56 protein-coding genes, 1 tRNA gene, 2 pseudogenes and 1 riboswitch (1 of these 60 running past the window's edge) are annotated in these 54,325 nt (G+C 71.3%); of the genes and pseudogenes, 38 read left to right on the top strand and 21 right to left on the bottom strand.

What is annotated here, in order from left to right:
* The 6 genes from ACFYZ4_RS23910 to ACFYZ4_RS23885 form a co-directional block, all read left to right on the top strand.
* Positions 1–1,300, top strand: partial view of an MFS transporter gene (locus tag ACFYZ4_RS23910; RefSeq protein WP_390784774.1) — the 3' portion only. It extends 152 nt beyond the left edge of the window; only the last 1,300 of its 1,452 coding nucleotides appear in the window; its start codon lies beyond the left edge, outside the window; it ends in the stop codon at positions 1,298–1,300.
* Positions 1,301–1,513: 213 nt separating this feature from the next.
* The gene (locus ACFYZ4_RS23905) at positions 1,514–1,714 is read left to right on the top strand and encodes a hypothetical protein (protein WP_351297349.1); all 201 of its coding nucleotides are present in this window, start codon (positions 1,514–1,516) and stop codon (positions 1,712–1,714) included.
* Positions 1,711–2,127 carry a type II toxin-antitoxin system death-on-curing family toxin gene (locus ACFYZ4_RS23900; protein ID WP_390784773.1) on the top strand — a complete coding sequence of 139 codons (417 nt, stop codon included), beginning with the start codon at positions 1,711–1,713 and terminating at the stop codon, positions 2,125–2,127. Before ACFYZ4_RS23905 ends, ACFYZ4_RS23900 begins: the two co-directional genes overlap by 4 nt.
* 115 nt (positions 2,128–2,242) lie before the next feature.
* Entirely contained in the window at positions 2,243–4,027 is a 1,785-nt protein-coding gene (locus ACFYZ4_RS23895) for a DEAD/DEAH box helicase (protein WP_351297352.1), read from the top strand.
* 448 nt (positions 4,028–4,475) lie between these two features.
* The gene (locus tag ACFYZ4_RS23890) at positions 4,476–5,117 is read left to right on the top strand and encodes an IclR family transcriptional regulator (protein WP_007264382.1); all 642 of its coding nucleotides are present in this window, start codon (positions 4,476–4,478) and stop codon (positions 5,115–5,117) included.
* Positions 5,118–5,277: 160 nt separating this feature from the next.
* On the top strand, positions 5,278–6,075 hold the full coding sequence (locus ACFYZ4_RS23885) for a S16 family serine protease (protein ID WP_351297355.1): 798 nt from the start codon (positions 5,278–5,280) through the stop codon (positions 6,073–6,075).
* Here ACFYZ4_RS23885 and ACFYZ4_RS23880 read toward each other — a convergent pair.
* The 3 genes from ACFYZ4_RS23880 to ACFYZ4_RS23870 all read right to left on the bottom strand — a co-directional run bounded on the left by ACFYZ4_RS23880 (position 6,014) and on the right by ACFYZ4_RS23870 (position 8,553).
* Complete coding sequence (locus tag ACFYZ4_RS23880) at positions 6,014–7,345, bottom strand: MFS transporter (RefSeq protein WP_390784772.1); 1,332 nt, start codon at positions 7,343–7,345, stop codon at positions 6,014–6,016. The genes ACFYZ4_RS23885 and ACFYZ4_RS23880 overlap by 62 nt on opposite strands.
* A 60-nt stretch (positions 7,346–7,405) precedes the next feature.
* A complete protein-coding gene (locus tag ACFYZ4_RS23875) occupies positions 7,406–8,008 on the bottom strand; it encodes an ArsR/SmtB family transcription factor (protein ID WP_390784771.1) in 603 nt (200 codons plus the stop codon).
* A gap of 65 nt (positions 8,009–8,073) precedes the next feature.
* Positions 8,074–8,553: an Lrp/AsnC family transcriptional regulator gene (locus ACFYZ4_RS23870; RefSeq protein ID WP_351297364.1), complete on the bottom strand. Its 480-nt coding sequence runs from the start codon at positions 8,551–8,553 to the stop codon at positions 8,074–8,076.
* 141 nt (positions 8,554–8,694) lie between these two features.
* Here ACFYZ4_RS23870 and hppD point away from each other — a divergent pair, with 141 nt between their 5' ends.
* Positions 8,695–9,849 (top strand): 4-hydroxyphenylpyruvate dioxygenase, encoded by a 1,155-nt coding sequence (gene hppD / locus ACFYZ4_RS23865; RefSeq protein ID WP_351297367.1) that lies wholly within the window; start codon positions 8,695–8,697, stop codon positions 9,847–9,849.
* Between the two features lie 136 nt (positions 9,850–9,985).
* Here the strand turns inward: hppD and ACFYZ4_RS23860 are convergent, their stop codons facing one another.
* On the bottom strand, positions 9,986–11,518 hold the full coding sequence (locus ACFYZ4_RS23860; RefSeq protein WP_390784770.1) for a tetratricopeptide repeat protein: 1,533 nt from the start codon (positions 11,516–11,518) through the stop codon (positions 9,986–9,988).
* A 125-nt stretch (positions 11,519–11,643) separates the two neighbouring features.
* On the opposite strand from ACFYZ4_RS23860, the gene ACFYZ4_RS23855 reads away from it, so the two are divergent.
* A complete protein-coding gene (locus ACFYZ4_RS23855) occupies positions 11,644–13,026 on the top strand; it encodes an FAD-binding oxidoreductase (protein ID WP_390784769.1) in 1,383 nt (460 codons plus the stop codon).
* A gap of 44 nt (positions 13,027–13,070) precedes the next feature.
* Here ACFYZ4_RS23855 and ACFYZ4_RS23850 read toward each other — a convergent pair whose 3' ends face one another.
* Complete coding sequence (locus tag ACFYZ4_RS23850; protein ID WP_351297376.1) at positions 13,071–13,550, bottom strand: SsgA family sporulation/cell division regulator; 480 nt, start codon at positions 13,548–13,550, stop codon at positions 13,071–13,073.
* A 257-nt stretch (positions 13,551–13,807) separates the two neighbouring features.
* Between ACFYZ4_RS23850 and ACFYZ4_RS23845 the strand changes: the two genes are divergently transcribed.
* Both ACFYZ4_RS23845 and ACFYZ4_RS23840 read left to right on the top strand, forming a co-directional pair.
* Positions 13,808–15,151, top strand: a complete 1,344-nt coding sequence (locus ACFYZ4_RS23845) for an RDD family protein (RefSeq protein WP_384344690.1) — start codon at positions 13,808–13,810, stop codon at positions 15,149–15,151.
* 572 nt (positions 15,152–15,723) lie between these two features.
* Positions 15,724–16,437, top strand: a complete 714-nt coding sequence (locus tag ACFYZ4_RS23840) for an RDD family protein (RefSeq protein WP_351294547.1) — start codon at positions 15,724–15,726, stop codon at positions 16,435–16,437.
* A 94-nt stretch (positions 16,438–16,531) separates the two neighbouring features.
* Here the strand turns inward: ACFYZ4_RS23840 and ACFYZ4_RS23835 are convergent, their stop codons facing one another.
* A complete protein-coding gene (locus ACFYZ4_RS23835) occupies positions 16,532–16,846 on the bottom strand; it encodes a hypothetical protein (RefSeq protein ID WP_390784768.1) in 315 nt (104 codons plus the stop codon).
* 472 nt (positions 16,847–17,318) lie between these two features.
* On the opposite strand from ACFYZ4_RS23835, the gene ACFYZ4_RS23830 reads away from it, so the two are divergent.
* A complete protein-coding gene (locus ACFYZ4_RS23830) occupies positions 17,319–19,673 on the top strand; it encodes an immune inhibitor A domain-containing protein (protein WP_351294541.1) in 2,355 nt (784 codons plus the stop codon).
* A gap of 112 nt (positions 19,674–19,785) precedes the next feature.
* Positions 19,786–20,088: a hypothetical protein gene (locus ACFYZ4_RS23825; RefSeq protein WP_037807208.1), complete on the top strand. Its 303-nt coding sequence runs from the start codon at positions 19,786–19,788 to the stop codon at positions 20,086–20,088.
* A gap of 95 nt (positions 20,089–20,183) precedes the next feature.
* Here ACFYZ4_RS23825 and ACFYZ4_RS23820 read toward each other — a convergent pair.
* Positions 20,184–20,765, bottom strand: a pseudogene (locus ACFYZ4_RS23820) (isochorismatase family protein); the annotation flags it as partial.
* 172 nt (positions 20,766–20,937) lie between these two features.
* Positions 20,938–22,266 carry a nicotinate phosphoribosyltransferase gene (locus tag ACFYZ4_RS23815; protein ID WP_351294534.1) on the bottom strand — a complete coding sequence of 443 codons (1,329 nt, stop codon included), beginning with the start codon at positions 22,264–22,266 and terminating at the stop codon, positions 20,938–20,940.
* Positions 22,267–22,346: 80 nt separating this feature from the next.
* Here ACFYZ4_RS23815 and clpS point away from each other — a divergent pair, with 80 nt between their 5' ends.
* The 7 genes from clpS to ACFYZ4_RS23780 all read left to right on the top strand — a co-directional run bounded on the left by clpS (position 22,347) and on the right by ACFYZ4_RS23780 (position 27,123).
* A complete protein-coding gene (gene clpS / locus ACFYZ4_RS23810) occupies positions 22,347–22,661 on the top strand; it encodes an ATP-dependent Clp protease adapter ClpS (protein ID WP_030717942.1) in 315 nt (104 codons plus the stop codon).
* Positions 22,661–23,263 carry a DUF2017 domain-containing protein gene (locus ACFYZ4_RS23805; protein WP_390784767.1) on the top strand — a complete coding sequence of 201 codons (603 nt, stop codon included), beginning with the start codon at positions 22,661–22,663 and terminating at the stop codon, positions 23,261–23,263. Before clpS ends, ACFYZ4_RS23805 begins: the two co-directional genes overlap by 1 nt.
* Before the next feature lie 318 nt (positions 23,264–23,581).
* Entirely contained in the window at positions 23,582–25,021 is a 1,440-nt protein-coding gene (locus ACFYZ4_RS23800; RefSeq protein WP_390784766.1) for an amino acid permease, read from the top strand.
* A gap of 165 nt (positions 25,022–25,186) precedes the next feature.
* Positions 25,187–25,609 (top strand): M67 family metallopeptidase, encoded by a 423-nt coding sequence (locus tag ACFYZ4_RS23795; RefSeq protein WP_351294526.1) that lies wholly within the window; start codon positions 25,187–25,189, stop codon positions 25,607–25,609.
* A gap of 77 nt (positions 25,610–25,686) precedes the next feature.
* Positions 25,687–25,794: a putative leader peptide gene (locus ACFYZ4_RS23790; protein ID WP_312847437.1), complete on the top strand. Its 108-nt coding sequence runs from the start codon at positions 25,687–25,689 to the stop codon at positions 25,792–25,794.
* A gap of 91 nt (positions 25,795–25,885) precedes the next feature.
* Positions 25,886–26,173: a MoaD/ThiS family protein gene (locus tag ACFYZ4_RS23785; protein WP_351294523.1), complete on the top strand. Its 288-nt coding sequence runs from the start codon at positions 25,886–25,888 to the stop codon at positions 26,171–26,173.
* Complete coding sequence (locus tag ACFYZ4_RS23780; RefSeq protein WP_351294520.1) at positions 26,173–27,123, top strand: cysteine synthase; 951 nt, start codon at positions 26,173–26,175, stop codon at positions 27,121–27,123. Before ACFYZ4_RS23785 ends, ACFYZ4_RS23780 begins: the two co-directional genes overlap by 1 nt.
* Positions 27,124–27,345: 222 nt before the next feature.
* Here the strand turns inward: ACFYZ4_RS23780 and ACFYZ4_RS23775 are convergent, their stop codons facing one another.
* Together ACFYZ4_RS23775 and ACFYZ4_RS23770 are read right to left on the bottom strand one after the other, a co-directional pair.
* Complete coding sequence (locus tag ACFYZ4_RS23775; RefSeq protein ID WP_351294517.1) at positions 27,346–27,702, bottom strand: DUF488 family protein; 357 nt, start codon at positions 27,700–27,702, stop codon at positions 27,346–27,348.
* On the bottom strand, positions 27,699–28,118 hold the full coding sequence (locus tag ACFYZ4_RS23770) for a hypothetical protein (RefSeq protein WP_351294514.1): 420 nt from the start codon (positions 28,116–28,118) through the stop codon (positions 27,699–27,701). Before ACFYZ4_RS23770 ends, ACFYZ4_RS23775 begins: the two co-directional genes overlap by 4 nt.
* A gap of 240 nt (positions 28,119–28,358) precedes the next feature.
* Between ACFYZ4_RS23770 and ACFYZ4_RS23765 the strand changes: the two genes are divergently transcribed.
* Positions 28,359–29,111, top strand: a complete 753-nt coding sequence (locus ACFYZ4_RS23765; protein WP_351294511.1) for an MBL fold metallo-hydrolase — start codon at positions 28,359–28,361, stop codon at positions 29,109–29,111.
* A gap of 73 nt (positions 29,112–29,184) precedes the next feature.
* On the opposite strand, the gene ACFYZ4_RS23760 is transcribed toward ACFYZ4_RS23765, so the two are convergent.
* Positions 29,185–30,396, bottom strand: a complete 1,212-nt coding sequence (locus ACFYZ4_RS23760) for a PTS transporter subunit EIIC (RefSeq protein ID WP_390784800.1) — start codon at positions 30,394–30,396, stop codon at positions 29,185–29,187.
* Between the two features lie 308 nt (positions 30,397–30,704).
* Positions 30,705–32,009: a PTS transporter subunit EIIC gene (locus tag ACFYZ4_RS23755; protein WP_351294508.1), complete on the bottom strand. Its 1,305-nt coding sequence runs from the start codon at positions 32,007–32,009 to the stop codon at positions 30,705–30,707.
* 162 nt (positions 32,010–32,171) lie between these two features.
* Between ACFYZ4_RS23755 and ACFYZ4_RS23750 the strand changes: the two genes are divergently transcribed.
* From ACFYZ4_RS23750 to rdgB, 4 genes are all read left to right on the top strand, one after another.
* On the top strand, positions 32,172–32,444 hold the full coding sequence (locus ACFYZ4_RS23750; RefSeq protein ID WP_351294505.1) for a PTS glucose/sucrose transporter subunit IIB: 273 nt from the start codon (positions 32,172–32,174) through the stop codon (positions 32,442–32,444).
* A gap of 108 nt (positions 32,445–32,552) precedes the next feature.
* Positions 32,553–33,278 carry a ribonuclease PH gene (rph, locus tag ACFYZ4_RS23745; RefSeq protein WP_031150135.1) on the top strand — a complete coding sequence of 242 codons (726 nt, stop codon included), beginning with the start codon at positions 32,553–32,555 and terminating at the stop codon, positions 33,276–33,278.
* Positions 33,279–33,400: 122 nt separating this feature from the next.
* Positions 33,401–33,781, top strand: coding sequence for a hypothetical protein (locus tag ACFYZ4_RS23740; RefSeq protein ID WP_351294502.1), 381 nt, complete (start codon positions 33,401–33,403; stop codon positions 33,779–33,781).
* A 17-nt stretch (positions 33,782–33,798) separates the two neighbouring features.
* Positions 33,799–34,413, top strand: coding sequence for an RdgB/HAM1 family non-canonical purine NTP pyrophosphatase (gene rdgB / locus ACFYZ4_RS23735; protein WP_390784765.1), 615 nt, complete (start codon positions 33,799–33,801; stop codon positions 34,411–34,413).
* Positions 34,414–34,468: 55 nt separating this feature from the next.
* Here the strand turns inward: rdgB and ACFYZ4_RS23730 are convergent.
* From ACFYZ4_RS23730 to bcp, 4 genes are all read right to left on the bottom strand, one after another.
* Positions 34,469–34,543 (bottom strand) — tRNA-Leu (locus ACFYZ4_RS23730).
* Between the two features lie 17 nt (positions 34,544–34,560).
* Positions 34,561–35,226: an HNH endonuclease gene (locus tag ACFYZ4_RS23725; RefSeq protein WP_390784764.1), complete on the bottom strand. Its 666-nt coding sequence runs from the start codon at positions 35,224–35,226 to the stop codon at positions 34,561–34,563.
* The gene (locus tag ACFYZ4_RS23720) at positions 35,223–35,870 is read right to left on the bottom strand and encodes an HNH endonuclease signature motif containing protein (RefSeq protein WP_390784763.1); all 648 of its coding nucleotides are present in this window, start codon (positions 35,868–35,870) and stop codon (positions 35,223–35,225) included. The genes ACFYZ4_RS23725 and ACFYZ4_RS23720 overlap by 4 nt, the downstream gene beginning before the upstream one ends.
* Positions 35,871–36,015: 145 nt before the next feature.
* Positions 36,016–36,483, bottom strand: a complete 468-nt coding sequence (gene bcp, locus ACFYZ4_RS23715) for a thioredoxin-dependent thiol peroxidase (protein WP_351294491.1) — start codon at positions 36,481–36,483, stop codon at positions 36,016–36,018.
* A gap of 104 nt (positions 36,484–36,587) precedes the next feature.
* Here bcp and ACFYZ4_RS23710 point away from each other — a divergent pair, with 104 nt between their 5' ends.
* The 3 genes from ACFYZ4_RS23710 to ACFYZ4_RS23700 all read left to right on the top strand — a co-directional run bounded on the left by ACFYZ4_RS23710 (position 36,588) and on the right by ACFYZ4_RS23700 (position 37,778).
* Entirely contained in the window at positions 36,588–36,908 is a 321-nt protein-coding gene (locus tag ACFYZ4_RS23710) for a DUF3618 domain-containing protein (RefSeq protein WP_351294488.1), read from the top strand.
* Positions 36,909–36,951: 43 nt separating this feature from the next.
* On the top strand, positions 36,952–37,293 hold the full coding sequence (locus ACFYZ4_RS23705; protein WP_031152325.1) for a co-chaperone GroES: 342 nt from the start codon (positions 36,952–36,954) through the stop codon (positions 37,291–37,293).
* Between the two features lie 63 nt (positions 37,294–37,356).
* A riboswitch (guanidine-III (ykkC-III) riboswitch) is annotated at positions 37,357–37,426 on the top strand.
* 31 nt (positions 37,427–37,457) lie between these two features.
* Positions 37,458–37,778, top strand: coding sequence for a multidrug efflux SMR transporter (locus tag ACFYZ4_RS23700; protein WP_351294485.1), 321 nt, complete (start codon positions 37,458–37,460; stop codon positions 37,776–37,778).
* Between the two features lie 28 nt (positions 37,779–37,806).
* Here ACFYZ4_RS23700 and ACFYZ4_RS23695 read toward each other — a convergent pair whose 3' ends face one another.
* Complete coding sequence (locus tag ACFYZ4_RS23695; RefSeq protein ID WP_390784762.1) at positions 37,807–40,338, bottom strand: transglycosylase domain-containing protein; 2,532 nt, start codon at positions 40,336–40,338, stop codon at positions 37,807–37,809.
* Between the two features lie 186 nt (positions 40,339–40,524).
* On the opposite strand from ACFYZ4_RS23695, the gene ACFYZ4_RS23690 reads away from it, so the two are divergent.
* The 5 genes and pseudogenes from ACFYZ4_RS23690 to ACFYZ4_RS23670 all read left to right on the top strand — a co-directional run bounded on the left by ACFYZ4_RS23690 (position 40,525) and on the right by ACFYZ4_RS23670 (position 45,782).
* Complete coding sequence (locus ACFYZ4_RS23690) at positions 40,525–41,328, top strand: ABC-2 family transporter protein (RefSeq protein WP_351590128.1); 804 nt, start codon at positions 40,525–40,527, stop codon at positions 41,326–41,328.
* Complete coding sequence (locus ACFYZ4_RS23685) at positions 41,321–42,262, top strand: ABC transporter permease (protein WP_390784761.1); 942 nt, start codon at positions 41,321–41,323, stop codon at positions 42,260–42,262. The genes ACFYZ4_RS23690 and ACFYZ4_RS23685 overlap by 8 nt, the downstream gene beginning before the upstream one ends.
* Positions 42,263–42,264: 2 nt before the next feature.
* A complete protein-coding gene (locus ACFYZ4_RS23680; protein WP_390784760.1) occupies positions 42,265–43,239 on the top strand; it encodes an ATP-binding cassette domain-containing protein in 975 nt (324 codons plus the stop codon).
* 120 nt (positions 43,240–43,359) lie between these two features.
* Positions 43,360–43,980: pseudogene (locus tag ACFYZ4_RS23675) on the top strand (DUF1707 domain-containing protein); the annotation flags it as partial.
* 587 nt (positions 43,981–44,567) lie between these two features.
* Positions 44,568–45,782 carry a DUF445 domain-containing protein gene (locus tag ACFYZ4_RS23670; RefSeq protein ID WP_384348470.1) on the top strand — a complete coding sequence of 405 codons (1,215 nt, stop codon included), beginning with the start codon at positions 44,568–44,570 and terminating at the stop codon, positions 45,780–45,782.
* Positions 45,783–45,797: 15 nt separating this feature from the next.
* Here ACFYZ4_RS23670 and ACFYZ4_RS23665 read toward each other — a convergent pair whose 3' ends face one another.
* Both ACFYZ4_RS23665 and ACFYZ4_RS23660 read right to left on the bottom strand, forming a co-directional pair.
* A complete protein-coding gene (locus tag ACFYZ4_RS23665) occupies positions 45,798–46,790 on the bottom strand; it encodes a hypothetical protein (protein ID WP_351294474.1) in 993 nt (330 codons plus the stop codon).
* Positions 46,791–46,824: 34 nt separating this feature from the next.
* Positions 46,825–47,361, bottom strand: coding sequence for a GNAT family N-acetyltransferase (locus tag ACFYZ4_RS23660; protein WP_351294471.1), 537 nt, complete (start codon positions 47,359–47,361; stop codon positions 46,825–46,827).
* Positions 47,362–47,641: 280 nt separating this feature from the next.
* Here ACFYZ4_RS23660 and ACFYZ4_RS23655 point away from each other — a divergent pair, with 280 nt between their 5' ends.
* Together ACFYZ4_RS23655 and ACFYZ4_RS23650 are read left to right on the top strand one after the other, a co-directional pair.
* Positions 47,642–47,836 carry a hypothetical protein gene (locus tag ACFYZ4_RS23655; RefSeq protein ID WP_351294468.1) on the top strand — a complete coding sequence of 65 codons (195 nt, stop codon included), beginning with the start codon at positions 47,642–47,644 and terminating at the stop codon, positions 47,834–47,836.
* Between the two features lie 9 nt (positions 47,837–47,845).
* Positions 47,846–48,172: a hypothetical protein gene (locus tag ACFYZ4_RS23650; RefSeq protein ID WP_384348432.1), complete on the top strand. Its 327-nt coding sequence runs from the start codon at positions 47,846–47,848 to the stop codon at positions 48,170–48,172.
* 98 nt (positions 48,173–48,270) lie between these two features.
* On the opposite strand, the gene ACFYZ4_RS23645 is transcribed toward ACFYZ4_RS23650, so the two are convergent.
* Together ACFYZ4_RS23645 and ACFYZ4_RS23640 are read right to left on the bottom strand one after the other, a co-directional pair.
* Positions 48,271–49,992 (bottom strand): DUF262 domain-containing protein, encoded by a 1,722-nt coding sequence (locus ACFYZ4_RS23645; RefSeq protein WP_351294465.1) that lies wholly within the window; start codon positions 49,990–49,992, stop codon positions 48,271–48,273.
* Positions 49,993–50,040: 48 nt separating this feature from the next.
* Positions 50,041–51,042 (bottom strand): SEC-C domain-containing protein, encoded by a 1,002-nt coding sequence (locus ACFYZ4_RS23640; protein WP_351294462.1) that lies wholly within the window; start codon positions 51,040–51,042, stop codon positions 50,041–50,043.
* Positions 51,043–51,098: 56 nt separating this feature from the next.
* On the opposite strand from ACFYZ4_RS23640, the gene ACFYZ4_RS23635 reads away from it, so the two are divergent.
* From ACFYZ4_RS23635 to ACFYZ4_RS23620, 4 genes are all read left to right on the top strand, one after another.
* Complete coding sequence (locus tag ACFYZ4_RS23635) at positions 51,099–51,893, top strand: class E sortase (RefSeq protein ID WP_390784759.1); 795 nt, start codon at positions 51,099–51,101, stop codon at positions 51,891–51,893.
* Between the two features lie 81 nt (positions 51,894–51,974).
* Positions 51,975–52,292 (top strand): DUF6412 domain-containing protein, encoded by a 318-nt coding sequence (locus ACFYZ4_RS23630; protein ID WP_390784758.1) that lies wholly within the window; start codon positions 51,975–51,977, stop codon positions 52,290–52,292.
* Between the two features lie 132 nt (positions 52,293–52,424).
* Complete coding sequence (locus ACFYZ4_RS23625) at positions 52,425–53,216, top strand: YidC/Oxa1 family membrane protein insertase (protein WP_390784757.1); 792 nt, start codon at positions 52,425–52,427, stop codon at positions 53,214–53,216.
* Positions 53,217–53,338: 122 nt separating this feature from the next.
* Positions 53,339–54,196: a fumarylacetoacetate hydrolase family protein gene (locus ACFYZ4_RS23620; RefSeq protein WP_390784756.1), complete on the top strand. Its 858-nt coding sequence runs from the start codon at positions 53,339–53,341 to the stop codon at positions 54,194–54,196.
* The last annotated feature ends 129 nt before the right edge of the window (positions 54,197–54,325 follow it).

Below are 54,325 nucleotides of genomic sequence, written 5' to 3'. Positions count from 1 at the left end.
CGCCATGCCCGTCGCCGCCCGCGAGCTGGAGGGGATCGGGCTCTACGCCTTCGCCTTCTCCGCCTACTTCACGACCAGCCTCTTCGGCATGGTCCTGTCCGGGCAGTGGGCCGACCGGCAGGGGCCGCTGCGGCCGCTGACCGTCGGCATCGCCTCGTTCGCCTCCGGGCTCGTGGTGTCCGGGACCGCCGGGGCCATGTGGGTGTTCGTGCTCGGCCGGGCCGTGCAGGGCTTCGGCGGCGGGCTGGTCATCGTCGCCCTGTACGTGGTGGTCAGCCGGGCCTACGAGGAGCGGCTGCGCCCCGCCATCATGGCCGCCTTCGCCGCGAGCTGGGTGGTCCCGTCCATCGTCGGGCCGCTGGCCTCGGGGACCGTCACCGAACACCTCGGGTGGCGGTGGGTGTTCCTCGGGATACCGGCCCTCGTCGTCGTGCCGCTGGTGGTGGCCCTGCCGGCGATACGCCGGACCGCGTCCGGGCCCGTCGACCCGGACGCGCCGCCCGCGGCCTTCGACCGGCGGCGGATCCGGCTGGCCCTCGGGATCTCGCTGGGTGCGGCGCTGCTCCAGTACGCCGCCCAGGACCTGCGGTGGCTGTCGCTGCTGCCGGGCATCGCCGGCGCGGCCCTGCTGGTGCCCGCCGTGCTCGGGCTGCTGCCGCGCGGGACGTACCTGGCGCGGCGCGGACTGCCGTCCGTGGTGCTGCTGCGCGGGGTGGCCGCGGGCTCGTTCATCGCGGCGGAGAGCTTCGTCCCGCTGATGCTGGTCACCCAGCGGGGGCTGAGCCCGACGCTGGCCGGGTTCTCGCTCGCGCTGGGCGGGCTCACCTGGGCGGGCGGCTCGTGGGTGCAGTCGAAGGGGCGGATGGCCCCGTACCGGGAAAGGCTGATGGTGGGCGGGATGGTCATGGTGGCGCTGGCCATCGCCGCGGCCCCCGCCGTGCTCATCGAGTCCGTGCCGGTGTGGACGCTGGCGCTGGCCTGGGCGGTCGGCTGCCTGGGCATGGGGCTGGTGATCGGCTCCACGAGCGTGCTGCTGCTGAAGCTGTCGGCGCCGGAGGAGGCGGGCGCGAACTCCGCCGCGCTGCAGATCTCGGACGCGCTGGCGAACGTGGTGCTGCTGGCGGGCGGCGGCGCCGCCTTCGCCGCGCTGGGCGGCGGAGCCGTCGGCGCCTCCCACGCCCTGACGGACGGGGCGTCGGCCTCGCACCCCGCCGCCTTCGTGGTGGTGTTCCTGCCGATGGCCTGCGTGGCCCTGGTGGGGGCGTGGGTCGCGACCCGGCTGGAGCCCGCCAAGGCCTGAGCGCCGGGCACCCCGGGGCGTGCGCGGCGCGAGTGCCGGGCCGGGCCGAGCCGTGAGTGCCGGGCCGGGCCGAGCCGTGAGTGCCGGGCACGGCAGAGGTCTGAGCGCTGCGCAACGCCGAGGCGCGAGCGCAGAGCAACGCCGAAGCGTGCGAAGCGTGAGCGCAGGGAAATCGGCTGCCTCAGGGTCGGCGGCTGCACTAGCGTGGCGGGCATGAACGAGCTGGTCATCCGACTGTCCGACGCCGAGCGCGCGGAGTGCGCCGACCTCGCCGATGCCACCGGCCAGTCGCCCGAGGAGCTCGCGCTGGACGCCGTACGGGCGCACCTGAGGGCCGAGCGGGATCGCGTCGGGGCCGAGGCGCTGCGCCTCGCGCAGCGGCACGCGCCCCTGCTGAAGCGGCTCGGCGCATGAGCGCCGCCGCCGCCGTCCCGGTGCGCCACCTCACGCTCGCCGAGGTCCTCGACCTGGCCCGGCACGCCTGCCTGGCCCAGGACCAGCCCGTCGAACTGCGCGCCGCCGGGCTGCTGGAGTCGGCCGTGCACCGGCCCCGGGCCCGCATGTTCGGCACCCCGGCCTACGAGGACCCGTACGAGCAGGCCGCCGCGCTGCTCCACGGCATCGCGACGAACCACCCCCTCGTCGACGGGAACAAGCGCACCGCCTGGCTCGCCGCGGCCACCTTCCTCGCCGTGAACGGGGCCGACCCGGGCGACGTCGACCAGGAGGCCGCCTACGCACTGGTCATCGACGTGGCGGCCGGGCACGAGACGGACGTCGCACGCATCACCGGCCGGCTGAGGGCACTGCTCCGCCCTCCGGTGTGACGCTCGCCGCACCGCGCGAGGTCACGGGCCTGTCCCTCCGCGAGGGGCGGGCCCGTCCCGGTAAGGTGGCCCGGTTGTCCTACGTACGACTGCCGAGAGCGACGAACCGGAGACCGTGACTACTACCGCCTCCCACCACCTCTCACCCGCCTTCCCCGGCCGCGCCCCTTGGGGTACGGCGGGCAAACTGCGCGCCTGGCAGCAGGGAGCGCTGGACCGGTACATCGAGAAGCAGCCGCGGGACTTCCTCGCGGTCGCCACCCCGGGCGCAGGCAAGACCACCTTCGCGCTGACCCTCGCCTCCTGGCTGCTGCACCACCACGTGGTCCAGCAGGTGACCGTGGTCGCGCCGACCGAACACCTGAAGAAGCAGTGGGCGGAAGCCGCAGCGCGGATAGGCATCCGGCTGGACCCCGAGTACTCCGCCGGACCGCTCAGCAAGGACTACCACGGGGTCGCCGTCACCTACGCCGGTGTCGGCGTGCGCCCGATGCTGCACCGCAACCGCTGCGAGCAGCGCAAGACCCTCGTCATCCTCGACGAGATCCACCACGCCGGTGACTCGAAGTCCTGGGGCGAGGCCTGCCTGGAGGCCTTCGACCCGGCGACCCGGCGCCTCGCGCTGACCGGCACGCCCTTCCGGTCCGACACGAACCCGATCCCCTTCGTCGCGTACGAGGAGGGGAACGACGGCATCCGCCGGTCGTCCGCCGACTACACCTACGGCTACGGGAACGCGCTCGGCGACGGCGTCGTCCGGCCCGTCATCTTCCTCTCCTACAGCGGCAACATGCGCTGGCGCACCAAGGCGGGCGACGAGATCGCCGCCAAGCTCGGCGAGCCGATGACCAAGGACGCCATCTCGCAGGCCTGGCGCACCGCGCTGGACCCGCGCGGCGACTGGATGCCGAACGTGCTGCGCGCCGCCGACCGGCGGCTGACGGAGGTCAGGAAGGGCATCCCCGACGCGGGCGGCCTCGTCATCGCCTCAGACCAGGACTCGGCGCGCTCCTACGCGAAGCTGCTGCGGGAGATCACGGGCAGCAAGGCCACCGTGGTGCTCTCCGACGACACCGGTGCGTCGAAGCGGATCGACGAGTTCAGCGAGGACGGCAGCCGCTGGATGGTCGCGGTCCGGATGGTGTCCGAAGGCGTCGACGTACCGCGCCTCGCGGTGGGCGTGTACGCGACGACGATCTCGACCCCGCTGTTCTTCGCCCAGGCCGTCGGGCGCTTCGTGCGCTCGCGCAGGCGCGGCGAGACCGCGTCCGTGTTCCTGCCGACCATTCCCTACCTCCTCGGCTTCGCCAACGAGATGGAGGTCGAGCGCGACCACGTCCTCGACAAGCCGAAGAAGCAGGGCGAGGAAGACCCGTACGCCGAGTCCGAGAAGGAAATGGACGAGGCGAACAAGCAGGAGGACGAGGACACCGGCGAGGACGAGCAGATGTCCTTCGAGGCGCTGGAGTCCGACGCGGTCTTCGACCGGGTCCTCTACGACGGCGCCGAGTTCGGCATGCAGGCGCACCCGGGCAGCGAGGAGGAGCAGGACTACCTCGGCATCCCCGGACTCCTGGAACCGGACCAGGTGCAGATGCTGCTGCAGAAGCGGCAGTCGCGGCAGATCGCGCACAGCCGCCGCAAGCCGGACACCGAGGCCGACCTGCTCGAGCTGCCGGCCGAGCGGCGGCCGGTGGTCTCGCACAAGGAACTGCTGGAACTGCGGAAGTCGCTGAACACGATGGTCGGCGCGTACGTCCACCAGAGCGGCAAGCCGCACGGCGTGATCCACACGGAGCTGCGCCGGGTGTGCGGCGGGCCGCCGAGCGCGGAGGCGACGGCGGGACAGCTGCGCGAGCGGATCAAGAAGGTGCAGGAGTGGGCCACCCGCATGCGGTGAGTCCACGAGAACGGTTCGCGCGGAACGGTTCACGCAGAACGGTTCACACAGAACGGGGACGGGGTCCGTGCGGAGCATCGCACGGACCCCGTGCACGGACCCCGTCCTCCGTGACCGCCCCGGACCCGTACGGGACGCGGTCGGCGGTGCCGCCCTTGGCGGTCGTGGGGCGGCGAAGGTCTCCTGTGCAAAATGAGGTTACGAATCGACACCGGTTGCGATCAGGAACCGGCACAAACAGGTAGCGCGCGCCCGGATTCTGGACGAGCCCTTCCGCTGAGCGGACCCGCTCGCTACTGTCCCCGCATCGAACGCACCGTGGCAGCGCCGCCGCGGGAGCGCAGCCGGTGCCATGGCCGCTACCGGCGGCCTCTCCGTGCGCCGCCGCGGGACCGGCGGCGTTCCACCCCGAGAGTCACCGCCGCTCACCGAAAGAGGGAGAGGCGTCGTGACCGCGGAAACCTCCCAGACTCTCGACAGAGGGCTCAGAGTCCTCAAACTGCTCGCCGACACCGACCACGGTCTGACCGTCACCGAGCTCTCCAACCGCCTCGGTGTGAACCGCACCGTGGTCTACCGGCTCCTCGCCACGCTCGAACAGCACGCCCTGGTCCGCCGCGACCTCGGCGGCCGGGCCCGCGTCGGTCTGGGCGTACTGCGGCTGGGCCGGCAGGTGCATCCCCTCGTACGCGAGGCGGCCCTGCCCGCGCTGCGCTCCCTCGCCGAGGACATAGGGGCCACCGCCCACCTGACCCTCGTCGACGGCACCGAGGCGCTCGCCGTCGCCGTCGTGGAGCCGACCTGGACGGACTACCACGTGGCCTACCGGGCCGGCTTCCGCCACCCGCTGGACCGCGGGGCCGCCGGGCGGGCCATCCTGGCCGCCCGTCAGGGCTCCCTCATCGAACCCGGGTACACGCTGACGCACGGCGAGCTCGAAGCGGGCGCGAGTGGCGCTGCCGCGCCGCTCGTGGGGATCACCGGGCTGGAGGGCAGCGTCGGGGTCGTCATGCTGGCGGACGCGGTGCCGGAGCGGGTGGGGCCGAGGGTGGTGGACGCGGCGCGCGAGGTCGCCGACGCGCTGCGCTGAGCTCGACTGGTTTTCGCCGGGTGCGGTGTGGGGGGCGGGTGCGGCGCCGTTGCCGGGGGCGCTGCCCCCGGACCCCCGCGCCTCAAACGCCGGCGGGGCTGAAAGAGCGCCCCAAACGCCGGCGAGGCTGGACCTGCGTGCGGGCGGATAGATTGGGTGGGTGCTCTCAGCCCTCACACGTCTGTCGCGTCCCGTTGCCCTGGCCGTTTGTGCCGTGCCCGTGGTCGGGTTGTTCGTCGCCGCGGCCTTCGCGCCGTTGCCCTACGTGGTCGCGGTGCCCGGGCCCACGGCCGACGTGCTCGGGTCCGACAAGGGCAAGCCGGTCATCACCGTCACCGGGGCGCCCGTCCGGGAGACCGAGGGCCAGCTGCGGATGACCACCATCCGGGCCACCGGGCCGTCCTCGACCATGCGGCTGCACGAGCTCGTCGACCACTGGTTCAAGACCGACCAGGCGGTCATGCCCAAGGAGGCCGTCTACTCCTCGGGCGGAAGCGACGAGGAGATCGAGAAGCACAACCTGGAGGAAATGGCCAAGTCGCAGTCGGCCGCCGCCGACGCCGCGCTCGGCTATCTCCACAAGGACCCCAAGGACGTCAAGGTCGACCTCAACCTCGCCGACGTCGGCGGCCCCAGCGCCGGCCTCCTCTTCTCCCTCGGCGTCGTCGACAAGCTCGACGGCGACGGCAGCGGCGGCGACCTCACCGGCGGACGCAACATCGCCGGTACGGGAACCATCACCGCCGACGGAACGGTCGGCGCGGTCGGCGGGGTGGCCCTGAAGACCCAGGCCGCGCGGCGCGACGGGGCGAGCGTGTTCCTCGTACCGAAGGCCGAGTGCGCGGACGCGCGGTCGGAGCTTCCCGAGGGACTGCGGCTCGTCCCCGTCACCTCGCTCACGGACGCGGTGAACTCCCTGCGCGCTCTGAAGCGGGGAGAGGACGTTCCGTCCTGCTGACGGCCGGCCCCCGGTCCAGGCCGCGCCAGGCCGGGAAGACCAGCGGGGCGAGCGTCGTCAGCAGGTAGGTGCCGCCGAACAGCAGCAGCGCCCGGCCGACCCCGAACCCGTCCACCAGCAGGCCCGCCGCCAGTCCGCCCAGCGGCATGGTCAGCTCAGAGCCCGCCGTGGACACCCCCGCGACGCGGCTGCGCAGCTCCTCCGGCACCTTCTCGAACATGACCGTGGTCAGGATCGGGTTGAGCATGCCCGCGCCCAGGCCGGACAGGGCCATCGTCACCGCGAGCGGCAGCGGCGTGTCGGTGACGGCGGCCACCACGTACCGGGTCGCCCCGGAGAGCAGGAAGGCCCCGGCGAACACCGCCCGGCGCGGGAACCGCTCGCCCCACATCCCGTAGAACAGGGCGCCCAGCAGCGCGAAGCCGCCGAAGAGGGAGAACATCAGGCCGAGGGTGGTGGCCGCGCCGAGGACGTCCCGGCCGTGCACGGGCAGCAGCACCGCGGACCAGCCCTGGTCCAGGCCGTTGGTCATCATGACCATCACCGTGATGCCCATCAGCAGCCGGGAGCGGGCCAGGAAGGCCCAGCCCTCGGCCAGTTCGGCGCGGTACGCCGCGAAGGACACCTTCCCGGCGGCCCGTTGCGGCTCGGCGGCCGGGACCCCGCGCACGAACACGGCGACCAGCAGCGCCGACGCCCCGAAGGTCGCCGCGTCCAGCAGTAGTACGGTCTCGGCGCCGAAGGCCGTGATCAGTACGCCGGCCACGGCGGCCCCGATCATCCGGGCTCCGCGCGAGACCGCGTCGTAGAGGCCGGCCGCCCGGGGGACGGTGGTGCCGGCGTGCTGGGCCAGGTTCGGCAGGAGGACGCCCCGGGCGGTCAGGCCCGGGGTGTGCACGAGGCCGCCGAGGGCCATCAGCGCGCACAGCATCCAGAACTCCAGCACGCCCGCGTGGTGCAGCAGCGGGATCGCGCCGACCGACAGGCCGCTGATGAGGTCGGAGGCGGCCGAGACCCGGCGGCGGCCGATCCGGTCGATGACCGGGCCGCCGACCAGGGCGGCCACGACGACGGGCAGGGTGGCGCAGAAGGCGACGACGCCGGCCCGGCCGGCGCTGCCGGTGGTCAGCAGCACGAACCACGGGACGCCGATGAGGGTGAGTGAACTTCCGGCTATGGAGATGGTGTTGGCGGCCAGTACGGCGATCAGGGGGCGCTTGTCCGTACGGCGCTCCGCGCGCGGCGGCCCGTCGGGGAGCAAGGCGTGCACAGCAGGACTCCTGAGATGAGTGGGGGAGGGGGCGGCAGGTGCGGCGGGGCGGCGGGGCCGCTACTCGGCCCGGCGGGGCCGTTCCCCGGCCGTCTCGCGCGGGAAGGCGTGCGTGTGGAAGCGGACCGCCTTCGTGTCATCGGAGGCCGGCAGATCGCGATGGCTGTTGATCAGGTCGTGCATCTTGTGGATCAGTTCGTGGCTCTGCGCGGGGGTCAGGTGCAGGGTGAAGTCGCTCATGTCCGCGCCGCGCCGCCACTCCTGGGGCCAGGTGTGGGCGTTGCCGAGCCAGGTGCTCAGCTCCTGCGTGTGGATCGTCGCGATCTCGTGCAGGAAGAGGTCCGCCGCGCCGCGCACGGCCGGGTCCTCGTCGAGCGTCAGCGTCTCGTCGAACGCCGTGGCGTCGTACACGGCCCGCCACCAGCGTTCGCGGCCCTTGCCGTGCTCGGGCGCGTCCTCGACGAACCCGTACGCCGCGAGCCGGCGCAGGTGGTAGCTGGTGGCGCCGCTCGACTCCCCGAACCGGTCGGCCAGCCGGGAGGCGGTCGCGGGGCCGTCGTGGCGCAGGGCGCCCAGGAGGCGGATGCGCAGGGGATGGGCGAGGCCGCGCAGTGAACGGGCGTCGAGCGTGCGGACGTTGGGCGCTGCGGGGTTCTCGGGCATGGCTCGACGGTAGAGTTGCAAAGATTTCTCTGCAAGGATTTATTTGCAACTCCTCCCGCGCGGCGTCAGGGGCGGGTGTCGTCCTCGGCCGCCTGCTCGACCAGCGGGATGATCCGCAGGGGTACGGGGTTCTCCATCACGATCGCCGTCGACGCCCGGACGATCCCCTCGAACCCGACGACGCGGTCGATCACCCGCTGCAGGTCGGCGTTGGACCGCGCCACCAGCCGGCACAGCATGTCCCCGTGCCCGGTGGTCGTGTGCAGCTCCAGCACCTCCGGCACCCCGTCCAGGTGGGCCCGTACGTCGGCCCCCTGCCCCTGCTTGATCTCCAGCGTGGCGAAGGCGGTCACCGGATACCCGAGGGCCGTCGGATCGACCTGCGGGCCGAACCCGCGGATGACCCCGTTCGACTGGAGCCGGTCGAGGCGGGCCTGCACCGTCCCGCGGGCCACGCCGAGGCGCCGCGAGGCCTCCAGGACCCCGATCCGGGGCTCCCGGGCGAGCAGGACGATGAGCCGGCCGTCGAGTTCGTCGATGCCCATGGACGCCTCCGGGTGCCCACGCGTGCCCGTGGGTGGTCATAGTGCACAGATGTTTCAGCCATCCTGCGCTCATACTGGTCACCTTGTACAGCCAAACAGGAAACTATTGCGCAGCTTGTGGATCGGCGGGACTCTGCGCTCATGACTGAGTCCCTGGCGAACCTCGAAACCACCCCGCACACCGCGCGTGAGGCCGACCCCTTCCCGGTGAAGGGCATGGACGCGGTCGTCTTCGCCGTCGGCAACGCCAAGCAGGCCGCGCACTACTACTCGACCGCCTTCGGCATGAAGCTCGTGGCCTACTCCGGACCGGAGAACGGCAGCCGCGAGACGGCCAGCTACGTCCTGACCAACGGCTCCGCGCGCTTCGTGCTGACCTCGGTCATCAAGCCGTCGACCGACCACGGCCGCTTCCTGGCCGAGCACGTCGCCGAACACGGCGACGGCGTGATCGACCTCGCCATCGAGGTCCCGGACGCCCGCGCGGCGTACGCGTACGCCGTCGAGCAGGGCGCCCGCGGCCTGGACGAGCCGTACGAGGTCAAGGACGAGCACGGCACCGTGGTGCTGGCCGCGATCGCCACGTACGGCCAGACCCGCCACACGCTGGTCGAGCGCGGCGACTACACCGGCCCGTACCTCCCCGGCTACGAGGCCGTCGAGCCGATGGTCGCGCCCCCGGCCAAGCGGACCTTCCAGGCCATCGACCACTGCGTCGGCAACGTCGAGCTGGGCCGGATGAACGAGTGGGTCGCGTTCTACAACAAGGTCATGGGCTTCACGAACATGAAGGAGTTCGTGGGCGACGACATCGCGACCGAGTACTCGGCGCTGATGTCCAAGGTGGTCGCGGACGGCACCAAGAAGGTCAAGTTCCCGATCAACGAGCCGGCGATCGCGAAGAAGAAGTCGCAGATCGACGAGTACCTGGAGTTCTACGGCGGCCCCGGCGTCCAGCACATCGCGCTCGCCTCGAACGACATCGTCGCCACGGTCCGCTCGATGCGCGCGGCCGGCGTCCAGTTCCTGTCCGTCCCGGACAGCTACTACGACACCCTCGGCGAGTGGGTCGGCGACACCCGGGTGCCGATCGACGAGCTGCGCGAGCTGAAGATCCTCGCCGACCGCGACGAGGACGGCTACCTGCTGCAGATCTTCACCAAGCCGGTGCAGGACCGCCCGACCGTCTTCTTCGAGATCATCGAGCGCCACGGCTCCATGGGCTTCGGCAAGGGCAACTTCAAGGCGCTCTTCGAGGCGATCGAGCGCGAGCAGGACAAGCGCGGCAACCTCTAGCCCCGTCCTGGTCGCTCCCGGCGACTTCGGGCCCCCCGGCCGGTGCCGGGGGGCCCGCCCGTGTTCCGGCCGACGGCGTCGCGGCCCCGTGAGGGGAGGGCCGCGACGCCGCCGGCCGGTCAGCCCGTCCGGCCGGTCAGCGAGCGGACGGAGAAGGGGACGCCTTCGGCTCCTGCGCCGCCTTCGGTTCCTGCGCCGCCTTCGGCTTCGGCTTGGGATTCGGCTTGGGCAGCTCAGGCTCCACCCACGGAGTGACCGGCTGCAGGTGCTCCGGGCCACCCGGCGGCGGCTGGCCGATCACCGTCAGGGCCTCCTTGGCCAGCGGCCCCCGCAGCGGCGAGAAGTGCGGGTTCGTCCGCGCGGTCTCCTGGAGGTGGCGTCGGGCCGCCGCCACATCACCGAGGCCGCGCTCGATCATCGCCCGGTGGTACGAGAAGTCGGCGCTGCGCAGACCCTGTTCCGTGGCCTTCTTCGCGTACTCCAGCGCCGCCGCGTCCTCACCCGCCTGGTGCAGGGCCCACCCCAGTGCGTCCGCCACCTGCACGCTCTTGTGCCGCAACCACTCCTCCGACAGACGGTGCACCGCCGCCGCCGGATCCCCGTGGTCCGCCTCGTACAGGCCGAGGACCACGTCGTCGTCGACGCCGTTCTGCCCGTCCCGCGCCGCCAACGAGCCGATCATGTCGTACGGAACGCGCGCCTCCTGCGTCCGGCCCAGCGACTCCAGCAGCTCGCCCAGTTCCCTGGCCAGCTGCGGCATCGGGGTCCGCCCCAGCGCCAGCCGGTAGTCCCGCACCGCCTCCCCGGAACGGCCCAGCGCGGCCAGCGCACGGGCCCGGCCGCCCAGCGCCTCCGCCTGCGCCGGATCCGTCCGCAGCGCGCCCTCGTACTGCCGCAGCGCCTCCGCCGCGTCACCCCGCTCCCAGGACAGCTCCCCGAGCCGGAACAGCGCGTACGCCTTCTCCGCCGGCGCCTTCGCCGCGCCCGCCGCCTCCTCCATCGACACCACCGCGTCCTCGCGCCAGCCGCGGTCCCGGTAGACCTGCGAGGCCCGCACGTGCGCCGCCAGACCAGGCCGCAGCTCCAGCAGCAGCTCCATCGCCTTCTGCGCGCCCTTGTAGTCGCCGAGCCCCGTGTACGCGTCCACGAGCACCGGGTACGCCGTCCACCGCTTCGGCGCCTGCGCCCGTACGAGCTCACCCCACTTCCTGGCGGTCCCGAAGTCCCGCCGGACGTTGGCCAGCGCGCCCATGCCCGTCATCGCGTCGAAGTTGCCCTTCTCCGCCGGGCGGACCTCCAGCGAGCGCTTCAGCGCCTTCTCCGCCTTCGGGTACCAGCCCGAGTCCGCGGTGCGCCGGCCCTGCTCGATGTACGCGGAGCCGAGGACCGCCCACGAGGCGTCGTCGTCCGCGTGCTGCGCGACCCACTTCTCCCGGTCCGCCACCAGCGCCGACACGTCCACCGCCGCCGCGGGCGCGCCCATGCCCACCGCCGACGCGGCGCGTTCGCTCGGCCCCGGCGGGCGGGCGTCGTCACCGGTCCGGGCGGGGCGGATCAGCAGGGCCCCGGCGATCAGGACCACGGCGACCGCGGCGGCCACGAGCGTCTTGCGGCCGGTGAAGGTCACGGGCGGCGCCGGCGTCTGTGATTCCTCGTCGATACGGTCCATGGGGTCACTGTGCGTCAATATGAAGAGTTCACAGAGGTGCCCGAAGAGGGGCGCGGGCGTGTTCACACCGATGGTCCCGCGACGACCACTGGGAGGGGCCCCCACCGGGGTGCCAGGCTGGTCCCATGGATGACGATCTCACCGCACGTCTGCGAGCGAACCTCCTCGAAGGGCTCCCGGCCGACGCCCTGCTCACCGATCCCCAGGTGACGGCCTCCTACGCCACCGACATGGCCAGCTTCTGCGCCGCCGGAACCCCGGCCGTCGTCGTACTGCCCCGGACCGTCGACCAGGTCCGGCACGTCATGCGCACCGCCACCGCCCTACGGATCCCCGTCGTCCCCCAGGGCGCCCGTACGGGCCTGTCGGGCGGCGCCAACGCCTCCGACGGCTGCATCGTGCTGTCCCTGGTGAAGATGGACCGGATCCTGGAGGTCAGCGCCGTCGACCGGATCGCCGTCGTCGAACCGGGCGTGGTGAACGCCGTGCTCTCGCGCGCCGTCGCCGAACAGGGCCTGTACTACCCGCCCGACCCCTCCAGCTGGGAACAGTGCACCATCGGCGGCAACATCGGCACCGCCTCGGGCGGCCTGTGCTGCGTCAAGTACGGGGTCACCGCCGAGTACGTGCTCGGCCTCGACGTGGTCCTGGCCGACGGGCGGCTGCTGCGCACGGGCCGCCGCACCGCCAAGGGCGTCGCCGGATACGACCTCACCCGGCTCTTCGTCGGCTCCGAGGGCAGCCTCGGCGTCGTCGTCCAGGCCGTCCTCGCCCTCAAGCCCGCGCCGCCCCGGCAGCTCGCGCTGGCCGCCGAGTTCCCCTCCGTCGCGGCGGCCTGCGAGGCCGTCTGCGCCGTCATGGAGGCGGGCCTGACCCCCTCGCTGCTGGAACTCATGGACCGTACGACCGTCCGCGCCGTCAACGCCCTCGGCAGGATGGGCCTGCCGGAGACCACCGAGGCCCTGCTCCTGGCCGCCTTCGACACGCCGCACGCCCCGGACGACCTCGCGGCCGTGGGGAAGCTGTGCACCGCCGCCGGGGCCACCGCCGTCGTGCCCGCCGAGGACCAGGCGGAGTCGGAACTGCTGCTCCAGGCCCGCCGGATGTCCTTCCCCGCCCTGGAGGCCCTGCGGCCCGCGACGATGATCGACGACGTCTGCGTACCGCGCTCGCGGCTCGCCGAGATGCTGGACGGGACGGCCGCCATCGCCCGTACCCAGGACCTGCTCATCGGAGTCGTGGCGCACGCCGGGGACGGCAACACCCACCCGATCGTCTGCTTCGACCCCGCAGACGAGGACGAGACGCGGCGGGCCCGCGAATCCTTCGGCGCGATCATGGCGCTGGGGCTGGAGCTGGGCGGGACCATCACCGGAGAGCACGGGGTCGGCATCCTGAAGAAGGAGTGGCTGGCCCGCGAACTCGGCCCGGTGGGACTGGAGATGCAGCGCGCCGTCAAACAGGCCTTCGACCCGCTGGGGCTGCTCAACCCGGGCAAGCTCTTCTGACACCGGCTCCGCGGTCGGTCGTACGCGGCCGGGACCGTCCGCCATCACAGGTCCCCGTCCGCCGACTCGTCCGACGGCCACGGGTCGCGCAGCCACAGGTCGTCGGCGGGCGTCGGGGTGAGCAGCTCGGCCAGGGCCGCGTCCAGGCCGAGCCGCTCGGCCTCGGTGCCGGGCGGCACCACGCGCAGGGTGCGCTCCAGCCAGGCCGACACGGAACCGGCGGGGGCCTCCAGCAGGGCGTCGCCGTCGGGGGAGCTGAGCGCCATGCAGAGCACGGACTTGTTGTCGACCTTGGTGGGCCAGATCCGGACGTCGCCGTGGCCGCAGGGGCGGAACACCCCCTCGACGAGCAGCTCGCGGGCGAAGGTCCAGTTGACGGGGGTGCTGGAGCCGGTGTGGAAGGTGATGTGGACGGCGTACGGGTCGTCGGACAGGTAGAGGAGCCGCGCCGGGACGGGGATGCTGCGCTCGGGGGACAGGACCAGCTTCAGTTCCAGCTCGCGCTCGATGACGGGGTGGTGCATGGCGGCCTCACTTCGGTTCGGTGCGCAGGGCCTGATGGCGCCCCACATCCCGAGAGAGCGCCGATGTGCCCGGGTATGACGCGAGTTCCGGCAACGAATCGCAGATTGGCCGAATTCTGTCGGCTGACCGAAATCCGCCGTGGGGCGTGAGGTTCGCTCAATGGCTTGGATTCTCCCGTTACCGGACCTGTCGGGCCGAGGTTCTTGGCTATGGTCCTCCCTTGCAGAAGCCTCAAGCCACGATCGGAGTTGGGGACATGACGGCCTCCCCTGGTGACGGCGAGCACGCGGCCCGCGAGGGCTACTACCCCGATCCGTCCATCCCCGGGTACATCCGGTACTGGAACGGCGCCGCCTGGGTGCCCGGCACCAGCCGGCCCGCGCCCGTCCAGGAGACGGGGCCGGTGTTCCTGGACGAGACCTCCGTGACCGAGGCACTGCCCGAACCCGAACCGGTCCGCGTACGAGAACCGGAACGCGAACCGGAACCCGCGGTGTGGCAGGCCGACCCGCTGCACCAGGCCGGCTTCGGCGGGCCCCGCGACCACCGGGTCTCGTGGGGCAGCCCGGCCGAACCCGAGCCCGAGCCCGGCCAGGCCGCGGCCCGCCCGGCGGGCATCTCCCTGGCCCGTACGCCGGCTGCCGCGGCGGCGCCCGCGCGCCCGCCCGCGGCCTCCATGGGCATCCTGTCGGCGCGGTCCCCGGCCGCGCAGGCCCCGGCCCCCGCCCCGGCGCCCGCCCCCGCCGTCCCCGCTCCGGCCCCCGCATGGCCCGACGCGCCCGGAGCCGGAGTGTCCGGAGCCACCTCCTCCTGGCCCGGGGCAGCGGCCGCCGCCGCCCCGGCGCCCGCCCCCGCGCCCTCCCGGCCCGCCGCCCCGGCCGATCCCGGCCCGGAGGCCGGGCTCCCCGCGGCTCCCCGCCCCGGCACCGCGCAGCCCGCCGAGGCACCCCGGCACGAGGTGTGGGCGCCGCGGCCCGCGGGCGTCCGCCCGAAGGTGCCGACCCCCGAGCCGGCGGCCCCGGCCGAGCCCCGCGCCAAGGGCTGGGAGCCGCGCGGGTCCGAGAGCGACCGCCCGTCCCGCCCGGCGGGCGGCGGTACGCCCCGGGCCGTCTTCGAGCGGATGGCCGACCGGGCCGTCCGCCCCGCCGGGCTGACCCGCAGATTCGTGGCCCGCGCACTGGACTCCCTCGTCCTCACCGCCGTCGCGGCCGCCGTCGCCCGGCCCCTCCTCCCCGAGGCCACCGCCCACGTGCAGGCCAAGGTGGATGCCGCCCGCGCGAGCGGACGCACCACCACCGTCTGGCTGTTCGACACGACCATCGCCGGCCACCTGGGCCTGGTCCTCGGCGCCGTCTTCCTCTTCGGGGTGCTGTACGAGGCGCTGCCCACCGCGTGCTGGGGCCGCACCCCGGGCAAGAAGCTGCTCGGCGTGCGGGTGCTGGCCACCGCCACCCTCCGCCCGCCCACCTTCGGCGCGGCCCTGCGCCGCTGGCTCGTCTACGCCCTCCTCGGCCTCCCCGGCAGCCTCTGGTGCCTGGTGGACCGCCCGCGCCGCCAGACCTGGCACGACAAGGCCGCAGGCACCTACGTAGCCCGCTAGGTGCTCCGCCCCGCACCCCCGCTCCTCAATCGCCGGAGGGGCTGGATTGCGCGGGCGGGGCCGGATGGCGCGGCCAAAGCTCGGGGCTCCGCCCCGCACCCCGCCGGGCTCCGCCCGGACCCGCTCCTCAAACGCCGGAGGGGCTGGATTGCGCGGCAGAGGCTGAATGTGTGCGGCCAGGCCAGATTGGGGCGGCGCAGGCGAAAGGTCGCCGGGCTGGGTAGCAGCCGGGCCGGTTGGGGCGGGGTCGGGTGTGTGTCGGGGTGATCCCCGCAGGGCGCCGAACGCCTCGGGGCCGAACTCTCCGACCCCTCGACACGTTCGGCGTCCGAGGAGACACCCCGGCGCGCGCCCGGCCCCGGCACAACCGGCCCCCCCACATACCCAGCCCGAGCGGCGCAGCCAATCGGCGCCCGGCCCCGGCCCAACCGGCCCCGCCCGAAGCCCGGCCCGAGCGGCGGAGCCGCCCGACCCCCGCCCGAGCGGCGCAGCCGAGCGGCAGCCGACAGGCGGCTCCCCCGAACGGACGCCGTCCCGTTGCGGGGGTGACGGAGCCGGGTTCGACTCGGGCCATGAGTACCGACCAGCCGCCGCCGGCCGAGCCGCCCGAGGAAGACCCGTTCCTCAAGAAGCCCCAGGAACCGACGCCTCCGTCGGGCGGTTCGCCGTACGATTCCCCGCCGCCCCCGGGAGGCCCCGGCGGCGGTTACCCGCCGCCCCCGCCCCCGCCGCCGCCCCCGTACGGCGGCGGTGACCCGTACGGCAGCGGCGGCGGCGGCCACGGCATGCCCGATCCGCTCGCCGGGATGCCCCCGCTCGCCGACTTCGGCAGGCGGCTCGCCGCGCGCATCATCGACGTGCTGATCGTCGCCGTACCGCTGTTCCTCATCCAGCTGGCTTTCGGCACGAACCGCTACATGGTCGAGACGGACCGGGGCGAGGACGTCAGCGAGGTCATCTCCAAGTCGTACAGCGGCAGCGGCCTGGTGATGACACTGATCTCGATCGTCGCGTACGTCGGCTACGACTGGTGGTTCACGAGGAAGAGCGGCCAGACGGTCGGCAAGAAGGCACTGAGCCTGCGCGTCGCGATGCTCAACGACGGCAGCGTGCCGAGCTCCAACGCGGCGCTGAGCCGCGCCGCCGTGCTCTGGCTGCCGACGCTGATCTGCTGCTTCTGCCTGTGGCCGATCGCCCTGGTGGTCTCGATCCTCGTCGACAAGCCGTACAAGCAGGGCCTGCACGACAAGGTCGCCAAAACGGTCGTGGTCCAGGCCACCACCTAGCGCGCAGGCAGCACGACACGGCGCGGGCGGCCGTCCTCCGGGGCGGCCGCCCGCGCCGCGTCGTGCTCAAGCGCACCCCGCGCCGGGCGAAGTCTCAGTGGTGGACGGGGTGTTCGGCTTCGGCGGTCCAGGGATCGGGCACCCGGGCGGCCGGCGTCGCACCCTCGTGGGAGGCGGGCCCGGCGGCGGGCGCGGGGGCCGAGGAGGCCCCCGTACGGGCCGCGTGACGGCCGCGGCGCCGGGGCGCGGGCACGGTGAGGGCGACGAGCAGACCCAGGGCGAGCGCGGCTGCGGAGATGACCGCGACCCCGAGCCCGGTACTCGTCTGCGACAGCAGCAGCATGGCGATCGTCGACACGATGACCGTGGCGGACCCGTAGGCGAGCTGTGCGGCAGTCGGACGCGGCATGGCGGTATCCGTCCTCGGGAGGGGAGGGGGAGTCGGCTCAACTAGGTCGCGCGTCGAGTGACTCTACGACGGGAGATGCCCGAGAGGAACCGCCGGTAAGCGTGACCTAACACACGGTGCCGGAGCACGGGGGGCGCACGGGATCATTTTCCGCGCCATGCCGGAGGGGGAAATGGGGACGGGACGGACCTCCGGCGGGGCCGGGAAGGGCCCTTCGCCCCGTAAGGCTGCGGAACGTCCGGATAGCGGAACTACCTGACCGCATAGTGCAGTTGTAAGGGACAAGTCAAGGTCTGTCTTTTCTTGCTTCCCTCCGGTCAAATGTCGTCACTTGAGACGCGCGCCGCGCGGAACCCCCCACTCCTATGGAGAAGTTCCGACCTACGTCGCGGCCGCGGGAGGGGAACGACATCAAGTGACCAGCAATTCCGCCCGACGGCGTGCAATCCGTGCTGCCGCCGTCACCGTGACCATGGCTGCTTGTGCGACGAGCGCCACCTTCTTCACCGTCACCGCGGCTCAGGCCGACGGTAAGGGTCCGGCCGCCCCGGCGGCCGACCGGCAGGACCCGACCGCTCCCGCCAAGGTCGTCGAGCACGACCTGAAGGGCCCGTTCAGCGAGCAGCAGGCCCAGCAGCGCAAGGCCGCCCTGGACCAGGTGCTCCAGGGCAAGAAGGGCGTCGAGCAGCGCGGCGCCTCGAAGGTCGTCAAGCTCGACGACAAGAAGTACGTCGAGCTCGGCCGCGAGCGGACCGACAAGATCTTCACGATCCTCGTCGAGTTCGGCGACCAGGTCGACAACACGACCATGTACGACCCGGACGGCCCCGGCCCGCAGCCGGCGGTCCCGAAGTACGGCGGCACCCCCGGTCCGCTGCACAACACGATCGCCCAGCCGGACCGTGCGAAGGACAACAGCACCGCCTGGCGCAAGGACTTCAGCCGCGAGTACTTCCAGGAGCTGTACTTCGCGACGGGTCAGGGCAAGGACTCGCTGAAGACCTACTACGAGAAGACCTCCTCGGGCCGTTACTCGGTCGAGGGCGAGGTCGCCGACTGGGTCAAGGTCCCGTACAACGAGGGTCGTTACGGCTCCAACTACTGCGGCCAGACCAACTGCTCCAACGTGTGGGACACCGTCAAGGACGGCGTCGCCGCGTGGACGCAGGCCCAGAAGAAGGCCGGGAAGACCGACGCGCAGATCAAGGCGCAGCTGGCCCAGTACGACCAGTGGGACCGCTACGACTTCGACGGCGACGGCAACTTCAACGAGCCCGACGGCTACATCGACCACTTCCAGATCGTCCACGCGGGCGAGGACGAGTCGGCCGGCGGCGGCGTGCAGGGCACGACGGCGCTGTGGGCGCACCGCTGGTACGCCTACGGCACCGCGGCGGGCAAGACCGGCCCGGACAACAACAAGGCCGGCGGCACCCAGATCGGTGACACCGGCATCTGGGTCGGCGACTACACGATGCAGCCCGAGAACGGCGGCCTCGGCGTCTTCGCGCACGAGTACGGCCACGACCTCGGCCTGCCCGACCTCTACGACACCACCGGTGGCGGCGAGAACAGCGTCGGCTTCTGGTCCCTGATGTCGGCCGGCTCCTGGCTCGGCACCGGCAAGGACTCCATAGGCGACCTCCCGGGCGACATGACCGCCTGGGACAAGCTCCAGCTGGGCTGGCTGAACTACGACACGGCGAAGGCCGCGACGAAGTCCACCCACAAGCTGGGCGTGTCGGAGTTCAACACCAAGGACAAGCAGGCCCTGGTCGTCGAGCTGCCGAAGAAGAAGGTCCAGACGGACGTCGTCGCGCCCGCCGAGGGCTCCGCCCAGTGGTGGAGCGGCATGGGTGACGACCTCAAGAACACCCTCACCCGCTCCGTGGACCTGACGGGCAAGACGTCCGCCGCGCTGTCCCTCAAGGGCTGGTGGGACATCGAGGCCGACTACGACTACCTCTACACCGAGGTGTCCACGGACGGCGGCGCCACCTGGACCGCCCTCGCCGGCACCGCCGACGGCACGGCCATCCCGGCCGACGCCTCCGGCAGCCCGTCGCTCACCGGTGTCTCGGGTGCCTGGAAGAACCTGAACTTCCCGCTCGACGCCTACGCGGGCAAGAAGGTCGACCTCCGCTTCCGCTACCAGACGGACGGCGGCGCGGGCGGCAAGGGCTTCACCGCCGACGCCGTGACCCTCACCGCGGACGGCTCCGCGCTGTTCACCGACGGCGCCGAGAACGGCGACAACGGCTGGACCGGCAAGGGCTTCTCGCGCATCGGCGCCAACTTCACCAAGGAGTACGCGCAGTACTACCTGGCCGAGAACCGCCGCTACGTCTCGTACGACAAGACCCTCAAGGTCGGCCCGTACAACTTCGGCTTCGGCAACACCAAGCCCGACTGGGTCGAGCACTACCCGTACCAGGACGGCCTGCTCATCTGGCAGTGGGACACCAGCCAGAAGGACAACAACACCAGCGTCCACCCGGGCCAGGGTCTGATCCTCCCGATCGACGCCAACGCCAAGCCCATGAAGTGGGCCGACGGCACCCTGCTGCGGAACAAGATCCAGCCGTACGACGCTACCTTCAGCGCCTACTCGACGGACGCGTTCACGCTGCACAAGAACGGCGAGTCGCTCTTCCTGAAGCCCAAGCCCGCCAACCTGGTCTTCGACGACCACAAGGGCAAGTACTTCTACGACGAGAACCCGACCGGATCGGTGAAGGTCACTGACACCAACACCAAGATCAAGATCCTGAAGGAGACCTACGACGGTGAGGTCATGACCGTCGAGGTGGGTCCCTCCTCGAAGTAATTCGGTAAAGCCGCAGGTCAAAGCATGATCGGCCGTCGCCCTCTAGCGGGCGGCGGCCGATCGCGTTTAGATGCCCGGTACGAGTTTCTTATTGACGGGGGAGATGACAGCCATGCCCGGTGGAGGTTTCGTCAGATTGCCAGGCGGCAGCGTGGTCGTGGCGCTCACGCTGCCGCGGCCCTGTGGAGAGGGTGGAAATGTCCGCGTGCTGGTGCACGCCGCGAACCGGGCCCGCGCCCTGACCAGGCTGCGGAACCTCGGAATGCGGGCGGTGTACCTGCGGGGCAACGCGCACCCGCCGACGCCGGACGAGGTCACGGCCGTCCTGCACCACCCGGACGGCCTGCTGTGGCGCGGCGCGCCCGACCGCGCGCAGGAGCTCTGGCACCCGATCCGGGCCCTGCTGGGGACCTAGGCCGGCCCCTGCCCGCCCTCGCCGCCCTCGCCGCCCTGCCCGCCCTCGCCGCCCTCGCCGCCCTGGCCGGCCTCGTGGCCGTCCCGGCCCGGCTTGCGGCTCACCAGGGTCACGCCCGCCGCACGGAGCTCCTCCAGGGCCCGTGCGGTGGTGTGCGGGGCGACGGCGGCCGTCAGGTCCAGCAGGACCCGCGTGCCGAAGCCGGCGCGCACGGCGTCGAGGGCGGTCGCCCGGACGCAGTGATCGGTGGCGATCCCGACCACGTCCACCTCGGTGACGTGCCGGTCCCGCAGCCACTGGCCGAGCGTGGCCCCGTTCTCGTCGGCGCCCTCGAAGCCGCTGTACGCGGCCTCGTACGCGCCCTTGTCGAAGACGGCGGCGACGGCGCCCGAGGCGACGGCGGGGGCGAAGTTCGGGTGGAAGCCCACGCCCTCGGTCCCGGCGACGCAGTGGACGGGCCAGGAGGTCTCGAAATCCGGCTCGGCGGGCGGGTGCGCGAAGTGGGCGCCGGGGTCGATGTGGTGGTCGCGGGTGGCGACCACGTGCCGGTACGCGGGCGTGGCCTGGCCGATGTACTCGGTGACGGCGGCGGCGACGTCGGCTCCGCCGGTGACCGCGAGGCTGCCGCCCTCGCAGAAGTCGTTCTGTACGTCGACGACGATCAGTGCGCGGTGCATGACGTTGTCCTTCGGCTCGATGTGTCTGTGCGGCGGCGGGGCCCTGCGGGGGCTCTTCCCCCACCCCGCCCCTTCCCGAAACTGAGGCTCCGCCCCAGACCCCTACGGCGCTCCGCGCCCGCGCCTCAAACGCCGGCGGGGCTGAAAATCCAGCCCCGCCACCGAGCCGCGGCTACGCGTACTCCGTGGGGAGGACGGCCTCGCCGCGCGAGAGCTGCGTCGCGGAGAGCGGCAGCCGCGCAAGCGTGGCGCGGTGGCGTTCGCGCGCGGCCTCCAGCGGCTCGCGGGCGACCACCTCGCCGGCCTTGACCAGCTGGGTCAGCAGCTGGTGGTCGGCCAGGGCCGACGGGACCGGCCCGGTCCCGACGACCTCCGCCTCGGCGATCCCCTCCGCGTCCACCCGCCGCGCCGCCCACTTGCGGCCGCCGATGGACGTCTTCCCGCCCGTGGACTTCTTCGCCACCGGCGCCAGCGCCGCCTTCGGGTCGGCCGAGGTGGCCCGCGCCACCAGCTTGTAGACCATCGAGCACGTCGGGTGCCCGCTGCCCGTCACCAGCTGCGTGCCCACCCCGTACGCGTCCACCGGCGCCGCCGCCAGCGAGGCGATGGCGTACTCGTCCAGGTCCGAGGTGACCACGATCTTCGTCGCCGTCGCCCCCAGCTCGTCCAGCTGCTGCCGCACCCGGTGGGCGACCAGCAGCAGGTCACCGGAGTCGATCCGGACCGCGCCCAGGTCGGTGCCGGCCACCTCGACGGCGGTGCGGACGGCCTCGGCCACGTCGTAGGTGTCCACCAGAAGGGTGGTGCCCCGCCCCAGCGAGGCCACCTGCGCGGTGAAGGCGTCCCGCTCGCTGTCGTGGACCAGCGTGAAGGCGTGCGCGCTCGTGCCGACCGTCGGGATCCCGTACCGGAAGCCGGCCGCCAGGTCCGAGGTGGAGGTGAAGCCGCCCACGTACGCGGCCCGCGACGCGGCCACCGCGGCCAGCTCGTGGGTGCGCCGCGCGCCCATCTCGATCAGCGGGCGCCCGCCCGCCGCCGAGGACATCCGGGAGGCGGCCGCGGCGATCGCGGAGTCGTGGTTCAGGATCGACAGGATCACGGTCTCCAGCAGCACGCACTCGGCGAAGCTGCCCTCGACGCGCAGGAGCGGCGAGCCGGGGAAGTAGACCTCGCCCTCCGGGTAGCCCCAGATGTCGCCGGAGAAGCGGTACGAGGACAGCCAGTCCAGGGTCCGCATGTCGACGACGGCCCGCTCGCGCAGGAACTCCAGCACCGCGCTGTCGAAGCGGAAGTTCTCCACCGCGTCCAGCACCCGCCCGGTTCCCGCGACCACCCCGTAGCGGCGCCCCTCGGGCAGCCGCCTGGTGAAGACCTCGAAGACCGAGCGGCGGTCGGCGGTGCCGTTGGCCAGCGCGGCCTGCAGCATCGTGAGCTCGTAATGGTCCGTGAAGAGCGCTGTCGACGGCACGTCCACCGGCAGGCCCAGGTCCGCAGGGTTCATGTCACGGATGCTAGCGCACATCTCGTCAAAGTGACGAGATGTAGGACCCGTTTGTGCGACGGGCCCGTCACGGTGGCAGCATGGGACAAGTGAGTGTTGCTCCTGTAGAGATCGAACGCACCGAATCGGCCGAAGAGACCTTCGCGGTCCCCGAACCCGACGTCCCCTGGGTGACCCTGGTGCACAACGACCCGGTCAACCTCATGAGCTACGTGGCGTACGTGTTCCAGGCGTACTTCGGCTATTCGAAGGACGTGGCGCACAAGCTGATGCTCGATGTCCACCACAAGGGGCGGGCGGTCGTGTCCAGCGGCACCCGCGAGGAAATGGAGCGCGACGTGCAGGCCATGCACGGCTACGGCCTGTGGGCGACCCTCTCCCAGGACCGCAACTGATGGGCGGCACGTTCCAGCCCCTGAAGGGCGGCGGCGGCGCCGCCATCGCGCTCGACGGGATCGAGATCTCCATCCTGCGCTCCCTGGCCGTCCAGATGCTCGAACTGATCGGCCCCGGCGAGCCCGAGCCCGCCGAGGACGCCGACCCGCTCGCCGCGCTGTTCGCCGAGGGCCCCTCCGAGCCCCCGTCCGACCCGGCGCTGGCCCGGCTCTTCCCCGACGCCTACGGAGGCCCGGACGGGCCGGGGCCGAAGGAGGACCCTGAGGAGCTGCGCGCCCACTCGGCGGAGTTCCGCCGCTTCACCGAGACCGACCTGCGCACCCGCAAGCGGGAGGACGCGCTGGCCGTCGTACGCAGCCTGGACGGGCTCACGCCGGCCGGTGACGGGGCGGCGGTGCTGGAGCTGACCGGGGAGCTGCCGCTGCGCTGGCTCGGCGCGCTCAACGACCTGCGCCTGACCCTCGCGGCCCGCCTCGACATCACCGAGGACGACGAGAGCGCGGTGCTGTTCCGGCTGCCGGACGACGACCCGCGCAAGCCGATGGTGATGGCGTACCTCTGGCTGGGCGGTCTCCAGGAAACCTTGATCGAAACCCTCTGAGAACCCTCAAGCGGGAACATCGTTCGCTCAGCGGACGCTCAAATCCGGATAACGATCAGATCACCGCCATGCGGTGATCTGATCCTTTCATTTGTCTTTGTCCAGATTTTTTAGCGCCCTCCGTCACATTTCTCCCCCTCCGGCAGTCGTAAGCCCGTGATAAATCTTCACGACTGCCGAAGGGACGCCACCCATGTCCCCCGGCTCGCTTGGACCGGCGGACCGCCGGCGTGCAACTCCATCCGTATCCGGGGGGATCGAGGACCCGATCCGCAGCCACTCAAGGCGCGGGTCGGCGTGGAGAAAGGCGCACCAGACATGACCTCTGTGCAGGTCGAGCAGCACGACAAGAAGCCCGGCGAGGGCACTCAGGGCGAGGGCGGCGAGGGGTACCACCGCACGCTCGGCGCCCGTCAGATCCAGATGATCGCGATCGGCGGCGCCATCGGCACCGGCCTGTTCCTGGGCGCCGGCAAGGCGATCTCCAAGGCCGGACCCAGCCTGATCCTGGCCTACGCGATCGCGGGCCTGGTCATCTTCTTCATCATGCGGGCCCTGGGCGAGCTGCTCATGTACCGCCCCGTCTCCGGCTCCTTCTCGGACTACGCCCGCGAGTTCCTGGGCCCGTTCTGGGGATACGTCACCGGCTGGACGTACTGGCTGTTCTGGGTGGTCACCGGCATCACCGAGGTCACGGCCGCCGCGCAGTACATGTCGTACTGGACCCACGACAGCTTCCCGCAATGGGCCTACGCGCTGATCTTCACGGTCATCCTCTACGCCGCCAACCTGATCTCCGTGAAGCTCTTCGGTGAGCTGGAGTTCTGGTTCTCCATGGTCAAGGTCACCGCCATCGTCGGCATGATCCTGATCTGCGCCGGCATCCTCACCATCGGCTTCTCCGACGCGGCCGACACCGCCACCGTCACCAACCTGTGGAACGACGGCGGCTTCTTCCCCAAGGGCATCGGCGGCACGCTGATGACCCTGCAGATCGTCATGTTCGCCTTCCTCGCGGTCGAGCTGGTCGGCGTCACCGCCGGCGAGTCCAAGGACCCCGAGAAGACCCTGCCCAAGGCCATCAACACCGTGCCGTGGCGCATCGCCGTCTTCTACGTCGGCGCCCTGATCATGATCCTGTCGGTCGTCCCGTGGACGCACTTCCAGCCGGGCGTCTCGCCCTTCGTCGCCGCCTTCGAGCGCATGGGCCTCGGCATCGGCGCGGCCATCGTCAACTTCGTCGTGCTGACCGCCGCCCTGTCCTCCTGCAACTCGGGCATGTACTCCACCGGCCGCATGCTGCGCGACCTCGCGCTCAACGGCCAGGGCCCGAAGTTCTTCGCCAAGCTCACCAAGAGCGGCACCCCGCTGGTCGGCACCACCTTCTCCGCCGCGCTCATGCTGGTGGGCGTCTGGATCAACTACGTCGCCCCGGGCAAGGCCTTCGACTACGTAGTCTCCTTCGCCACCATCTCCGGCATGTGGGCCTGGATCATGATCCTCGTCTGCCAGATCCGCTACCGCGCCAAGTCGGACCGCGGCGAGCTGCCCGCGTCCCCGTTCAAGGCGCCGGGCGCCCCGTACACGAGCTGGTTCGCCCTGTTCTTCATCGGCATGGTCATCGTGATGATGGGCGCCGACAAGGACTCCCGCGTCTCGCTGTACTGCGCCCCGCTGTGGGGTCTGATCCTGGGCGTCTCGTACCTGGTGATGAAGTCCCGCGACCCGCGCGGCGCGGCCTTCACCAAGGCCTCGTAGCGGCCTCGCAGGACCCTCGCAGCACACTCGTAGCACCCGAGGACCGCGAGTCCCGGCCGCCTGTCACGGCCGGGAACCGCGCTCCCACGGACCTTGTGTCCACCATGCGGGCCCTTGCGTACCACTCCTCGGTACGCAAGGGCCCGTCTGCTTATCCTGTCGCTCATGCTGACCCTCACCCAGGCCCTGTACGACCAGATCGTCGCGCACGCCCGCCAGGACCACCCCGACGAGGCGTGCGGCGTCGTGGCCGGACCGGCGGGCACCGGCCGCCCCGAGCGGTTCATCCCGATGCTCAACGCGGCCCGCTCGCCCACGTTCTACGAGTTCGACTCGAAGGATCTGCTGAAGCTCTACCGCGAGCTGGACGACCGCGACGAGGATCCGGTGATCGTCTACCACTCGCACACCGCCACCGAGGCCTACCCCTCGCGCACCGACGTCACCTACGCGAACGAGCCGGGCGCGCACTACGTCCTCGTCTCGACGGCGGACAAGGACGGCCTCGGAGAGTTCCAGTTCCGCTCGTACCGGATCGTCGACGGCGTGATCACCGAGGAAGAAGTGCAGGTCGTCGAGGCCTACTGACCACCATGTGAGCGGTCGGCGTCCACGATGCGGGATCACACTCCAAACCGGGGACCGGGAATCGTTAACATGACCGCATGGTTTCCCACGACGTGAGCATCGAGACGCCCGGCAGGCTGCTGCTCGTGGCGCGGCTGCACGTCGACCTGTGCCGCCTCGCCAGTGCCATCTGTCCTGCCGTCTGAGCACCAGAGCCCTTCCGCGCGGGGGGCCGACGCACCGCGCGCAGCACGTTCCCGACCCCCCCTGCCCACGCCCTGACGACTGGAGACAGCCATGGCCATCGAGGTCCGCATCCCCACCATCCTCCGCACCTACACCGAAGGCGAGAAGGCCGTCTCCGGTGAGGGCGCGACCCTCGCCGACCTCTTCGCCGACCTGGAAACCCGCCACAAGGGCATCCAGGAGCGCATCGTCGACGAGGCCAAGGGCGGCGAACTGCGCCGCTTCGTGAACGTCTACCTCAACGACGAGGACGTCCGCTTCCTCGCCGGCATCTCCACCGAGCTCAAGGACGGCGACAGCGTCACCATCCTCCCGGCCGTGGCCGGCGGATCGAAGTAATGCGCTACGACTCCCCGCTGGCCGCCGTCGGCAACACGCCGCTGGTCCGGCTGCCCCGGCTGTCGCCCTCGGACGACGTCCGCATCTGGGCCAAGCTGGAGGACCGCAACCCGACCGGCTCGATCAAGGACCGCCCCGCGCTCCACATGGTCGAGCAGGCCGAGAAGGACGGCCGGCTGTACCCCGGCTGCACCATCCTGGAGCCGACCTCGGGCAACACCGGCATCTCGCTGGCGATGGCGGCCAGGCTCAAGGGCTACCGCATCGTGTGCGTGATGCCGGAGAACACCAGCCAGGAGCGGCGCGACCTGCTGGCCATGTGGGGAGCCGAGATCATCTCGTCGCCGGCCGCCGGCGGCTCGAACACCGCCGTCCGGGTGGCCAAGGAACTGGCCGCGGAGCACCCCGACTGGGTGATGCTCTACCAGTACGGCAACCCGGACAACGCGGGCGCGCACTACGCCACCACGGGCCCGGAGATCCTCGCCGACCTCCCGTCGATCACCCACTTCGTGGCGGGCCTGGGCACCACGGGCACCCTGATGGGCGTCGGCCGCTTCCTGCGCGAGCACGTCCCGGGCGTCAAGATCGTGGCGGCGGAACCGCGCTACGACGACCTCGTCTACGGCCTGCGCAACCTCGACGAGGGCTTCGTCCCCGAGCTGTACGACGCCTCGGTCCTGACCACCCGCTTCTCGGTGGGCTCGGCGGACGCGGTCACCCGCACGCGGGAGCTGCTGCAGCAGGAGGGCATCTTCGCGGGCGTCTCCACCGGAGCCGCCCTGCACGCGGCGATCGGCGTCGGCCGCAAGGCGGTGGCCGCGGGCGAGACGGCGGACATCGTCTTCGTCGTGGCCGACGGCGGCTGGAAGTACCTCTCGACGGGCGTCTACACGGCCGCGACCACCGAAGAGGCCATCGAGGTCCTCCAGGGCCAACTCTGGGCGTAGCCCCTGCGGACCGCTCCTGGGGCTCCGCCCCAGACCCTCCCCCAGACTCCGTCCGGGGGGACCCCCCCGCCTCAAACGCCGGCGGGGCTGGATGTTGCAGCCCCGCCGGGCACAATCCAGCCCCGCCGGCGTTTGAGGCGCGGGCGCGGAGCGCCGTGTAGTGGCGCCGGGGCACAATCCAGCCCGTCCGGCGTTTGAGGACCGGGTCCGGGCGGAGCCCGGTCAGTGGGACAGCCGCTCCGCCAGGATCGCCGCATGGCTCGCGGCCGGGTCCTTGACCGCGGTCAGGAGCGTGAGCGGCCCGGCCGCGGCCAGCGAACGCAGGCGGCCCAGCTCCGCCACCGCCTCCGGCCCCGCCAGCTCCGCGAGGTACCGCTCCCGGAACTCCCCCGCGGAGCCACCCCCGTGGAACCACTTCCGCAGCTCCGCGGACGGCGTCACCGCCCTCGGCCACTCGTCCACCCCCGCCGCCTCCTTCGACAGGCCCCGCGGCCAGAGCCGGTCCACCAGAACCCGCACCCCGTCCCCGCCCGGCTCCGGCGGGTCGTACACGCGCCGCAAGCGGATCTCCGGCTTCACCGGCCGCCTCCCAGTCCCTTGACCTCGTCCCACACCGCCGGGTCCAGCACTCCCATCCGCGTCCGGAACTCCCACAGCGACACCTCCGCCGGCCGGTCCGCCTCCAGGAAGCCCGCCCGGCCCTGCGCCCCCACCGTCCCCGGGGGCAGCGGGATCACCCCGGCCCGCCGGTCGTCGTACTTCCCGGTGATCCACGCGACCCGCGCGCGGTGGCCCCGTACCGTCTGGACCGCGAGGACCAGGCACGTACGGCCGTCCGCCAGGGACCACAGCTCGCCGGCGTGCGGATGCGGCGGCGGACCGGACCCGTGCGCCGACGGGGCCCGGCGGGGGACACCCAGCCGCGCCCCGGCCACCAGCGCCACCAGCGCCACGGCCACGACCGCAGCCACCGCGGGCCACCAGGACGTGTCCATGTTCCGACCGTAGCCGCGCCACCGGCACCCGGCACCCGGCGCGGCCGCACGGCCGGGATGGGCAGTCTGCTCTAGGCCCGTACACCTGACCGCTTGCCATTACTGGGTATGAGTGGTGCAGGCGGTGACTTCCCCCACAACGGCCCGCCGCGGAGGAGCGACCGGACGTTTCGCGCCTTACGCTCGACGCACGCACGGCCCGCATTCCGTCCACGGACCGTCCACGGAGGTTCACGCTCCATGAAGCTCACCGTCGTCGGCTGTTCGGGGTCGTTCCCGTCTGCGGAATCGGCCTGTTCGAGCTACCTCGTCGAGGCCGACGGCTTCCGGCTGCTCCTCGACATGGGCAACGGCGCCCTCGGGGACCTCCAGCGCCACTGCGGTCTCTACGACCTCGACGCGATCTTCCTGAGCCACCTGCACGCCGACCACTGCATCGACATGTGCGCGTACTTCGTCGCCCGTTTCTACCGGCACGAGGGCGGCCGCTGCGGAACCATCCCCGTCTACGGACCCGAGGGCACCGAGCGGCGCCTGACCACCGCCTACGACGACGTCCCCGACGAGCGCTCGATGAGCGAGGTCTTCGACTTCCGCACCCTGAAGTCCGGAAGCTTCGAGATCGGGCCGTTCCAGATCCGCACCGAGCGGGTCGCCCACCCCGTCGAGTCCTACGGCATCCGCATCGAGCACGGCGGCCGCTCGCTCACGTACTCCGGGGACACCGGCGCCTGCCCCGAGCTGGGGCTGCTCGCCGACGGCACCGACCTCTTCCTGTGCGAGGCCTCCTTCACGCACGGCAAGGAGGACATCCCGGACCTCCACCTCAACGGCCGCGAGGCCGGCGAGTACGCGCGCGGCGGCGACGTCGGCCGGCTCGTCCTCACGCACATCCCGCCGTGGACGGACGCGGCGCAGAACCTCGCCGACGCCCGCGCGGTCTACGACGGCCGGGTCGACCTGGCGTACGCGGGCGCGGTCTACGAGGTCTGACCTTCCCGAACACGCGGAAGCCCCCGCACTCCCGGAAGGGAGGGCGGGGGCTTCGACGTGTGGGCGAGCGGGCTTACTTGGCCTCGGCCTTCAGCAGCTCGGCGAGCTCCTCGTCGGACTCGCGGCCCGGGGTCGGGAGGTTCCACTTGACGATCGCGAAGCGGAAGACGACGTAGTAGACGGCCGCGAAGCAGAGGCCGACCACGGCCAGGCCGAGCGGGTTGGTCGCCTTGCCGAGGTTCAGCAGGTAGTCGATGGCGCCGGCGGAGAAGCCGAAGCCGTCCTTCATGCCGAGGGACCAGGTCAGGGCCATGGACACACCGGTCAGGACCGCGTGGACCGCGTACAGCACCGGCGCGATGAACATGAAGGTGAACTCGATCGGCTCGGTCACACCGGTGACGAAGGAGGTGAGCGCGAGGGAGAACATCATGCCGCCGACGACCTTGCGGCGCTCGGGGCGGGCGCAGTGCACGATCGCGAGGCAGGCCGCCGGGAGGGCGAACATCATGATCGGGAAGAAGCCGGTCATGAACTGTCCGGCGGTCGGGTCGCCTTCGAGGAAGCGGGAGATGTCGCCGCTCTTGCCCTGGTACTCGCCTGCCTGGAACCACGGGAAGGAGTTGAGCAGGTGGTGCATGCCGACGGGGATCAGCGCGCGGTTGGCGACACCGAAGATGCCCGCGCCGACCGCGCCGGAGCCGACCAGCCACTCACCCATGTTGTGCAGACCGGTGCCGAGCACCGGCCAGATCACGCCGAAGACGATGCCGATGACCAGGCCGGCGAAGGCCGAGAGGATCGGGACGAGGCGGCGGCCGCCGAAGAAGCCCGCCCACTCGGGGAGCTTGGTCCGGTAGAACTTCTGGTAGAGGAGGGCGACCACGATGCCCATGACGACACCGCCGAGCACCTTGGCGTCGACGGGCGCCTCGATCATGACGACCTTGCCGTCGACTGCCTTGGCTATCTTGGGCAGGCTGGAGTCGGTGAAGGTGGCGAGGACGCTTTTGAAGACCAGGTAGCCGGTGACGGCGGCGAGGGCGGTGGAGCCGTCCGACTTCTTGGCGAAGCCGATCGCGATGCCCACGGCGAACAGCAGCGCCATGTTGTCGAGGATCGCGCCACCACCGGCGGCCATGTAGCCGGCGATCTTGTTGATGAACTCCGGCATCGAAGCCGAGCCCAGCATGTCCTTGTCGCCGAGGCGAACCAGGAGTGCGGCGGCAGGCAGCACGGCCACGGGGAGCATGAGGCTCCGGCCGATGCGCTGCATGACGGCCATCACGCCAGCGCCCTTCTTCTTCTCGGCCGCGGGGGCGGCAGCCGTGGTCACAAGGTCCTCCAGTGGGCAAGGCGCCGCCAGGGGAAACGGGGACGGCGGCGTCTTAGAAAGGGGGGATACACGGGGGCTCGAACGCGCCTCGTGGTCTACACCAATTGTGGTGTAGACCAGTTGTAACACGGTGAGGGTTAGATAAGGAACCTTCGATTTCCTGTGGCCTGGATCACATGTCCCGGGGTATGCCGAAGGGCCCCCGGATCGTGATCCGAGGGCCCTTGACGGACCGGGTTCCCACCCTGCCGGGAGGCTCAGGCCTTGATGGTCTCCGCCTGCATCGCCTCGATCTCCTCGTCCGACTCGCGCCCCGGAGTCGGGATGTCGAACTTGGTGATCGCGAAACGGAAGACGACGTAGTACACCACCGCGAAACACAGGCCGATCGGAATGATCAGCAAGGGCTTCGTCGCCAGGCCGAAGTTGATGAGGTAGTCGATCAGACCCGCCGAGAAGCTGAAGCCGTCGTGGACGCCCAGTGCCCACGTCACCGCCATCGACACACCCGTCAGCACCGCGTGGATCGCGTACAGCACCGGCGCCACGAAGAGGAACGAGTACTCCAGCGGCTCGGTGATGCCGGTGACGAAGGACGTCAGGGCCACCGACAGCATCAGGCCGCCGACCTCCTTGCGCCGGGCCGGCTTCGCGCAGTGCGTGATCGCCAGGGCCGCCGCCGGAAGCGCGAACATCATGATCGGGAAGAAGCCGGTCAGGAACTGCCCCGCGTTCGGGTCGCCCGCCAGGAACATGTTGATGTCGCCGTGCACGGTCTCTCCGTCCGGCTTGGTGTAGCTGCCGAACTGGAACCACACCGGAACGTTCAGGAACTGGTGCAGGCCGATCACCAGCAGTGCGCGGTTGGCGACGCCGAAGATTCCGGCACCCCAGGAGCCCAGCCCCACCAGCCAGTCGGAAAAGCTCTCCAGTGCGCTGCCGACGGGCGGCCAGATCCACAGGCAGAGCGCCGCGAACCCGATCGCCACGAACGACATGATGATCGGGACCAGCCGGCGGCCGTTGAAGAAGCCCAGCCAGTCGACCAGCTTGACCCGGTGGTAGCGCTGCCAGAACCAGGCGGAGAGCAGGCCCATGATGATGCCGCCGAACACTCCGGGGTTCTGGTACGTGAACTCCACGAAGGTGTCGTTCGGCCCCAGGCAGCCACCGCCGATGTTCCTGGTGCCGACCGGGCAGGAGTTGGGGAAGGCGTGCAGCACGTTTCGGTAGACGAGGAAGCCCGCCACCGCCGCGAGGGCCGTCGAGCCGTCGGCCTTCTTGGCCATGCCGATCGCGACGCCGATGCAGAAGAGCAGCGGCAGGCCGAGGTCCGCGTTCAGCAGCGCGCCGCCCGCGGCCAGCATCACCTTGGACACGATGGTCCAGCCCAGGCCCTCCTCGCCGAAGACGCCGGCCTGCCCGAGCCCGTTGAGGAGCCCGGCCGCGGGCAGCACCGCGATCGGCAGCTGCAGGCTCCGTCCCATCTTCTGCAGCCCCGGGTACAAGCCGCTCCACCAGTTCTGCTGCCGCGGTGCTGCCGCGGCGCTGCTCGCACTCATCGGAGTCCCTCCTGAACGGCCCGTTTTGGCGGGGGCAGCACGTGCGGCACACTGGTGTAGACCAGTCGCGGTGGCAGGCTGCTGCTGATCGTCATGATTCGGCAGACCCGGGTCATGCGCTCGTGTAGATGGGCCAACCGTGCGTTACCGTGACAAAGCGGATTGCGCAGGTCGTTCTTCGTAGAACTCAGGGAGAAACACATGGCCACCAAGGCTGAGAAGATCGTCGCCGGGCTCGGCGGCATCGACAACATCGAAGAGGTCGAGGGCTGCATCACCCGCCTGCGCACCGAGGTCGTCAACCCCGACCTCGTCGACGAGGTCGCGCTCAAGGCCGCCGGCGCCCACGGCGTAGTCAAGATGGGCACCGCCATCCAGGTCGTCATCGGCACCGACGCCGACCCGATCGCCGCCGACATCGAAGACATGATGTGACCCGGACCCCGTAGGCGCGTAGGCCCCGTCCGGGCCCACAGCGGACCCCGTCCCGGAACCACCCGGACGGGGTCCTCGCGTTCCCCCGCAGGGACTAGGCTCGGAGCCATGTCTCGCATCGACGGCCGTACGCCCGAACAGCTCCGCCCGGTCACCATCGAACGCGGATGGAGCAAGCACGCCGAGGGCTCCGTCCTCATCTCCTTCGGAGACACCAAGGTCTTCTGCACCGCCTCCTTCACCGAAGGCGTCCCGCGCTGGCGCAAGGGCAGCGGCGAAGGCTGGGTCACCTCCGAGTACTCGATGCTGCCCCGCTCCACGAACACCCGCGGCGACCGCGAATCCGTACGCGGCAAGATCGGCGGCCGCACCCACGAGATCTCCCGCCTCATCGGCCGCTCGCTGCGCGCCGTCATCGACTACAAGGCCCTCGGCGAGAACACCATCGTCCTGGACTGCGACGTCCTCCAGGCCGACGGCGGCACCCGCACCGCCGCCATCACCGGCGCCTACGTCGCCCTCGCCGACGCCGTCGCATGGGGCCAGCAGAAGAAGCTCATCAAGGCCGGCCGCAAGCCCCTGACCGGCACCGTCGCCGCCGTCAGCGTCGGCATCGTCGACGGCGAGCCGCTCCTCGACCTCTGCTACGAGGAGGACGTGCGCGCCGAGACCGACATGAACGTGGTCTGCACCGGCGACGGCCGCTTCGTCGAGGTCCAGGGCACCGCCGAGGGCGAGCCCTTCGACCGCAAGGAACTGAACGCCCTCCTCGACCTCGCCGCCGGCGGCTGCGCGGACCTGGAAGCCATCCAGCTGGGCGCGCTCGAACTATAGGCCGAGTCCGCTCCCTGAGCGGCAACCGCCGGGCCCGGCCCGGCGTCTACGAAGACACGGGCGCACGGTGTCACAGCCGTGCGCCCGTCCACGCATCCGAATCCTGCTCCCGGGGAGAACGCATGAAGCTCCGCATCGCTGCCATAGCCGTGGCCGCCGTACTGACCGTCCCGGCCCTGTCCGCCTGCGACGCGATCTCCACGGCGATGGACTGCGCGAACACGGCGGTGGCCATCACCGACGGCGCGAACGACCTCCAGCAGGCGGTCTCCCAGGCGGGCAACAGCCCCCAGGACGCCCAGAACGCGCTCAACCAGATCGAGGCGAACCTCAAGAAGATCGGCGACCAGACGGACAACGCCGACCTGAGCAAGGCCATCACCTCGATGAACACGGCGGTCAAGAACGTCCGCGCCTCCATCGAGAGCGGCAACACCGTCCCGGACATCCAGCCCGTCGCGGACGCGGCCAGCGAGATCTCCAAGGTCTGCACCCCGGGATAGCCCGGGATAATGGGCGCATGACCTCGACGCCCAGCCGCCTGATCCTGGCCACCCGCAACGCGGGCAAAGTCTCCGAACTCCACGCCATCCTGTCCGAAGCCGGCCTGCCGCACGCGCTGGTCGGCGCGGACGCGTACCCGGAGATCCCGGACGTCAAGGAGACCGGGGTCACCTTCGCCGAGAACGCCCTCCTCAAGGCCCACGCCCTCGCGCAGGCCACCGGTCTCCCGGCGGTCGCCGACGACTCCGGCCTCTGCGTGGACGTCCTGAACGGCGCCCCCGGCATCTTCTCGGCCCGCTGGGCCGGCACGCACGGCGACGACAAGGCCAACCTCGACCTCCTGCTGGCCCAGCTCGGCGACATCGCCGACGAGCACCGCGGCGCCCACTTCTTCTGCGCGGCCGCCCTCGCCCTGCCCGACGGCACGGAACGCGTGGTCGAGGGCCGCCTCCTGGGCACCCTCCGCCACACCCCCTCCGGCACCGGCGGCTTCGGCTACGACCCGATCCTCCAGCCCCTGGGCGAATCCCGCACCTGCGCCGAACTCACCCCGGCCGAAAAGAACGCCATCTCCCACCGAGGCCAAGCCTTCCGCGCCCTCGTCCCGGTACTCCACGACCTCCTGGGCTGACCCAACGCGACAGGTCCGCTGCCTTCAGCAGAAGGCAGCGGACCTGTCAGATTTGTACGCCCGGTCGGACTCGAACCGACAACACATGGCACCTAAAGCCATTCTCTCTGGCCAATTGGAGTACGGGCGCATGCGCTGGGGGCCACTCTACTGCGTGGGCTCCACTCGTCTTCCGCCACGGCACCACGTGCTGGTGAGCGCATGGCAGTTGGGGCACAGCAGCCGGAGGTTCTCGCGGCGGTCGTCGGTCCAGTCGCCGTTGATGTGGTCGACCTCCAGGGTCATGGGTCGCCCGTGCCACTCAGGGGGCGTCCCGCAGCGGTCGCACCGATCGGGCACGCCGACCTCGCGCAGGGCGCGGCGCAGGAGTTTGGTCGTGGTGCGCCGCCCCCCTCCATGGCGAACGAGGATCTCATCGGCAGGCCTACGACGAACCGTGCCCGGCTTGTCGCGCTGGTGCGCCTGTCCCAGGAAGTGGGAAGTGTCGAGCCCGTCCTCGAGGATCCACGCCTTCGCGGACTCCCTCCAGTTGGAGGCAACCGGTCGTCCCAGGTGTCGCAGGGTCTCCGCGAGCGACACGGACGCCGCGACCGCTTCGCGCAAGACTGCCTCGTCCGACTTCACGTGACACGTGTAGGGCCTCCGCCTGAAATGGGAGATGTCGATGCCGTACTCACGGAAACGGCGCAGGAGGTACGGGCCGAGCCGTGGGTGAGGCTCCGCACCCAGGTGGGTGATGACCTCATCGATGTCCGCGCAGAGGGCCGCTGCTCGGGCCAGGACCGGCCGGGTCCAGCGGACCCGGCCGCTCATCGGCGCCCCTTCGCCCGGCCACGATATGTGTCGGTCGTGGAGTGGCAGTTGGGGCAGAGGAAGCGCAGATTCTCCGCTCGGTTGTCGCGCCAGTCGCCGTTGATGTGGTCGACCTCGAGCTGGAGTGGGTTCCCCAGCCAGACGGCCTCCATGCCGCAAAGGGCGCACTGTTCCTCGCCGTCGCACTCCAGCAGTGCACGCCGCAGTCGGGAGCTGGGCACCCTCACGGCGGTCGCGGACCGATCCTCTCGGAGCACCTCCTCGGGGGCGCGCCGCCTCCGGTTCTCGCGCGTCCGCTCCGATCGCGGCGCAGGTGCGAAGTGGGAGGTGTCTATGGCGAAGGACTTCACCTTGCGGCTGATGTGCGTGTGGTGGCCGCCCACGACGTCGAGGCCGAGGTGTCGGAGCACATCGCACATGCTCTTTGAGGCGGTCACGGCCTCCGTCAAGACCTCCTTGGTCCACTTGACCCCCTCTCGTTCGAAGTGGGAGGCGTCCACTCCCAGCTGCCGCATGAGGTCGCGGACGTAGCGCCGCGAGCCGCCCTTCGGGTCCACCCCCAATTGCTCCAGCGCTTCCGACAACGTGCGCGATGTCCTCGCCGCTTCGCTGAGCCGTTCCTTCGTGTAGCGCCTTGTCGCCATTCCGGCCCCTTCCCGTGCGGCCGCGTGTGCGGCGCTCGTATGGAGTAACGGGCCGATGGGTGGCCGGTTACGGCCGGTTTCGGCGGATAAGCGGAGCGGCCCGCGCCGGATTCGGGGCGGGCCGCTGCGGCGGGGTGGGGGGTGGTCAGATGTTCAGGTCTTTGATGATCTTGGCTACGTGGCCCGTGGCCTTGACGTTGTAGAAGGCGTGCTCGATCTTGCCCTCCTCGTCGACGACCACCGTGGAGCGGATGACCCCGGTGACCGTCTTGCCGTACAGCTTCTTCTCGCCGTACGCGCCGTACGCCGTCAGGGTCTCCTTCTCCGGGTCGCCGACCAGGGTGACCTTCAGGTGCTCCTTCTCGCGGAACTTCGCGAGCTTCTCCGGCTTGTCCGGGGAGACGCCGATGACGTCGTAGCCGGCCGTCGCCAGGACGTCCAGATTGTCCGTGAAGTCGCAGGCCTGCTTGGTGCAGCCAGGGGTCAGGGCGGCCGGGTAGAAGTAGACGATCACCTTGCGGCCCTTGTGGTCGGCGAGCGAGACCTCGTTGCCGTCCGCGTCGGGCAGGGTGAAGGCGGGGGCGGTGTCGCCCGGCTGGAGTCGCTCGCTCATCTGGACAGTCTCCTCAAGAGGGGATCGGTACGTCTCGAGACTAAGCTGACAGACTGTTCACCGGGGACTACCCCCCACCGGACCACGACGACGGAGGCAGCGCGGTGCCCGAAGCCAGGACCCCCGCACAGATCGAGGCGGACATCGTCCGCCGCCGCGAGCAGCTCGCCGAGACGCTCGACGAGATCGGCGTGCGCGTGCACCCGAAGACGATCATCGGGGATGCGCGGGCCAAGGTCGTCTCGACCGTCGACCACACGGCCGGGCGCGCCTTCGCCGCGGTGAACCGTGTCGTGACGGATCTCCGGGACAGCCTGCGCCACGACGACGGGACTCCGCGTCCCGAGCGGATCGTGCCGGTCGCCCTGCTCGCGGTGGGTGTGGTCGGTGTGTTTGTCCTGTCGGCACGACGCAGGCGCGCGTGACCCTGAGCGGCACGGGGCGGGCGCGGACAGGTAGGTTCGGGGCGTGAGCGACAACACCACCCACGACAAGCTGCCCATCCGCATGCTGCACGACCGCGTGCTCGTGAAGTCCGACCTGCCGGAGGGCGAGCGGCGCTCGGGCGGCGGCATCCTGATTCCGGCGACGGCCGCGGTGGGCAAGCGGCTGGCCTGGGCCGAGGTGGTCGCGGTCGGGCAGAACGTACGGACGGTCGAGCCCGGGGACCGGGTCCTGTACGACCCCGAGGACCGTGCCGAGGTCGAGGTGCGGGGCGCGACGTACGTGCTGATGCGCGAGCGGGACCTGCACGCGGTGGCCGCGGAGCGGCTGGAGGGGTCGGAGGACTCCACCGGTCTGTACCTGTGAGCGTGCATCCGCTCCCCAGCTGAGCAGAGGAAGGGCTGGTGGCCTTGGTCACCGGCCCTTTTCGCTGCCTTTTGCTACGGTGGAGGAGAACCCGACGAGACGCGCCGTACCGGGTACGACAAGACGACGCACCCCGTATCGCTCATCGTCTCGGAGGTGCCGTCATGGCCTGGGTTCTTCTTCTTGTCGCCGGTGTGATCGAAGTCGGCTGGTCGATCGGCATGAAATTCACCGAGGGCTTCACCCGGCTCTGGCCCAGTGTGTTCACGGGCGCCGGGATCGTCGCCAGCATGGTGCTGCTGTCCTACGCCGCGAAGACCCTGCCCATCGGTACCGCGTACGGGGTGTGGGTGGGCATCGGCGCCGCCGGCGCGGCCGTGCTCGGCATGGCGGTGCTGGGCGAGCCCGTCACCGCCTCCCGGATCTTCTTCATCTGTCTGCTGCTGGTCGCCGTGGTGGGGCTGAAGGTGACCTCCGGTCACTGACCGCCCGAGCCGGCGGTCCGGCGGTCGGTCATTCCAGGAACGCCGACGGCGGAGGGCGCAGGCCTTCGGCCGGCCCGCCGTCGGCGCCCTGGGTGCCCGTCGTCGTCCCCTGGGTGCCCTGGGTGGTGCCGCCGTTGTCCTGGCCGCCCTGCGTCCGGCCGCCGTTGTCCTGGCCCCCGTTGTTCTGCCCGCCCTGGTTCTGGCCGCCGTTGTCCTGGCCGCCGTTGTTCTGTCCTCCCTGGTTCTGGCCGCCCTGCGTCCGGCCCCCGTTGTCCTGACCCCCTTGGTTCTGGCCGCCGTTGTCGCGGCCGCCCGTCGGCGGGCTCGGCCGTAGCGGAGGCGTGGGCGTGAGTTCGTCGTCCGGCGTCTCCAGCGGGGGGCTGGACTCGGGGGAGGGCGGTGGCGGGGGCTGCGCCGCGCCCGGCTGGAGTTCCAGATCGAAGTCGACGGGGTCGGTGCCCTCCAGCGCGGTCTTCGTGTACGCGGCCCAGATCCGGGCCGGGTAGCCGCCACCGCCGATCCGGGGCTCGCCCAGGGCCCCGTAGAGCGACTGGAGGGTGCCGGTGTCGGGGTCCTGGCCCATCATCGAGACGACCGTGACCAGGTTCGGGGTGTAGGCCGCGAACCAGGCCGAGCGGTCCAGTTCGCCCGTGCCGGTCTTGCCGGCGGCCGGGTGGCCGGCGGCGAGGGCCGCCGTACCGGTGCCGTTGTCCACGACGCTGACCAGCATGGACGTGGTGGTGTCGGCGGCCTCGCGGCTGATGGCCTGGGTGGGGGTGCGCTCGGGCAGGCCGATCGTGTCGCCGCCCTTGGTGATCTTCTCCAGGAAGGTGTACGGGGTGCGTCGGCCGTGGTCGGCGAGGGTCGCGTAGGCCTGGGTCATGTCCAGGACGCTGGCCTGCATCGTGCCGAGCGCCATGGCGGGGCCCGTGACGAAGTTCGGGGTGTCCTCGGGGATGCCGAGGTCGACGGCGGTCTTCTTGACCTTGCCGGTGCCGACATCGACCACCATCTGCGCGTACACGGCGTTGACGGAGAGGTCGGTGGCGGTGTTGACGGTGATGTTCCCGTACGAGATCTGGCCCTCGTTCTCGGGGCTGAAGCGGATCCGGCCGCCCACGACGGGGCGCCGGTTGTCGCCGTTGTAGATCGTGTTCGGGGTGATCCGGCGGCCGTCCTGGGTGCGGGAGCCGTTCTCGACGGCGGACGCGAAGACGAACGGCTTGAAGGTGGAGGCGACCTGGTAGTCGTGCCGGGTCGCGTTGTTGACGTACTGCTTGGTGTAGTCGACGCCGCCGTACATGGCGACGACCTTGCCGGTGGCCGGATCGATGGAGACCCCGCCGGCCCGCACCAGCCGGTCCGCCTTGCGCGTCTCCGGCTCGAGTTTGCTCATCATCTGGTCGTCGACGGCCTCGACGAAGGCGGTCTGGCGGCGCTTGTCGATGGTGGAGGTGATCCGGTAGCCGCCCTCGGCGAGGGTCTTGTCGTCGAGGATCTTGTTCTCGACGATGTAGTCCTTGATCGCTTCGACGAGGTAGCCGCGCTGGCCGGACAGGCCCGCGGCCGCGCGGACCTTGCCGGGCTCGGGGAACTGCGTCGTGGCGCGCTCGGTCTCGGACAGCCAGCCCTTCTTGACCATGCCGTCGAGTACGTAGTTCCAGCGGGCGAGCGCGCGGGGGCGGCTCTGGGGGTGGGCGACCACGTCGAAGGCGCTGGGGGAGTTGAGGAGGGTGGCGAGGTAGGCGCCCTCGGCGGTGGTGAGGCTGCCGGCGTCCTTGCCGTAGTAGGCCTGGGCGGCGGCCTGGATGCCGTAGGCGTTGCGGCCGAAGTAGCTGGTGTTCAGGTAGCCCTCGAGGATGTAGTCCTTCGACTTCTCGCGGCCGAGTTTGATCGCGATGAAGAACTCTTTGACCTTGCGTTTGATCGTCTGTTCCTGGCCCAGGTAGTAGTTCTTGACGTACTGCTGGGTGATGGTGGAGCCGGACTGGGTGCCCTTGCCGGTCGCGGTGTTCCAGGCGGCGCGGAGCATCGCCTTGGGGTCCACCGCCCGTTCGGAGTAGAAGTCCCGGTCCTCGGCGGCCAGTACGGCTTCCTGCACGGTCCGCGGGACCTGGGAGAGCGGCACGTTGACGCGGTTGACCTCGCCGTCGCGGGCGATCTGCGAGCCGTCGGAGTAGAGGTAGACGTTGGACTGCGCGGTGGCGGCGGCGTTGGCCGGCGGGATGTCGACCAGCAGGTAGCCGGCCACGAGGGCGCCGCCGATCAGCAGGGCCAGGAGCAGGACGGCGCCCAGGACCATGCGCCACGTGGGGATGAGGCGGCGCCAGCCGGTGCGCTTGCGGCGGGGCTCCTTCCCCGGTGCGGGCGGCCCGGGTTGGGGCTGCGGTTGCGGCTGGGCCTGTGACTGCGGCTGGGCCTGTGGCTGCTGCCGGTCCCCGGGTTGCTGCCCCTCTCCCGGTTGCTGTCGGGGCCGCTGGTTCGCCCGTGGCTGCCGTGCTTCGGGCGGGGTGTCCGGGTCACGAGGGGTCCAGCCCGGGGGTGGTGACTGGTCGCTCATCTCCAGGACTCCTCGACGCCGTTCGAAATATCCACTTCTGTACCTCATGGTGTCTACCCGATGGCCGGTGATTCCGCTCCGGACGGGCGTAAATCGGTCGCGTGGATCGCCCCTCCGCACTAAGCTCGCGCGCTTTGGCCGACGTAGGAACGACGTGGAAAACGGAGGGATACGGTGCGCCGGAGAGTGCGTCTCTACCTGGCGGTCGCGGCAGGCGGATTCAGGCGGTACGCCACCTATGGAACGGCGACGGCGGCCGGGGTCTTCACCAACACCACCTTCGGATTCATCGTGGCGTACACGTACATCGCGCTGTGGGACGAGCGCCCCGGGCTCGGCGGCTACGACCAGGCGCAGGCCCTCACCTTCGTGTGGGTGAGCCAGTCGCTGCTTGCCGCAGGGGCGTTGATCGGAGGCGGCTTCCAGGAGGAGATCCAGGAGCGGGTGCGCACGGGCGACATCGCCGTCGACCTCTACCGGCCGGCGGACCTCCAGATGTGGTGGCTCGCCGCCGACATGGGCCGGGCCGGATTCCAGCTGCTGGGGCGCGGGCTGGTCCCGCTGGCGGCGGGGGCGCTGGCGTTCTCGCTGGCGCTGCCCACCGATCCGCTGCGCTGGCTGCTGTTCCTGGTCTCGGTCGTTCTCGGGCTGACGGTGAGCTTCGCGGTGCGCTACCTGCTGGGGCTGCTGGCCTTCTGGCTGATGGACGGGTCCGGCATCAACATGATGGCCACCGTCGTCTCGATCTTCTTCTCCGGGATGCTGCTGCCGCTGACCGTCTTCCCGGGCGGCTTCGGCGAGTTCGTGCGCGTCCTGCCGTGGTCGGCGATGCTCCAGGTGCCCATGGACGTCCTGCTGGGCAAGCACGCGGGGGCCGGGGGCGCGGCCGAGGCGCTGGGGTTCCAGGCCGGCTGGGCGCTCGTCCTGCTGGGCGTGGGGCGGCTGCTGCAGTCGGCTGCGACGCGGAAGGTGGTGGTCCAGGGTGGCTGAGGCACAGGCGGAGGCCGTGGGGCCCGCGGAGGCCGTCGAGGCGGCGCCGGGACGGGAGTTGACGGCGCCGCAGGGGGTGACGCCGGGGGCGGGGCCGGGGCCGCTCGGCGGGTCCGCTCGCGTACGGCAGGTCCGGGAGGGGCTGCGCGGCTACGGGCTGATCGTGGCGATGTGGATCCGGTCGACGATGACGTACCGGGCGTCCTTCGCGCTGTCCGCCTTCGGGAACGCCGCGATCACCCTCCTCGACTTCGTCACGATCTTCATCATGTTCTCGCACGTGGACGTCCTCGGCGGCTTCACGCTGCCCGAGATCGCCCTCCTGTACGGGTCCTGCTCGGCCTCGCTGGGCCTGGCGGACCTGCTGATGGGGAACACCGACCGGATCGGCGCCCGGATCCGGGACGGCTCGCTGGACACGATGCTGGTGCGCCCGGTCCCGGTGCTCGCGCAGGTCGCGGCGGACCGGTTCGCGCTGCGCCGGCTCGGGCGGGTCATGCAGGGGCTCGGGGTGCTGGGCTGGGCGCTCTGGACCCTGGACGTGGACTGGACGGCCGGGAAGGTGCTGATGGTGCCCGTGATGATCGTGTCCGGGGCGGCGATCTTCGCGGCGGTGATGGTGACCGGGGCGGCCTTCCAGTTCATCGCCGGGGACGCGGCGGAGGTGCAGAACTCCTTCACCTACGGCGGCTGCACGATGCTCCAGTACCCCCCGACGATCTTCGCGAAGGACCTGCTGCGCGGGGTCACCTTCGTCGTGCCGCTCGCCTTCGTCAACTGGCTGCCCGCGCTGTACGTGCTGGGGCGGCCCGATCCGCTGGGACTGCCGGGGTGGGTCGCGTACCTGAGCCCGCTGGTGGCCTTCCTGGTGTTCCTGCCCGCGTCGCTGGCGTGGCGCGCGGGAGTCCGTTCGTACCGAAGCACGGGGAGCTAGCTGTGGCTGACGCGGATGCGCTGATCTCGCTGGACGGGGTCGAGAAGGTCTTCGACGTACGGCGCCGGGTGAGTCTGATGCGCCGGGAGAAACGCCAGGTGCGGGCGGTGGACGGGATCAGCTTCGAGGTCGCGCGGGGCGAGATGGTCGGCTACATCGGGCCCAACGGCGCCGGGAAGTCGACCACCATCAAGATGCTGACGGGCATCCTGACCCCGAGCGGCGGCCGGCTGCGGGTCGCGGGCATCGACCCGTCGCGGGAGCGGATGCGCCTCGCGCACCGGATCGGGGTGGTCTTCGGGCAGCGCACCACGCTGTGGTGGGACCTTCCGCTGAAGGACTCGTACGGGCTGATGCGGCGGATGTACCGGATCCCGTCGGCGCGGTTCGCGGAGAACCTGGAACGCTGCGTGGACCGGCTGGACCTGGCCGAGCTGCTCGACGTACCGGTACGGCAGCTGTCGCTCGGGCAGCGGATGCGCGGGGACATCGCGGCGGCGCTGCTGCACGATCCGGAGGTGCTGTACCTGGACGAGCCGACGATCGGGCTCGACGTGGTGAGCAAGGCGAAGGTACGGGGCTTCCTGCGGCAGTTGAACGAGGAGCTCGGGACGACGGTGCTGCTGACCACGCACGACCTCCAGGACATCGAGCAGCTGTGCGAGCGGGTGATGGTGATCGACCACGGGCGGCTGATGTACGACGGGGTGCTGGACGGTCTGCACGCGGCGGGTTCGGCGGGCGCGAGCGAGCGGACGTTGGTGGTGGACCTGGAGCGGGAGCTCGCGCCGATCGAGGTGGCGGGTGCGCGGGTGGTGAAGGTGGAGGGGCTGCGGCAGTGGCTGGCCTTCCCGGCGGGGACGTCGGCGGCCCCGCTGGTGGCGGCGGTCGCGGCGGAGTACCCGCTGGTGGACCTGTCGGTGCGGGAACCGGACATCGAGGACGTGATCGCGCGCATGTACGCGGGCCGCGGCTGACGCCTCTCACACGGCGGGGCGGTCAACCGGCCGGGTCAGGGGAAAACCGGGGTCGATCTCAGGGACGTGCCCAGGTCCTCCCCGTACAACTCCCGGGAAACCCTGCATAGTCTGGTGCGCATGAGTGACGATCGGCCGGAGAAGCCGTTGCCGGAGCTGAGGGCGTCGGATGCCGACCGGGACCGGGTGGCGGAGCGTCTGCGGGACGCCGTCGCCGAGGGCCGGCTCGACATGGAGGAATTCGAGGAGCGGCTGGAGGCGGCGTACAAGTCCCGGACGTACGCGGAACTGGAACCGCTGACGCGGGACCTGCCGGCGGCGGCGGGGCCGGCCGCGCAGCCGGTGCCGGCCGCCGGGTCGGCAGCCGCGCCGTGGTCGGGGCGGATCGGCGGGGCGGGGACCTCCACGCTGGCGGTCGCGGTCATGTCGGGGTTCCAGCGCAAGGGCCGGTGGACGGTGCCGGCGCGGTTCGACGCGGTGGCGTTCTGGGGCGGCGGCGAGCTGGACCTGCGCGAGGCGGACTTCGCGCAGCGCGAGGTGGTGATCAACTGCGTCGCGATCATGGGCGGCATCGAGATCACGGTGCCGCCGGGGGTGGAGCTCGACGTACGGGGCTTCGGCTTCATGGGCGCCTTCGACCAGCGCCACAGCCCGGGCCCGTCCCTGCCGGGCGCCCCGCGGGTCGTCATCACGGGCTTCGCCTTCTGGGGCGGCGTCGAAATCAAGGTCAAGCCCCCCAAACCCCCGACACCGGGCCCGTCCCTCCGCAAAGAGCTGTAGCGACGCAGCCGGGGGCAGGGGCGTCGCCCGCCGCGCCGCCTGCGGGCGCCGTTGCGGGCCAGCAGGGCACGCGGCGGGCCCGCACCCCGGTCCCTGCGGGCATCGGCGTCGGCGGCTCGGCTTGGCCGACGGCCGGCCGGTGCCCCGGGCAGGGGCCGCATCGGCCCCGTCGCGGCAGCGTCACCCCGGACCGGACCGGACCGGGCCAGGCCGGGGCGTGGCCCTGTGCCCGGTAGGGAACGGATCGGTCGGCCGGAGGCCGAGGGGGTCGGGCCGTCGCGGCAGCGGCACGGGGGGCGCGGGCCTCCCGTACCGCAGCCCCCGCGGGAGCGAAAGGGCGTGGCGGGAACTCCTCGGGCCTCCCAGGAGTCGGATGCTATGCAGACAAAACCGGCGCCCCCGGGGGAAGGCAGGAGCACGTGGAGAACCGCAGCACAGCCGGAGGCACCGCCCCGCCGCCGGCGCCACCACCACCCGTACCGCCCCCCGCCCGCGGAGCGTTCGTGTTCAACGCCGCGGACGAGGAGCGCCGGCGCGGTGTCCGGCGGATGAAGACCCTCGCGACGGGTCTGCTGATCCTGGTGGCGCTGGTCTACGTACTGGCCAAGTACGCCCAGCACGCGTGGGGCGCCGGCGGCTGGGCCGCGTACGTGGCCGCCGCGGCCGAGGCCGGCATGGTCGGCGCGCTCGCGGACTGGTTCGCCGTCACCGCCCTGTTCAAGCGGCCGCTCGGCCTGCCCATCCCGCACACCGCGATCATCCCGACCAAGAAGGACCAGCTCGGCGTCACCCTCGGCGAGTTCGTCGGCGAGAACTTCCTCTCCTCCGACGTGGTCCGCGCCCGCCTCCACGCCCTCGGCATCGGCGGCCGCCTCGGGGCCTGGCTGGCCGAGCCCGCCCACGCGGACCGGGTCACGGCCGAGCTGGCGGCAGCCCTGCGCGGCGCGCTGACCGTACTGCGCGACTCCGACGTGCAGGCCGTCGTCGGCGAGGCGATCACCCGGCGCGCGGAGACCGCCGAGATCGCGCCGGGCATCGGCAAGACCCTGGAGCGGGTCGTCGCGGACGGCGGCCACCGCCGGGCCGTCGACCTGATCTGCGCCAAGGCCCACGACTGGCTCGTCACGCACGGGGACTCGATCACGGACGCGGTCCAGGGCGGCGCCCCCGGCTGGACCCCGCGGTTCGTGGACCGCAAGGTGGGCGAGCGCGTCTACAAGGAGCTGCTCCGTTTCATCACGGAGATGCGGGACATGCCCGAGCACCCGGCGCGCGGGGCGGTGGACCGGTTCCTGCGGGACTTCGCGGCCGACCTCCAGTCGGACACGGAGACCCGCGCGAGGGTGGAGCGCCTCAAGTCCGAGATCCTGGCGCGCGACGAGGTCCAGGACGTCATCGCCTCGGCCTGGTCGGCGATCCGCTCGATGATCATCTCGGCGGCGGAGGACGAGCAGAGCGAGCTGCGCCTGCGGGTCCGCGCCTCGCTGATCTCCCTGGGGGCGCGGCTGGCCACCGACGGCCGGCTGCAGGCGAAGCTGGAGGGATGGATCGAGGGCGCGGTCGTCTACGTCGTCACCACCTACCGGACCGAGATCACCTCGCTGATCACGGACACGGTGGCCGGCTGGGACGCCGAGCACACCTCCCGCAAGATCGAGGCCCACATCGGCCGCGACCTGCAGTTCATCCGGATCAACGGCACGGTGGTCGGCGCCCTGGCGGGCCTGCTGATCTACTCGGTGTCCCGCGCCTTCGGGGCCTAGCCCGAGAAGAGGACGCTACGGGAGCGGCAGGGGCAGCTCCAGCTGGGCGTGCCCGCGGGCGGTGACGCCCGGCGGCGCGGGGCGGGCCGCGCCCAGGGCGAGGAGGGCGCGCAGGGCCCCGACGACGTCCGCCGGCCGGTCCCGGAGGATCGCCGGGGTCGTACTGGCGACCAGGACGCCCCGGGACTCCAGGCGCAGCCGGCGGTGCAGCGTGGCCTGCCAGGCGTCGCGCGTGTAGTGGTACTCCGCGGAGTCGACCTCCAGCGCCACGCCCTCCTCGGGCCAGTACGCGTCCGGTGAGGCGAGGAACGCGCCGTCCGGGGCGTAGAGGCGGGCGTTCCACAGCGGTGCGGGCAGGTCGGTGGCCGACAGGGTGTCGCGGGCGCGGCCCTCGGCGATCGAGCGGACCCCGGCGAGCAGTTCCGCGGCGGCGGCGCGGACGGCGGGGCGGTGCCGGACGCGGCCGGCGCGCAGTTCGGCGTGCAGGTCGTGGGGGTGGCACCAGCCGCCCTGGACGACGTTCGCGAGGACGGAGCGCACCAGGTCGGGGTCGTCCGTGCGGGCCGCGAAGTCGGCGGCGGCGCGGACCGGGCGGGCGCTGGGGACGCCGTGGATGTGGATGGTCGCGGGCCAGCGGGAGGTCGGGGCGGGCCGGACGCGGCCGGCGGCCGTCACCGTGCGCGGGGAGCGTACGAGGACGTGGAGCGGGTCGGGCGGGGCGCCGCGGATGCCGAGGAGCGCGAGCGCGGCGCCGCCGGTGAGCGCCGCGGTCGCCCCGGACAGCGGGTCGGCGGCGGGCTCGGCGGCGTACAGGACGGCGGACAGCGCGTGTTGCCGGGGGTCCGGCGGGCCGGTCTGCAGGAGGTACACCCGTGGCAGGAGCCGTTGCCAGGGCCCTGCGCGGCGGCTGCGGCCGCTGATGGTGGCGGCCGGGATGCCGGCCTGCCTGAGCTGGTGGCGGGTGGCCATGTTGAGCTGGCGCTGGGCGACGGCGATGCGTGTGATCATGCCCCGGGTATGCCCGGTGGGGTGCGGGCGATGCTCAGGCCGAGGGGTGGTTCGGGGCGAGGAAGACGACGACGCCGTTCTCCGTTCCGGGCAGCGGGGTGACCTCGTGCCAGCCGAGCCGGCGGTAGGTGGCGACGGTGTCGGTGGCGATGCGTGCGGTGAGGAGCCAGGCGCGGGAGTCGGGGGCGTCGGCGGTGATCTCGGCGAGGAGGGCGCGGCCGGTGCCGTGGCCGCGCGCGTGCGGGAGTACGGCGAGCTCGTCGATCTCCAGGGCGCCGATGAGGAGTTCCCGTACGCGCGGTCGGCCGAGCTGCGCGGTGACCTGCCCGTAGGCCCGGTCGGTGGGGAAGGTTTTGGGGGTCAGCCAGGCGGTGGCGAATCCGTCGATGCCGACGGCGGACTGGGCGAAGGCGGTACGGAATCCCGTACGGCGGCTGTCGGCCTGGAGCCGGGCGGTGAACTGGCGAATGGTTTCTTCGTCTTCGTTCCACGGCGGCGCGGAGAAGACCTCGCTGTAGGTGTCGGCGAGTTCGTCCGACAGGTCGAGGACGGCCGGTCCATAACAGATCACGTTTGCAGCTCCTTGGGCCGGCTTGGGCGGCTTCGGTCGTATCGCCCCTCTCGGAGAGTGAATCTACGCCCGGGAGGTTCCCTTCAGGGCAGGTGCACGGATCCGGAGGGTGTGCGACAAATCCGACTTCCGTACGGTGTCGCGGGCCGCCCGTATCGGCGGCGCACGGGCGGGCGTTGAACGGGGAGAGCGCGAAGCGGAGCGGAACGCACCGAGTGACGCGCACGACTCACAGGACACGTACGACCTTGTACGACTCGCACGACACCCGGAGCCCAGCGTGCCGACGAACACCCTCATCACCCGCGTCCTGGTCGCTCTCGGGGGCTGCGCCGTGGCGTTCTTCATCATCCTGGGGGTGATGGCGGTGCTTCCCCGCGCCGTTCAGGACACCGTCCCGCCCGGTGTCCTCGGCGGGGCGGTCGTGGTGCTGGGGGTGGTGGCCGCGCGCCGCTTCGCCCGGCGGGCGCGTTAGCCTCGACCGATGACGTCCGAACGGCCGGAGGCACCCACCATGGCTCAGCTCCCCACCTCACTCGTGGCCGCAGCCGGCCTCGTCGGCGGCTACGCCGCCGCCCGCTGGACCGGCAAGCGCCCCCTCGGCGGCGTGGTCCTCGCGGCCGCCGGCACCGTCGCGGCCCGCGAATGGCACCGCCGCACGACCCCGACGACGACGGCCCTCCTCGGCGCGGCCTACATCGCCGCCTTCGCGGCCTCCCACCCCCTGGCCAAGAAGATCGGCCCCTGGCCCGCGGTCTTCACCGCCGCCACCACAATGGCCGCCACCACCTACGCCACAGCCGACCGCTGACCCACCGCGCCCGCGTCCGGCCTTCGTCTTACGGACCGAATACCGCACGGCTGTCGGTCCGTCGCGCAAGCGTTTGCCGTGGCGGGTCCGGGCGCTGGCTAGTGGGTTGCCTCGCGCTGGATGGTCTTCCCCGTGGCTTCCTCAATGAGCTGGATGACAATTTCCAGTCGTTCGTTCAGGAACGTCGTGTAGTCGTCGTTCAGGAGCCCGCTGGCCTGCTGACTCGCGATGGCGTGCGATGCCAGTACGTCCGTCAGCCTCTGCTCGCCGTATGCGCTCTTCATCTTCTCGATGTAGACGCTGGGGGCGTGGCTCGCGATGATGCGATTCGTCTCCCCGTCGATGAGGGAGCGGTTGAGCATCAGCTCGGAGCTTTCGGAGCCTTGTTGCTTGGCCAGGTGGGCCTTCGGGAAGATGTGGTGGGACTCGGCTTCCAGCGCACGGGTGGCCGTCATGCTCTGGCCGGTGTGGAAGTCAGCAGCTCTGTTCTTGACGAGCAGGCAAATCAGGCCCGAATAGAGGGCCTTGCGCCGCACTGTCGCCGCTCGCAGTGTCGCCGCGTTGATGTGCAACGCGTCGATCGCTTCGGGCGCCTCGCCGTCGCCGGCGATGATCCAGTGGGAGAGCCGTGAGTAGTCGGCACCCATCTGGCTGTTCGCGCCCTGGTCGTAATTGGTGGTGAAGGTACTCGCCCAGAAGAACCGCTGTAGCCGGCGCAGAGCTTCGGAACGCTCCAGAGGCTTCAGTTCCTTCTGCTTGTCCCACACGGCGGCCATAGGAGTGAGGAGCATCCCGTACGGGAGCCACTTCTGAGAGGTGACGCCGCAATCTGACTGGAGCATGTCGATCACGGCTGCGAAGCCTGCGGTCGTGCTCTCCCAGTAGGCCTTGATGTCGTCTCCGGTCAGCCTCTTGAGGACGTCCGATCGCTGGGCAGTCCCCCGGACTCGCAGGCAGATGGCCTGGAGGACGTTGTACGGATCGATGCGAAATTCCTTGAGAGCCCTGTGGTTGGCCTCGGCCTCGTCCCAGAGGTCCCGCAGATTCACTCCTTGGGGGAAGAACCGTGCGGTGAGGAGCTCGAAGGGGCCAAGCGGCTTTCCGGTCCGGTTCAACGTCTCGAAGATGGTGCAGACGGCATCCATCGACGTTGAACTGGGGAGGGTGAGGACAGGAAGGCCGTAGGTCTTCAGCGGGCTGATGTACTTGTCGCGCATTTCCCGGTAGAGGCTCTTCGCCTCCTTCGCGGAAAGCGGTATTCCCGGATCGTTCTCTATCGCGTCAGCATAGTCGTCCAACCAGTCATCGAACTGGTGGACTTCGGCTATGGGGAGATGGGACGGCATAGGTGGCTGGCTGCGTCGACCCGCCTTCGCGATGGCGGGCATGGAGAGGATCGCCTTCTCGAAGTCCACGTCAGGAACCTCGCGGACGCTCCGAGACGGGATGTCGACGAACTCGTCGACCTTGATGTAGTACCGCTCGTCGCCCGATCCGGTCAGAGCCTGGTAGAGCGACGTGAGGCGCTGCTGCCCGTCCAGGACCAGTACCGAAGGCGGCTTGTTGGACGTGCTCGGAGCACCGTCGAAGCTCCGGCTGGCAAAGGCCTGGCCCTCTCCCTGCTCCCAGAAGAGGAGTGTGCCCACGGGGTAGCGCGACATGATGGAGCCGAGAAGCTCTGCGGTCCGGGTGGAATCCCATACGAAGTCCCGCTGGAAATCGGGAAGGGCGATCTCCTGGCTTTGAATTCGAGTCACGATATTCAGGACCTGAAGCGGATTGGTCTGGAATATGGGGTCCGACTCGTATGCGCTGGTCATGGATTCCTTCGGGATGAAAACGGATTGCGGGCCGTATGGTGCCCGGTGTTAGTTACTGCCCCCGTGGCATTCCGCGTACGGCTTGCCCGATGTGCACCAGCAGGGGTTGGTGGGGGTGGGGGGCCAGGGGGTGGCTTTGCCGCGGGCCGCGAGGGTGGTGGCGTATTCGGCCAGGAGGGACGGGGAGGCCGGGGAGGTCTTCTCGGAGGCTGCGAAGGCCTCGTACGAGGGGACGCTCGCGGTGACGATGCCGAGGTTCGTGGTGCCCGAGGCGGCCAGGGCGCGCAGGGAGGTCTCGATCTCCCGCAGGTGGGCCTCGTGCGAGGCGTACTCCGTGGCGAGGGTGGGGTACGAGGTGAGGAGCTCGGCCAGTTCGCGCGCGGGCCAGTGGAGGATCGCCACCGGGAACGGCCGGGAGAGGGCCGCGCGGCGGTCGCCCAGTTCGGCGCGCAGGCGGGCGATCTCGGCGCGCAGTTCGGCCGGGTCGTCGGAGCCGAGCGCCCAGATGCGCTTCGGGTCGTGGAGCTCGTCCAGGGGGATCGGGCCGATGTGACGGGTGTCGGCGACCATGTCCCAGTCGTCGTGCGGGCGCCCGAGGAGGCGGCGTACCCGATGGCGGCCCGTCAGGAGGGCGGTGGTGGCCTGGGTGAGCGGGGCGTCCTCCGTGATGAGGAGGGTCGCCGCTTCCGTGAAGCACTCGTGCGAGGCCTCCAACTCGTCGTGCGCCTCCAGGGCTTCCGCGATGACCTCCCACGGCGCCGGGTCCTTGGGCGAGGCGGCGCGGATGCCCGAGATGAGGGCGCGGGCCTCCGCCTCGTGGCCGTACTCCCACAGGTTCGCCGCCTGCAGGGCCTTGATCAGGTGGGGGTCGGAAGGTGAGGAGGACAGGAGTTGGTCGTAGAGGGCGCTCGCCCGGTCGCGTGCGTCGGCCAGTTCGAGGTGGGCCGCGGCCTGGAGGAGCAAGGGCTCCTGGTCCTCGGGGTAGCGGGTCGCCGTGCGGATGAGGCGCTCGGCTTCGGCGATGTGCTCGGCAGGCGTGTCGGGGCGCATGGTTCACACCGTACTGCCGCTGGTCAGTTGACGGGGGAGGACTTAGGGTGCCGCCCGTGCGGGATCACATACCTGTGGTGGTTCAGGGGAGCGGCCGGCGGGCGCGCCGGGCCGGTCTCGTGGGGGTGCTGTGGGCGGCCGCCGAGCTGACCGTCACCGTGGGCGTGGTGGTGTTGTTGCTGGTGGTGCACCAGGTGTGGTGGACGAACCGGCAGGCCGCGGCCGCCGCGCAGGAGCAGGTCCAGTCCCTGGAGCGGGCCTGGGGGCAGGATCCCGCACCTGGTGAAGGGGCCGGTGCATCTGACGTACCTGATGTTCCGGAGGCGGCCGCGGCCGTACCCGGACCTGAACCCGCCCCCGCAGGGCCGTCACGGTCCTCCCGGCCCGCCGCCGGGCCGGCGGCGCAGCGGGACCGGGCGTACGCCGTCCTGCGCATCCCGCGCCTCGGGCTCGTCGTCCCCGTCGTGCAGGGGATCGACAAGCGGGCCGTCCTCGACAAGGGCTACGTCGGGCAGTACCCCGGGACCGCCGGGCCCGGGGAGGGGGGGAACTTCGCGCTGGCCGGCCACCGGAACACCCACGGCGAGCCCTTCCGGTACATCAACCGGCTGCGGGCGGGCGACGAGCTGATCGTCGACATCCGGGGGCGCAGGTTCACATATGTGGTCGGGAAGATCCTGAGCGAGACGACCGAGCGGGACACCGGGGTGATCGCACCCGTGCCGCGGAGCGTGGTGAAGCCGGACCAGGGGTACGGCGAGCCCGGCGCGTACATCACCCTCACCACCTGCACGCCCGAGTACAGCTCCAAGTACCGGCTGGTGGTCTGGGGAACCCTCAAGTCGTCCTGACCCGTTCCGTTGTCAGCAGGGACGGTTACCATCGAACGCGTACGTGAATTCGCGCGCGGGAGTGGAGAGGGGGAGGTTCGTATGGCCAACGTGTTCGCCCGTGCCACGCGCGCCCTCGCCGTGCTGCTCCCGCTCGTGCTGCTCGGGGGAGTCCTCGGGCTGTTCGCCGGAGAGAGCGGGCTGGGCGCCGTCGTGGTCGCCCTCGCGGCCACCGTCGCCGTGGGCACCGAGGCCCTGGCCGCCGCCACCCGCCTCGTGCGGCCCGTTCCACCGCACCGCATACGCACCGCGATACGTGATCGCGAGCAGCGCACGGCGTTCCTGCCGCAGCGTGATCCCGACGCCTCGGGCCGGTCGCGGCCCAGGGCGCCCGGCCGTGCCCTCCTGACGGCCGCGTAGGGGCGCGCAGTACATCTCGTTGTCGTGCTTGTCCTCGCCTTCTGCTGACTGAACACTGTCGTCGCCCCTCGCGGGTCGTCACGCCGAAATGCATCTCTTTCGACGTTCGACGAGACCCTTCGGAGGGCCCACGTGTCCGTTTTCACCCACCTTGTTGCTGAGCTGGGCCGGCTTCTGGAGCCGGTACTGGCCCAGTCCGCGACCGCTGCCGCGATCGTGCTGTTCACCGTGCTCGTACGGCTCGCCCTGCACCCGCTGAGCCGGGCCGCCTTCCGCGGGGCGACCCCGGTGGCGGGGTGCCTGCCGCTGCTGCTCCAGCTGCCGGTGTTCTTCGTGATGTACCAGGCGTTCTCCTCGTCGAAGGTCGGCGGCGAGGCCAACGAGTTGCTCGGACACCGGCTCTTCGCCGCGCCGCTGGGCTCCCGGTGGACCGAGGCGCTGGGGGAGGGCGGTCTGTTCGGGGCGCAGGGGCTGGTGTTCCTCGGGCTGTTCGGGGCGATCGCGGTGGTCGCCGCCTGGAGTGCGGTACGGGGACGCAAGGCGGCGGCCGTGACCGCGGAGGCGGCTGCGACTGCCTCCGCTTCCGCCTCCGCGGCGACGCCGGCCGGCCGCGGCAAGGCCAAGCCGGGGGCGGCGAAGGCCAAGGCGGGTGCCAAGGCCGGGGTCGTGGCCGAGGTGACCGCCGAGCAGCAGGAGGTCATGCGCAAGCTGGGCGGCGTACTGCCCCTGCTGTCGTTCGGGACCCTGATCACGGCCGCCGTGGTGCCGCTCGCCGCCGGGCTGTACCTGCTGACCACCACCGCGTGGTCGGTGGCGGAGCGCGCCTGGCTCCAGTACCGCAAGGAGCGGGCGGAGAAGAGCGAGCTGACAGAACAGACGGAGCGGGCCGTGGCCAGCGGTGGAGCGGTGCGTTCCAGTCTGTGAACAGGGTCTTGCGGATTGGGCGGACATCTTGGAGGATCAACCAATCCTCCGATGGCCGCAACCCATCGGCCGGCCCGTGGCACGCCCATGGGCCGACCACCCACGACCACGGGAGAATGCCCATGAAGCTGCTGCGTGTCGGACCCGTCGGGTCGGAACGCCCCGCGCTGCTCGACCAGGACGGGACCCTGCGTGACCTGTCCGGCCTGATCACGGATGTGGACGGCGGCCTGCTGGAGGACGACTCCGTGCTGTCCCGGGTGCGGGACGCGGCCGCCTCCGGTGAGCTTCCGGTCCTGGGCGCCGAAGGGCTCCGGATCGGTGCGCCGGTCGGCCGCATCGGCAAGGTCGTGGGCATCGGCCTGAACTACTTCGGGCACGCGGCCGAGATCGGCGCGGAGCCGCCGGCCGAGCCGATCCTGTTCCTGAAGGCCGCGGACACCGTGGTCGGCCCCGACGACACCGTGCTGATCCCGCGCGGCAGCGTGAAGACCGACTGGGAGGCCGAGCTCGGCGTCGTCATCGGCAGCACCGCCCGCTACCTGTCCTCCGCCGAGGAGGGCCTCGCGCACGTGGGCGGCTACGTGCTGGTCAACGACGTCTCGGAGCGCGAGTTCCAGATCGAGCGCGGCGGCACCTGGGACAAGGGCAAGAACTGCGAGACCTTCACCCCGCTCGGCCCCTGGCTGGTCACCGCCGACGAGGTCGCGGACCCGCAGGTCCTGGACGTGAAGCTGTGGGTCAACGGCGAGCTGAAGCAGGACGGCAACACCTCGGACCAGATCTTCCCGGTCGGCGAGGTCGTCCGGTACCTGAGCCAGTTCATGACCCTCTACCCCGGCGACGTCATCGTCACGGGTACGCCGGCCGGCGTGGCCATGGGCCAGCCGGAGCCGAAGCCGTACCTGCGGGCGGGTGACGTCGTGGAGGTGGCGATCGAGGGCCTGGGCCGTCAGCGCCAGGAGTTCAAGAGCGCCTAGAAGCACAGGCGGGGAGGGGGGGGGGCCGCCCCCCCCCCCCCCCCCCCCCCCCCCCCGCCCGCGCCCGGCCCCCCCCCCCCCCCGCGGGGGCGGGGGGGGGGCCCCCCCCCCCCCCCCCCCCGGCCCCGC

The organism is Streptomyces sp. NPDC001513, from assembly GCF_042894695.1.
Classification (GTDB): Bacteria; Actinomycetota; Actinomycetes; order Streptomycetales; family Streptomycetaceae; genus Streptomyces.
This window is presented reverse-complemented; position numbering and strand designations above follow the sequence as displayed.

Bases quoted from the DNA above. Each gene is read 5' to 3' on its own strand.
- ACFYZ4_RS23905 (WP_351297349.1), top strand. From the start codon at position 1,514: ATGAACGAGCTGGTCATCCGACTGTCCGACGCCGAGCGCGCGGAGTGC.
- ACFYZ4_RS23900 (WP_390784773.1), top strand. From the start codon at position 1,711: ATGAGCGCCGCCGCCGCCGTCCCGGTGCGCCACCTCACGCTCGCCGAG.
- ACFYZ4_RS23875 (WP_390784771.1), bottom strand. From the start codon at position 8,008: ATGCCCGAGAACCCCGCAGCGCCCAACGTCCGCACGCTCGACGCCCGT.
- ACFYZ4_RS23870 (WP_351297364.1), bottom strand. From the start codon at position 8,553: ATGGGCATCGACGAACTCGACGGCCGGCTCATCGTCCTGCTCGCCCGG.
- hppD (WP_351297367.1), top strand. From the start codon at position 8,695: ATGACTGAGTCCCTGGCGAACCTCGAAACCACCCCGCACACCGCGCGT.
- ACFYZ4_RS23860 (WP_390784770.1), bottom strand. From the start codon at position 11,518: ATGGACCGTATCGACGAGGAATCACAGACGCCGGCGCCGCCCGTGACC.
- ACFYZ4_RS23855 (WP_390784769.1), top strand. From the start codon at position 11,644: ATGGATGACGATCTCACCGCACGTCTGCGAGCGAACCTCCTCGAAGGG.
- ACFYZ4_RS23850 (WP_351297376.1), bottom strand. From the start codon at position 13,550: ATGCACCACCCCGTCATCGAGCGCGAGCTGGAACTGAAGCTGGTCCTG.
- ACFYZ4_RS23845 (WP_384344690.1), top strand. From the start codon at position 13,808: ATGACGGCCTCCCCTGGTGACGGCGAGCACGCGGCCCGCGAGGGCTAC.
- ACFYZ4_RS23840 (WP_351294547.1), top strand. From the start codon at position 15,724: ATGAGTACCGACCAGCCGCCGCCGGCCGAGCCGCCCGAGGAAGACCCG.
- ACFYZ4_RS23835 (WP_390784768.1), bottom strand. From the start codon at position 16,846: ATGCCGCGTCCGACTGCCGCACAGCTCGCCTACGGGTCCGCCACGGTC.
- ACFYZ4_RS23830 (WP_351294541.1), top strand. From the start codon at position 17,319: ATGGCTGCTTGTGCGACGAGCGCCACCTTCTTCACCGTCACCGCGGCT.
- ACFYZ4_RS23825 (WP_037807208.1), top strand. From the start codon at position 19,786: ATGCCCGGTGGAGGTTTCGTCAGATTGCCAGGCGGCAGCGTGGTCGTG.
- ACFYZ4_RS23815 (WP_351294534.1), bottom strand. From the start codon at position 22,266: ATGAACCCTGCGGACCTGGGCCTGCCGGTGGACGTGCCGTCGACAGCG.
- clpS (WP_030717942.1), top strand. From the start codon at position 22,347: ATGGGACAAGTGAGTGTTGCTCCTGTAGAGATCGAACGCACCGAATCG.
- ACFYZ4_RS23805 (WP_390784767.1), top strand. From the start codon at position 22,661: ATGGGCGGCACGTTCCAGCCCCTGAAGGGCGGCGGCGGCGCCGCCATC.
- ACFYZ4_RS23800 (WP_390784766.1), top strand. From the start codon at position 23,582: ATGACCTCTGTGCAGGTCGAGCAGCACGACAAGAAGCCCGGCGAGGGC.
- ACFYZ4_RS23795 (WP_351294526.1), top strand. From the start codon at position 25,187: ATGCTGACCCTCACCCAGGCCCTGTACGACCAGATCGTCGCGCACGCC.
- ACFYZ4_RS23790 (WP_312847437.1), top strand. From the start codon at position 25,687: ATGGTTTCCCACGACGTGAGCATCGAGACGCCCGGCAGGCTGCTGCTC.
- ACFYZ4_RS23785 (WP_351294523.1), top strand. From the start codon at position 25,886: ATGGCCATCGAGGTCCGCATCCCCACCATCCTCCGCACCTACACCGAA.
- ACFYZ4_RS23780 (WP_351294520.1), top strand. From the start codon at position 26,173: ATGCGCTACGACTCCCCGCTGGCCGCCGTCGGCAACACGCCGCTGGTC.
- ACFYZ4_RS23770 (WP_351294514.1), bottom strand. From the start codon at position 28,118: ATGGACACGTCCTGGTGGCCCGCGGTGGCTGCGGTCGTGGCCGTGGCG.
- ACFYZ4_RS23765 (WP_351294511.1), top strand. From the start codon at position 28,359: ATGAAGCTCACCGTCGTCGGCTGTTCGGGGTCGTTCCCGTCTGCGGAA.
- ACFYZ4_RS23760 (WP_390784800.1), bottom strand. From the start codon at position 30,396: ATGGCCGTCATGCAGCGCATCGGCCGGAGCCTCATGCTCCCCGTGGCC.
- ACFYZ4_RS23755 (WP_351294508.1), bottom strand. From the start codon at position 32,009: ATGAGTGCGAGCAGCGCCGCGGCAGCACCGCGGCAGCAGAACTGGTGG.
- rph (WP_031150135.1), top strand. From the start codon at position 32,553: ATGTCTCGCATCGACGGCCGTACGCCCGAACAGCTCCGCCCGGTCACC.
- ACFYZ4_RS23740 (WP_351294502.1), top strand. From the start codon at position 33,401: ATGAAGCTCCGCATCGCTGCCATAGCCGTGGCCGCCGTACTGACCGTC.
- rdgB (WP_390784765.1), top strand. From the start codon at position 33,799: ATGACCTCGACGCCCAGCCGCCTGATCCTGGCCACCCGCAACGCGGGC.
- ACFYZ4_RS23725 (WP_390784764.1), bottom strand. From the start codon at position 35,226: ATGAGCGGCCGGGTCCGCTGGACCCGGCCGGTCCTGGCCCGAGCAGCG.
- ACFYZ4_RS23720 (WP_390784763.1), bottom strand. From the start codon at position 35,870: ATGGCGACAAGGCGCTACACGAAGGAACGGCTCAGCGAAGCGGCGAGG.
- bcp (WP_351294491.1), bottom strand. From the start codon at position 36,483: ATGAGCGAGCGACTCCAGCCGGGCGACACCGCCCCCGCCTTCACCCTG.
- ACFYZ4_RS23700 (WP_351294485.1), top strand. From the start codon at position 37,458: ATGGCCTGGGTTCTTCTTCTTGTCGCCGGTGTGATCGAAGTCGGCTGG.
- ACFYZ4_RS23695 (WP_390784762.1), bottom strand. From the start codon at position 40,338: ATGAGCGACCAGTCACCACCCCCGGGCTGGACCCCTCGTGACCCGGAC.
- ACFYZ4_RS23670 (WP_384348470.1), top strand. From the start codon at position 44,568: ATGAAGACCCTCGCGACGGGTCTGCTGATCCTGGTGGCGCTGGTCTAC.
- ACFYZ4_RS23665 (WP_351294474.1), bottom strand. From the start codon at position 46,790: ATGATCACACGCATCGCCGTCGCCCAGCGCCAGCTCAACATGGCCACC.
- ACFYZ4_RS23650 (WP_384348432.1), top strand. From the start codon at position 47,846: ATGACGTCCGAACGGCCGGAGGCACCCACCATGGCTCAGCTCCCCACC.
- ACFYZ4_RS23645 (WP_351294465.1), bottom strand. From the start codon at position 49,992: ATGACCAGCGCATACGAGTCGGACCCCATATTCCAGACCAATCCGCTT.
- ACFYZ4_RS23640 (WP_351294462.1), bottom strand. From the start codon at position 51,042: ATGCGCCCCGACACGCCTGCCGAGCACATCGCCGAAGCCGAGCGCCTC.
- ACFYZ4_RS23630 (WP_390784758.1), top strand. From the start codon at position 51,975: ATGGCCAACGTGTTCGCCCGTGCCACGCGCGCCCTCGCCGTGCTGCTC.
- ACFYZ4_RS23620 (WP_390784756.1), top strand. From the start codon at position 53,339: ATGAAGCTGCTGCGTGTCGGACCCGTCGGGTCGGAACGCCCCGCGCTG.